The sequence below is a fragment of the Hymenobacter bucti genome, assembly GCF_042681145.1.
Classification (GTDB): domain Bacteria; phylum Bacteroidota; class Bacteroidia; order Cytophagales; family Hymenobacteraceae; genus Hymenobacter; species Hymenobacter bucti.
The window spans coordinates 302,001-359,671 of sequence record NZ_JBHUFD010000001.1 but is presented as its reverse complement, the minus strand read 5'-3'; the positions used below and the strand labels follow the sequence as shown (position 1 = coordinate 359,671).

Sequence of the window (57,671 nt, the reverse complement as noted above, 5' to 3'; positions counted from 1 at the left end):
ATTTACACAATCGTTTGTGCATTGTATGCAAAAAAGATTGGGTTGTTCTTTACTACAGGGCGGTAAATTCGTCGGCCTGGTGCCTAGCGTCGTTTGGCCCCCGCGGGCTTACGAATCTTGGTGGCCTTCACCGGTTCAAAAACATTGACCGGCAAGATATTGCCCGCCGCATCAAAGCGCATGGGCGACACGCAAGTTTCGCGGTTGAAGCCATCGCCGCCGGGGATGATGAAGCGGTGGTAGGCGATAAACCACTGGTCGGTGCCCGGCACCTGCACCACCGAGTGGTGGCCGGCGCCCTTCACCACGCCGCGGCCGTGCAGCACGGGCGGGCCGCTGGCCTTCACCCAGGGGCCCATCGGCGAGTTGGAGGTGGCGTAGGCCACCGAGTAGCGCGGGTCGCGGGTGTCGTACTCGCTCCACATGAGGTAGTATTTGCCCCGGCGCTTGAGCACGAACGGGCCTTCGTTGTAGCCCTCGGGCTTGAACTCGACCACCGTGGCGGGGTCGTAGCTCGTCATGTCGGCGTTCAGCTTCACCACGTGGCACTGGCCCTGACCCCAGTAGAGGTAGGCGCTGCCGTCGTCATCGACTAGCACCATGGGGTCGATGGCCTGGCCGCGGTAGGCGTCCTTGGCCACCAGCGGCTTGCCAATGGGGTCTTTGAAGGGGCCGGTGGGGCGGTCGGCCACGGCTACGCCCACGCTCTGGGCGGCCGTGTAGTAGAAGTAGTACTTGCCGTTTTTAGTAGCCATGGCTGGGGCCCAGGCGTTGCGATTGGCCCAGGTGAGGTCGCGGGGCAAGTCCAGAATGACGCCCTCGTTCTTCCACGTTTTCAGGTCCTTCGACGACCAGGCGCTGAACGACTTAGCGCCCCAACCCTCGATGCCATCGGTGGTGGGGTAGAGGTAATACGTGTCGCCATAGGCCGCGATGTGCGGGTCGGCATTAGGGCCGGGTAGGGCGGGCGCCGGGGCGTGCAGGGTGTCGGCGCCGAGGGTGGCCTGGGCCTGGCTAGCGAGGGCTGACCCGCCCACTAGCAGGGCTGTTATCAAGAAAGAGCTTACGCGCATGTACTTGCTTATTCGGTGTATGTCAATTCCTTGCGGCTACCATCGGCCATCGTCACGGTGGCGCCAGTGCCAGTGGCGGCGGGCCGCACCTGCCGAACGGGCAGTAATTCGGCATCGGCGAAGGTAGTGCCCGATTTTTTCCAGAGCAGCAGCGTGGCGTAGAGCTTGGGGCGGGCGGCGGGCGCGGTGCTACCCAGGGCGTTGAGCACGGTGCTGGTTTTGGCAGTTGGGTGCAAGCCGCTGGCTTCCACGGCTTCGACCTGGTTCCAGCCGCTGAGCGATACTAGGGCCAGCTGGTAAGTGCCGTTGTCGATAAGCTGCACCGCGTGGCCCTTTACCTGGCGGGTAGTACGCCGGATGGTGCCCGTGAGGTTGGGCAGCGCGTAGTGACCTAGGCGCAGGGCGGTAGCCTCGGTGCTGGCGTTTTGGTCCACGCGCAGGATGCCGTTGGGCAGCGGCAGTTCGGCGAGGTGCAGCTTGATGTTTTTGTTGGTTTCCAGCTCGGCGTCGCGGTAATACACGCCGTTTTCGTACTTTTTGAAGGTGTAGAGGCGCAGCGGCTCCCACTTGTCCTGCTTGTTTTTGAAGACGTAGTTCATGGCTACCTCGCCGTTGGGGCCGTCGGCCTGCCACGGAAAGGCACTGTTGTAGCTCAGGCGGTTGTAGTTTTCGTCGCCGCGGTAGGGGTCGCTAGCCGGCTGGTGGGGCACGTCGCGGATTTCGGCGGCGCCGATATTGGGGTAGTCGGTCACCAGCATATTCGGCCCCGCCTCAAACTTGTTGACTACCGTGCCGGGCTTAAACTCGCTGGTCCAGGGCCCCTCGTTTTCGGTGGCGGTCCAGAACGGCGAGTCGGCCGGCACCAGCAGCCCTAGAAAGGCTTTGGCCATCCAAAACACGCTGCCCCGGCAGCTGTACTGCTGCACGGCGGGGTCGAAGGGCCCGTAAAACCCTAGGGTCGGAATATTATCCTGCAAGAAGTCCGGGTTTTGCAAGAATTGCAGCATGGTGCCGGAGGCGATGCGCCGCATCCAGCCGAAGTTGGTGCCGGCCTCGGGCTGCAAGCCCATGAGCGGAAACGGTACCACCGCCGCGAAGCGGTACATGATGCTGCGGCCCCACATTATCATGCTGCCATCGCGGCCGAACTGGTAGGGGTAGGTGTTTTTGAGCGGCGCGAAATTCTCCGCTAATTGCTTGGCTACCTCGGGGTAGTGCTGGCGCCCGTAGTAGTGGCTCCAGAGCCGGCCGTACATCTGGAAGGCCCACATGCTGTAGTAGTCGAAGCTCGGCGCATCGTCGTACCAGCCCTCGCCTTTGTAGTGGGTCAGTTGCTTTTGCAGGTATTCTTGCAGCAGCTTTTCATTAACCTGGTAGCCCCGGCTTTGGTAAAAGCTGAGGATGAAGATGTTGAAGTAGCGCCAGTTTTGGGGCACCGTGGGCCCGTCGCCGTAGCTGAGCATGGTGGCGGCCAGGGCTTTTTTGGTGGCCTCGGGCAGCGGGTCCCAGAGTATTTCGGGCGCCGCAAACAGTGCCACACTCAACCCGCCAAACTCCACCAGGTTTTGGCTGGGGCCGCCATCCTTGGCGCGGGGCGCGATGTAGCTGGGGCTGCTGGGGTTCACGAGCAGGGCCAGCTGGTGGCGGTAGTAGTCGCCTACTTTCACGCCGTTCAGCATAAGGCTAGGGTCTTCTTTAAGCAGCGGCGCGGCCATGAAAAGCGTGCGGCACAGGCCCTCCAGCTTTTCGGTGGGCACTTGGCTGGCGGTGCGCGGGTAGCTTTTACCCGGCTGCTTCACAAACTGCATGGGGTCGTCTAGGGTCCGCACGTAGCTGAAGGCGCCGCTAAGCAGGTAGCGGGCGGCATCTTGCCAGTGCCGGCGCGTGAGGCCGGTGTAGGGGCTCAGCTTGTTATCCGGGTTTTGGACCTCGAAGGCGGGCAGCCGGGTAGTAGGCGGCGCTACGTGGGTGTCAAAAAACGGGGCGGGTGGGGTAGGCAGGGCTTGGCCCAGGGCCAAGCCGGGCAGGGCGACGAGCACCCACCCTAGGGGCGACAATACTTTCATGGGCGACGTAAATAACGGACCAAACGCAAATGAGCCGGGGCCAACCCCTCCACAAGGCGACCCCGGCTCGACCGGTAACTAGCCCACCAGCTAGTAACCCGGGTTTTGCGTCAGCGACCCGTTGGTGTTCAGGTCGATAGATGTCTGCGGAATAGGCAGCAGCAGGTTTTTTGCCGCCAGCCCCGTGATGGAAGCGCCGTTTAGGCGGATGGCCCGCTCGATGAGCGTGCCGGTGCGCAGCAACGTGAGGCGCCGCTGCTCCTCCCCCACCAGCTCGCGCACGCGCTCGTCGAGGATGAAGTTGAGGTCGATTTGGCTGGCCGTGACCTGGGCCGCCCGGGCGCGGGTGCGCAGCGCGTTGATGCTGGTGGCCGCGCCGGCCGTGTTGCCTTGCTTAAACTGCGCTTCGGCCAGCAGCAGGTAGGTTTCGCCCAGGCGCATCATGGTCAGGTCCTTGATGGTACCAAAGCCGAAGGTATCGGTAGGGTCAAACTGATTCCACTTGGTGGTGTAGGGCGTGATATAGAACACGGTATCGGTGCCTGTGATGCCCGTCACGCGCCGGCCAAACGTAGCCGTTTGGGTGGGGTCGTTGTAGTAAAAGCGGCGCTTGAGGTTAAAGCGCGAGTTGCGCATGTCGGCGTTTTCGTTGGCGGGGTAGAGGCGGTAGTCTACCCACTGGCTCAGGCGCATCCGGCCAATGCCGCGGCCACCGAGCGAGTCGGCCAAAGCCATCCCCTTCACGTTGTAGTAGGCCGGCACCCACATGCGGCGCTGCTGGGCGCTGGTAGTGCCGCCAGGCACGAGCAATTGCTGCTCTTCGGCCCAAATCACCTCGGTATTACCCTGACTACGGCGCTGATTACCAACAATAAACATATCGGAGAAGTAGTCGCCGGGCAGGCTGGCCCGCACGCCGTAGCGCGCCGACACCAGACGGTACTGCCCGCTGTTGAGCACGGCCTGCAAGGCAGGTTCGGCCAAGGCCGGCTGACCAGTCCGCAGATACACCTCGCCGAGCAGTTGCTGGGCCGCCGCCTGCGTTATGCGGCCCGAAGCTGCCTTATTGGCCAAGAACAAGCTCGGAATAGCCGTCGTCAGGTCGTTGATGATAAAGGTATTGACCGTGGCTAGGGGTGAGCGCGTAAAGTCGGTGCGCGGCGTGCTCACGGGCTGGTCTATCAGCGGCACGTCGCCCCACAGCGTAGCGAGGAAGTTGTAGGCGTAGGCCCGGTAGAAGCGCGCCTCGCCGCTGATGCGGTTTTTGTAGCCCTGCCGCAGCGTAGCGGGTGCGGCAGCCGCCCCCGCAATTATCTGGTTGCAGTTGTTGATGGTGCGGTAGGCCCAGCTCCACATAACAGCGGCAGCCTGGTCCTGCGAGTTGAGCTGCGTGTAGTTGTAGTACGGAATTTCCGCCCCCTGCACCTGGCCCGGAATGGCCACATCGGTGCCCAGCTGCATCATACCCAGCAGGCCCTGCTCGTCGGAGCGGGTGTACTGCTCGCGCACCACCGACTGCAGGCCCGCCATCGCGGCCTCGAAGCCCAGCGAGTCGGTGAGCACTGTTTGGGGCGTGTAGAGCGAGGCGGGGGTTTCGTCGAGGTAGTCTTTTTTACAAGAGCTAAAGAGCTGGGCCGTGCCCAGCAAACCAATGAAAGCTAGTGATAAGCGCTTCATAACAAATAAGATAAATCGGGTGGGGAAGAAGACTAGCGCAAGCTCAGGTTCAGGCCAAACACGTAGGTGGCGAGCTGCGGAAAGTTGGGGTTGCTGCCCGAGCCGGGGTTGGCCAGCGAGGTCAGGTTATCCACGTTGCCGGTGCCGTTGCCAGCGGTGTAGTTCTGCTCAGGGTCGTAGCCCACCCACTTGGTCCAGGTGTAGAGGTTGCGCCCACTCACGTAGACCGATACCGTGCCGAGCTTCAGCTTTTCGAGCACGGGCGCGGGCAGGTTGTAGCTGAGCGTCACGTCCTTGAGGCGCGTAAAGCTGGCGTTGCTGGGGTAGGCGTAGCCGCGGGGGTTGTAGTAGTTGAGGCCGGGGCGGTCCTGGCTTGCGTTTTCGGTGGTCCAGTAGCCTACCTCACGCGGGGCGTTGAAGCGGCCACCTAGGTCCACTAGGTTGAGGGTGGGGTTGCTCTTGAGCACGCCCTGCACCGTCTGGATGAATACGCGCAGGCTCAAGCCCTTGTACGTAAAGGTGTTGGTGATGCCCCCGGTGTAACTGGGCAGGGTAGTACCTAGGTACTCGCGGTCGTTGCTATCAATTTTGCCGTCGCCGTTGAGGTCCGCAAATTTTAGGTCGCCGGGCTTGGCGGTGGCATCGAGGGTGCCGGCAGACTCGCCGGTCTGCCACACGCCTACCATGCGGTAGTCGTAGATGGCGCTCAGCGGCCTACCGATAAAGCGGCGGTTGCCAATATCATCGGCCCCGTTGCCGTAGAGGTCCAGAATTTTGTTGCGGTTAGCCGTTACGTTCAGGCTCGTCGACCAGCTAAAGGTTGCGGTTTGGACATTGGCGGTGGTCAGGCTGAACTCAATTCCGCGGTTTTGCACCTTGCCAATGTTGTCGAGCACCGAGCTATAGCCCGAAATGATGGGAATCTGGCGATTCAGAAGCAAGTCCTTGGTTTGCGCATCATAGTACTCGATGCTACCCGTGAGGCGGTTTTTCAGGAAGCCAAAGTCCACGGCAAAGTTGGCGCTGGTAGTTTGCTCCCACTTCAAGTTCGAGTTGCCTAGCCCTATCCGGTCAATTGTGCCAGCGCGAAGCGCGGTGGCAGCTACTCCACCGTAGGCATACTGACCTAGGGTCAAACCCGTTATAGTCTGGTAAGGATTAATACCCTCGTTGCCTGTGGTACCGTACGAGAAACGCAGTTTCAGCGCATTCACCGTGCTATTATCCTTCAGAAAGGCCTCGTTGGTCACGTTCCAACCCAGGGCTACCGAGGGAAAGAGCGCGTACTTATCGGCGTTGACGCCGAACACCGACGAGCCATCGCGCCGGGCCGTAACCGTGAAGAGGTAGCGGCTGTCGTAGTTGTAGTTGAGGCGCGCCATCTGCGAAACCAGCGCCCGGCGCTCGCTATACGACGAAATGGTGGGCGTAATCGAGCCCGAGCCAATGCTGTTGAAGCCAATCTGGTCGTTGATGAACCCGCTGGCATTCTCGGTCGTCGTGAAGTACGAGTTCTGCTGGGCGCTGTAGAGGGCCGTGAGGTCGAAGTGGTGCTTGTCGAAATCCTTGTTATAAATCAGCAAGTTCTCCACCGTGTAGTTCTGCCGCTCATCGTTCACGAGCTGGGCCGTGCCGCGCAAATCGCCGGCCGCCCGGCCCGCATAGTTGGCGAAGCGGTAGCCCCGGTTCGAGTACGTGGCATTCACCCGGTACTTGAGGCCCGGCAAAAACGTGGGCGACACCTCGGCATAGCCCGTGCCCGTGAGCTGGTTTATCCGGCTCTGGCGGGTGGTAGTCAGGCCCAGCAACGGGTTCACTACCAGCTGCTCGGGAGGGGTAGGGTAAATGGTGTAGGTGCCGTCGGCGTTGTAGGGCGTGCCGTAGGGGCTCAGCACCTGGGCCAGGCCCAGCGTGGCGCGACCGCCGCCGTCATCGTTGTTGGCGTAGAAAGCCGAGGTGCCGATGCGGAGCCAGGGCGTTAGGTTGGCGTCGATGTTCGAGCGCAAGCTAATACGCTGGTAATCGAAGCCTTTTATTACTCCGCGCTGCTTGAAGTAGTCGCCTGACACGAAGTACTTCACGTCGTCGGTACCGCCCGACATCGACAGGTTGTGGTCCTGGATAAAGCCTTGCTGTTTAATTAAGTCTATCCAATTCGTTTCGCGGCCCGCGTTGTAGTTGTCCACCTCACCTAGGTAGGGCACGGGGGTCGGCGTGATGCCGCGCTGCTTCACAAAGTCGGCGTACTTCTGCACGTACTCGGCGCCGTTGCGCGGGTGCAGCTTATTCACCATGTACTCGGGTCCCGCGTAGCCGGCGTAGCGAATCTGGGGCTTGCCGGTTTTGCCGCGCTTGGTCGAAATCAGGATAACGCCATTGGAGCCCCGCGTGCCGTAGATAGCCGTGGACGAGGCATCCTTCAGAATCTCAATCGAGGCAATATCGTTGGGGTTGATGTCATTTAGGTTGCCCGGAAACGGTACGCCGTCCACAATCAGGTAGGGGTCGGTATTGGCCGTGATGGAGCGCACCCCCCGAATCTGGATGCTCGACTGCGAACCCGGTACGCCCGAGCCACTCGTAACCTGCACGCCCGCCACCGCGCCGGCCAGGGCCTGCGCCACGTTGGGCACCGGAATTTTTTCGAGGCGGTCCTGCGGTACCGACACCACGGAGCCCGTCACGTCGGAGCGCTTCTGGGTGCCGTAGCCCACTACTACCACCTCGTTGAGGTCCTGGGTATTAGGGGCCAGCTTGATGGAGAACGTGGTACGGCTGCCCACGGACAGCTCCTGCTTTACGTAGCCCACCGATGAAATAACGAGCGTGGGCGTGGCCGTGCCGTCGGGGATACGCAGCGAAAACTTGCCGTCGGCGTCGGTGCTCGTGCCGAGGCTCGTGCCTTTGAGTACGATGGTGGCGCCGGGCATCCCATCGCCTTTTTCGTCGAGCACCGTGCCCGTGATGGTCACGTCGGCCGTGGGCTGGGTGAGGGCGCGCCCCGCCCAGTCGGGGCTGGCGGCGTGGGAAAGCGGGGCCGCTGCCACTGTTAGGGGCAGCAAGGCTCCGCACAGGAGTATAGACTTTGCCTGCATAGAGTGAAATAAATGGCCGCGGGAGCGGCCAGGGTGGGTAATAGAAATCGCAGTGCAAGGGCGGGGCTAGCCCGCCTAGGTCGGGGTTCCCCCGCCCAAGAAGCCAATTTGCTAAGAGCGCCTAAAAGGCAAACTGAAGCAGTAGTTCGACTGCCCAAAAGTATCGGCAGTGCTCGGTAGAGAAGAGGGGTATTTTCAGGAAAGAAGCGGGACTAATTCACACATTTTCTTCCCAAAATCACGCCTATCAGCGATACCCGATGAGGTATTAATCTGATTAACAATAAGTTCTTTCTTAGGAGGAATTCCACCCTAGGGGGTAGCCACAACCTTCGACCGGGGCTGGTCGAAGGCACTGAGGGTCCAGCGGTCGGCCCAGCGCAGGCGGGGCTGGTCGCCCTCGAAGGTGAGCGGCAGCCAGATATAGCCGCCCTCGATGGGGTTTTTGGGCGTCCAGCGGTCGGCCATAAAGATGAACGCGTCTTTCTTGCCGGCCACCGGCAGCAGGTAGGTGCTCTGCGAGTGGTAGGTCGAGTCGGCGTCGGGCCCGGTCGCGGGGTTATCCAATTGCTGCCACGGCCCCCAGATGGACGAAGCCACGAATGAGCGGGCCGCATTGGGCGCCCAGCCGGTGCAGCCCGAGGTAATCAGGTAATACTTGCCGCCGCGCTTGCAGATGGCCGGTGCCTCGTTGTGCCCGGCCGGCGCAATGGTGTTCCAGCGGCCCGTAAAGCCCTGGTAGTCGGCCGTTAGCTCGGCCACATGCAGGGTCAGGTTTTCCTCCGACGAATGAATATTGTAGGCCTTGCCGTCGTCATCGACGAAGATGGTCATGTCGCGGGCCATCTGGCCGGGCACAAAGTCGCGCCGGATGAACGAGCCCTGGGCTACGGCGGCGCGCCACTCGGGCGTCCACCACTTCAGGTCTTTTTCGCCGGGCGCGGGCTGCTTCCACTCGTCCTTGAATCCTAGGGGCCACTGCCCGGCGCCGGGCCGGTACGAGCGCACGTAGCGGTAGGGGCCGGTGGGCTTGCTAGCCACGGCCACGGCGGTGCGGGCGGCCGCGTAGCCCTTGCCCTTCAGTTCGAGGTGAAACCACATCACGTACTGGCCAGTCTGCTTGTTGAACACCACCTTAGGGCGCTCCAGCACGCAGCCTTTCTCCACCTCCGAGCCCGAGCCCTCGGGCGCTACGGCGAAGGCAATGCCCTCATCCTGCCAGTTATAGAGGTCTTTGGAGGAGTAGCAGTGCACGCCTACCTGGGCGCTGTTGCCCTTGGGGCCGGCTACTTTGTGCTCGCCAAACAGGTAGTAGCGGCCCTTGTCATAGAGCACCCCGGCGCCGTGGGCATTGAGGTGAGTGTCCTTGTTATCGGGCCACGGCTGGCCGGGCGCGAAGGCGGTGCGCTGCTGCGCCTGAGCGGCGCCGGCCAGCGTCAATAATGCAGCGAGGAGTAGGCGTTTTGGCATGGGTGGGAATGGTGAGGAGTCAAGCGCTGGGCAGTAGCGCGAACTTTCTAGCTCGCGCTACTGCCCGGGGGCCGTTTTTTAGTCTGCCGCCGGTGGGCAATGCAGGAATAGCAGCTCGCCACAAAAGTATTGGGGCGGCTCGTCCGCACAGGGGGTGGTTTTCGCCGAAAAAGCGGGGGGAACTGACGCCCGGCTCGCGGAGCAGGTGGCAACAGGGTGCGCCAAAGGGGGTGGTTTTAGTACCTTGCAGACCCGCGGCTGGCGGGTCCGTAAAGGCGGACCTAGTAAGCACTTATTCAGGCTACTAGCTGCCGCGGGGCCGCTCGCTTCTCGTTCTCTTCCCACCCGCTCTTCTCCGCTATGTTATCTGTCTTTCAACGGCTACGCGGCTGCTGGCTACTGCTGGGGCTGCTGCTGGCCCGGCCCGCCAGGGCGCAGGATACCGCCCCCAGCGAGTTTCGCTTCGAGCACCTCACCGTGGACCAGGGCCTGAGCCACAGCGACGCCATGGCCGTGGCGCAGGACCAGGCGGGCTTCATCTGGGTCGGCACCAACCGCGGCCTCGACCGCTACGACGGCTACGCGCTCAAGCATTATATGCTGCCCGCCTCGCTGCCCATCACGAGCAAGGGCATCGCCGGTAATCGCATTAAGGTGCTCTACGCCGCCCCCGGGGGCCGCCTGTGGGTGGGCACCGAGCGGGCGGGCCTTAGCTACTACGACGCCGCCACCGACCAGCTGGTGCCGCTGGCCGCCCGCGCCGTGGTGCCGGCCAGCCGGCCGCTGCTACAGCGGCTGGCCACGGTCAGCATTACGGCGCTGACGGCCGACCCGCAGGGCCGCCTCTGGATAGGCACCCAGCAAGATGGTGTGCTGATGCTGACGTTGGACCCGCGCAGCGGGCTGGCCACCGTCAGCCAAACCCGGCCCAGTGGCCAGCCGGCCGAGCCCTACCATGTGAGCAGCCTGGCCGCCGACGCCGAGGGCAACGTGTGGGTGGGCACCTATAACCAGGGCTTGCGCCTAATCCGAACCGATACCAGCCCGCTGGTGGCCGAGGCCACGGCCATCACCGAACTGGTGCGAACCCTGTGCCTCGACCGTCGCGGCGACCTCTGGATAGGCACCGACCACCAGGTGCTGTGGGTGAGCGCGGCCAACCGGCGCGCCGTGCGCCAGTTGGCCGCGCACCCGCAGCCGCTGGCTTATCCGCAGCTGCAATCGCTGCTGCTCGACTCTTACGGGCGGCTGTGGGTGGGTACCATCTACGGGCTCTACGTGTGGGAGGCGGGCCCCGCCACAGGCGCGGCCCCGCCCCTGCGTGCCGGGGCTCCTACCCTACTACTGCCTACTGATGGCGAGCCATTTAGCCTCAACTCAGAGCGCATTCACCAGCTCTTCGAAGACCGCACCCAGGTGATGTGGCTGTGCGCCTCGGCCGGCGGCCTCAATAAGGTAGACCTCCGGCAGAAGCCCTTTGGCCGGCTGCGGCGGCAGCTGGCGGGCCAGGCCACGCTGCCCAACAACTACATCAACGCCGTGTATAAGGAAGAAGCCACCAACACGCTGTGGCTGGGCTCGCGCAACGGGGTAGCGGCTTACGACCTGGCGCACCACACCTACCGCAGCTACCTCAACCAGACCGCGGCTGGCGTGACGCGCGGCGTCGATGTCTCGGCCATTTGCCCAGCGCGCGGCGGCACGCTCTGGTTTGGCACCCGCGGCCACGGCCTGGTGCGACTGGTGCGCCGTCAGGGCCACGAAGAGCTCACGACCTTCGACGAGCTGCCCGGCGGCCGGCGCCTGAGCAGCGCCAGCATCGAGCGCATAGTAGAGGACCGCTACGGCACGCTTTGGGTTGCTACGTTCAGTGAAGGCCTGCTGCGCTTTAGCCCGGAGGGCCAGCTGCTGGGCAGCTACGGCGAAGGACCTAGGGGGCTGCCCAGCAGCCGCTTTACCTTCCTGCTCCTCGACCCGCGCCGCGACGTGCTGTGGGCCAGCACCACCGATGCGGGCCTGCTCAAGCTGCGCGTAACACCCGACTCGGTGCGGTTGCTACGGCAGTTCAGCTACGCGCCCGAGGCACCTAGGGGCCTGCGCGTCAACTACGTGTGGCCGCTGCTGCTCGACCGCCAGGGCACGCTCTGGATTGGCACCATCGGGGGCGGACTGCACCAGCTGACCACCGATGCCCAAGGCCGCGAAACGGTGCGCAGCCTGGCGCGCTATCTGCCCGAGAGCGACGTGGAAAGCTTGCTGCCCGACGATGCGGGCAACCTCTGGGTGGGCGGCACCGGCCTCTACCGCTACGCGCCGCGCACCCAGCAGTACCTGCGCTACGACGTGGCCGACGGCCTGCCTAGCAATGCGTTTAAGATAGGCGCCGCCGCCCGCGGGGCCGATGGTACGCTGTACTTCGGCGGCATCAACGGCATCAGCTACTTCCAGCCGTCGGCCATTCAGCCCAACCCGTATGCGCCGGTGGTGCAGCTCACGGGCCTGCGCATTGCCAACCAGCCGGTGGTAGTGGGGCAGCCGTTTGGGGGGCGCGTAGTGCTGGCCCGGCCACTGTCGCAGGCCCAAATCGTGACCATCAAGCCTTCGGAGAACGACTTTTCGGTTGAATTTGTGGGCCTTAATTATGCCAATCCGCAGAAAAACCGCTACGCTTATCAGCTGAAGGGCTACAACCCCGGCTGGGTGTACCCGCCGCCCGGCCAGCGCACCGCCAGCTTCGCCAACCTGCCGGCCGGCCACTACACCCTGCGCGTGAAAGCCAGCAATGGCGAGGGCACCTGGAGCACCCGGCCCGCCACCGTGCAGTTTGACGTGCTGGCGCCCTGGTACAAGACTGGCTGGGCCTACCTGCTCTACATACTAGCCCTAGGGGGCGCCATTGCGCTGTACCGGCGCTTCGAGATGAGCCAGCAGGGGCTGCAGAATAAGCTGGTGCTAGAGCAGTTTAAGGCGGAAAAGGAGAAGGAGCTGACCAACCTCAAGCTCGGTTTTTTCACCAACGTCAGCCACGAGCTGCGCACGCCGCTCACCCTCATTCTGGGGCCGATAGAGGAAATTATGCGCAGCCCCGGCCCCGTGCCCAACCTGGCGGGCAAGGTCGAGCTCATGCACCGGCAGGCCCGCAAGCTGCTGGAGCTGGTGAACCAGCTGCTCGATTTCCGCAAAGTCGAAACCGGCCACGTGCCCCTACGCGCCACCTACGCCGACGCCATAGCTTTCCTAGGTGAGCAGTACGGTAGCTTTCAGCACAAGGCGCAGGAGCGGGGTATCGTGTATCAGCTCGATGCGCCCGCCGAGGCAGTGCGATTGTACTTCGACCGCGGCAAGCTGGAAATCATCGTGACCAACCTGCTGGCCAACGCCTTTAAGTACACCCGCGACCAGGGCCGCGTGGCGCTGGCGGCCACCGCCGTGGGCAGCGCGAGCAGCCCGGCGGTGTATGCAGCTGGGCAGCTGGTGAGCAATTACCTGAAAGTCACCGTTTCGGATACCGGCGTGGGCATCAGCGCGCCCGAACTGGAACGCATTTTTGACCCGTATTACCAAGCCTCGCACACCGACACACTGCGCATGGGCGGCACGGGCATCGGGCTGTCGCTGGCCCGGCAATTTGCCGAGCGCCACGGCGGGCAGCTCACGGTGGCCAGCCAGCGGGGCGCCGGCACCACTTTTGAACTGCGCCTACCCTTCGGCCAGCAGCACCTGCGGCCCGAGGACATTCAGCCCGAAGAACTAAACCTAGCCGCGGCCCCAGCCGGCAGCGAGAGCGAACTGCTTGACGAAGAATTGCTACTGACCCAACCGGCCCCGCCCGCCCCGGCCGGCCCGCCGCGCCTGCTGCTAGTGGAGGACAACGACGAGGTGCGCCAGTACCTCACCCAGCTCTTCGAGACCGATTACACGGTGCTGACCGCCGAGGACGGCCTAGTGGGCTGGACGACGGCTCTGGCCCAGCTGCCTGACCTCATCATATCGGACGTGATGATGCCGCGCTCCGATGGCCTGGAGCTGTGCCAGCGCCTCAAGCAGCACCCCAAAACCAGCCACATTCCAGTGCTGCTGCTCACGGCCCGCACCGCCGAAACCCACGAGCTGGAGGGCCTGGGCACGGGCGCCGACGCCTACGTGAGCAAGCCCTTCAAACCCGCCCTGCTGCACGCCAAGGCCGACGCGCTGCTACGCAACCGCCGCAAGCTGCACGAGTTTTACCAGCGCCACATCCTGCTGCAACCCACCGAAATCGTGGTGGCCGACGCCGACCGCGAGTTCCTGGAGCAGGCCATGCACACCGTGGAGCAGCACCTGGGCGATGGCGAATTCAGCGTACAGGTGCTGGCCCGCGCCCTGGCCATGAGCCAGTCGGTATTCTACCGTCGCATCAAGAGCCTGACCGGCCAAACGGCGGTCGAGTTTATCCGCGACGTGCGCCTCAAGCGCGCCGCCCAGCTGCTGGCCCAAACCACGATGCGCATCTCAGAAGTGGCCTTTGAAGTTGGTATTGAGGACGCCAAGTACTTCCGCAAGGCCTTTCAGAAACTGTATAGCCTCACGCCGTCGGACTACGCCAAGCAGCACCGCATCGGGCGCACGGCCGCGGCCGCTGACATGGAGTGAGGGCGACCTGGGAGCTCGCCGGGCGCGTGACCCCACCCCCAGCCCCTCCCCTTCGGGAGAGGGGAGCCTGACGACTGCTCACGTAACCGGACGAAAGGCTCCCCTCTCCCGAAGGGGAGGGGCTGGGGGTGGGGTCACGCGCCCGGCGAGCCTACATAATAAGTCAGCATACTATGGGCTATTTTAGACCCCTGGGCCTAGCCCTTTCTGAAAACGCCCCCGCTAATCTCCGAGAATGGCCGGGGCGGCTGGCCGCGCGGGCGCTACTATTGCAGGAGCATTTTACTGCTGGCCCGCCCATCCCCTCTCTCCCACCCACTCGTTTGCTATGCTTCGCTCCTTCCGGACTACATGGCTGCTCGGCGGCTTGCTGCTGGCGGCCGGCCTCGGCCGCCCGGCCCACGCCCAAACCACCCCGCCCAACGCGGCGCTGTTCAAGCCCAAATACATCAAAGCGCAGCTGCTGAAAGCCACCAAGTGGCAGTTGGCGCACCCCAAGCACGCGCCCACCGACTGGACCAACGGCGCCTTTTACTCGGGCGTGTTCGCAGCCTACCAAGCCACCAAATCGAAGCTGATTTTGGATTCCTTGCTGGCCCTGGGCGAGCGCACGCGCTGGCAGCCGGGCCCGCGCTACGACCACGCCGACGACATCGCCATTTGCCAAACCTACCTCAACCTCTACCGCCTCAAAAAGGACCGGCGCATGCTAGAACCGACCCTGGCCGTGGTGGAGAAAGTGCGCACCACGCCGGGCCCGGAAGTGCAAAACCACGGCATCACCTGGTGGTGGTGCGACGCCCTGTTTATGGGCCCGCCGGTACTGGCCAAGGTGGCCGCCATCGAAAACCAGCCCCAGTACCTGGCTTTCACTGACACGCTGTACCAGCAGACGTACCGGCGGCTTTTCAACCACCAGGAGCACCTATTCGCGCGCGATGCCTCGTACCTGCTCGATGCCAGCGGCCAGGGCAAAAAGGAAAGCAACGGCCAGCGCATTTTCTGGAGCCGGGGCAACGGCTGGGTGATGGGCGGGCTGGTGCAGCTGTTGCAGGAGCTGCCCGCCGGCCACCCCAGCCGCCCGTTCTACCTCAGCTTGTTCAAGGAGATGAGCGCCCGGCTCGTGCAGTTGCAGCTGGCCGACGGCCTGTGGCGTTCGAGCCTGCTCGACCCGGCCGCCTACCCCGGCGGCGAAACCTCGGGCTCGGGCTTTGATTGCTACGCCCTGGCCTGGGGCATTAATCAGGGCATTCTGGACCGGGCCACCTACCTAGGTCCGGTCCAAAAAGCCTGGGCTGCCCTCACCAACGTAGTGTCGCCAGAGGGCCGCGTGGGCTGGGTGCAGCCCATCGGGGCCGACCCTAGGCGCGACTTCTCGGCCGATAGCTGGGAGGTGTACGGCACCGGCGCCTTTTTGCTGGCGGGCTCCGAGGTATTGAAGCTTAAGTAGTTGCTTATGAAAAGACGCTCTTTCGTGGGCCAGGCCGCGGCCGGCCTCTCGGGCCTGGCCGCGCTGGCCACCCTGCCCGCCGCCGGGCACGACCTGGGGGCCGCCCCCGCCGCCCCGCGCCCCACCACCGACCGCGCCTCCTGGCTGAGCACGCTGCTACGCATCGCCGACCCGGTGCTGGCCGCCGCGGCCCTAGGTCAACTCAAAGCCACCATGCCCGTCGAAGCCGCGCCCGGCCAGCAGGAGGGCCGCCGCGCCGTGACGCACCTCGAAGCCCTGGGCCGCACCCTGGCCGGACTAGCGCCCTGGCTCGAACTAAAGGACGTGCCCGCCGACGAGGCCGCCCGCCAGCAGCGTGCCGCCGGGCAGGCCCGCCAAGCCATTGCCCACAGCGTCAATCCACAGTCGCCCGATTTTCTGAATTTCAACCTGGGCGGGCAGCCGGTGGTGGATGCCGCGTTTCTGGCCCACGCGCTGCTGCGGGCACCCACCCAGCTGTGGGGCAAGCTGCCGGCCGCCACTCAGGCGCAGCTGGTGCAAGCGCTGCAAAGTACCCGCGTCATCAAGCCGGTGTATAGCAACTGGCTGCTGTTCAGCGCCATCATTGAGGCGGCGCTGCTCAAGTTTACGGGCAGCGGCGACCTCATGCGGATGGACTACGCCATCCGGGAGCACCAAACCTGGTACAAGGGCGACGGCACCTACGGCGACGGGCCCGATTTTCATTGGGACTACTACAATAGCTACGTCATTCAGCCCATGCTGCTCGATGTGGTGGGCACGCTGGTGGCCGCCGGCAAGGAGCGCCCCGAGTTGCTCGAAACCCTGCGCGCCCGCGCCCGCCGCTACGCCGCGGTGCAGGAGCGCCTCATCGGGCCCGATGGCTCGTTTGCGGCGTTTGGGCGCTCGCTGGCCTACCGGTGTGGGGCGTTTCAACACTTGGCGCAGTGCAGCTTGCAGGGGCTGCTGCCCGAGGGCTTAGGTCCGGGCCAGGTGCGCAGCGCGCTCACGGCTGTTATCCGGCGCACCATGGAGCCCAAGGGCACGTTCGATGCCCAGGGCTGGCTCCAAATTGGGCTGTGCGGGCATCAGCCGGGCATCGGCGAGGGGTACATCTCGACGGGCAGCCTCTACCTCTGCACCACGGCTTTCCTGCCCCTAGGGCTCGCCCCGAGCCACACCTTTTGGAGCAGCCCACCGCAGGACTGGACCGCCCGTCAAATCTGGTCGGGCCAGGACGTGAAGCTGGACCACGCCATGTGAGAACGCCGGTTATTACGCAAAGACATTATCAATCAGATGCATCGGCCCTATCCTTACACTGATTGAATCTAAAACACGGTCGTCATGCTGAGCTTGTCTACCGTGTTTTATCGTCTTCCGGTTTAGAAATAAGCTTACGCAAACAACACATGCTACTCCCTCATCTACTCTGCGCCAGCGCCCTCGCCCTCACCACCTTCGCTAGCCACGCCCAAAAGCCGCTGAAGAAGGACGAGGTGCTACTGTTTGCCTATTTCAAGGGCAACGGCGAAGACGGGCTGCACCTGGCCACCAGCCCCAACGGCTTGCAGTGGACGGCCCTCAACCAGGATAAATCACTGCTGGCGCCCACCGTGAGCCCGGACAAGCTCATGCGTGACCCCTGCATCATCAGGGGCAAAGACGGGCAGTTTCACATGGTCTGGACCACGAGTTGGCACGACCGCAGCATTGGCTACGCGTCTTCTAAAGATCTGGTGCATTGGAGCCCGCAGCAGGAAATACCAGTGATGGCTGCCGAGCCCACCGCCAAGAACTGCTGGGCGCCCGAAATCACTTACGACGCTCCCCACAACCAGTACCTCATCTACTGGGCCACCACGATTCCGGGTCGCTTTCCGGCGGGCGAAACGACGGTGGAAGGCGGTAATAACCACCGTATTTACTACGTCACGACCAAGGATTTCAAGACCTACTCGTCCGCTCAGGTGCTTTATGACCAGGGCTTTAACGTTATCGACGCGACCATTCAGCCCGTGGGGAAACGCTACGCCATGTTTTTGAAGGACGAGACCAAGGAGCCGGTGCAGAAAAACCTGCGCGTGGCCTTTGCCGACCAGGCCGCGGGGCCCTACGGCCCGCCCTCGGCGCCCATCACGGGCAAGTACTGGGCCGAGGGGCCCACGGCCATTCAGCTGGGCGATAAGTGGCTGGTTTACTTTGATAAATACACCGAGCACAAGTATGGCATGGTGTCCTCGACCGACCTCACGCACTGGACCGACGAGTCGGACCGCGTGCAGTTTCCGGCTGGCGCCCGCCACGGCACTGTGCTGCGCATCACCCAAAAAGAGCTGGCCCAGCTACCTAGATAGCCGCGGCGCGGCATTTCTTCCGCTTATGAAAAAGACCCTGCTTCTGGCAGCAGCGCTACCCCTGGCGGGCGGCCTCACTGCCCACAAACCCGCCCCGGCGGCGCCCACCGTAACGGTGCGCAACCGCCTGAACGTGGCCCGCCCGGCCGAAACCGTGAGCGTGCCCGTGAGCCAGCTCAAGGCCCTAGGGCCGGTGGCCGGCCTGCGCTACGTAGTGGTGAAAGACCTGCAAACCAACGCTGTGCTACCGAGCCAGCTGCTGGACAGCAACGCCGACGGCCAGCCCGACGAGCTGCTGTTTCAAACGGCGCTGCCGGCCGGGGGCAGCCGGCGGTTTGGGCTGGCGGCGGGCGCGGCGCCCGCCCCGGCGCCGGCCGGGGCGCCCACCACGTTTGCGCGCTTCGTGCCCGAGCGGACGGACGACTTTGCCTGGGAAAATGAGCGGGTGGCCTTCCGCACCTACGGCCCCAACGCCGAGCAGCTTTTCGATAAGAAAGACCCCAACGGCACGCTCAGCAGCGGCATGGACTGCTGGCTGAAGCGCGTGCCCTACCCCATCATCGACAAGTGGTACGGGCGGCACGTGCACGAGAAGCCCTTTGCCTACCACACCGACACCGGCGAGGGCTACGACCCCTACCACGTGGGCACCAGCCGCGGCGTGGGCGGCACTGGCGTGCTCGACGGCGACAAGCTATACATTTCCAAAAACTTCACCTCGTATAAAGTGCTGGCTACCGGCCCCATCCGCACGGTGTTTGAGCTGACCTACGCGCCCTGGGACGCCAACGGCCGCCGGGTGACGGAGAAGAAAGTCATCAGCCTTGACCTAGGCTCGAACCTGACGCGCTACGAGGAGCAGCTGAGCGCTGATAAGCCGCTGCCCAACTGCACCATCGGCCTGACTTTGCACGAGGCCAAGGGCGAGGTCAACGCCGACCGCCGGGCCGGCTGGTGCCGCTACTGGGAAAAAATCGACGACTCGTATCTGGGTACCGGCGTGGTGGTAGCCCCTAGGTACCTCACTGACTACCAGGACCACCGCAGCGCTCAAAAGGACCAGAGCCAGCTCTATATGGTGACCCGGCCCGCCCAGGGCACGGTCGTTTTTTACGCCGGCTTTGGCTGGCAAAAGAGCGGGCAGTTTGCCTCGGCAGTGGCCTGGGATGCCTACCTAGCGGCCTTTGCCCAGCGCCTGGCCTCGCCCCTGGAGGTGGCGCTTAATTAGCTACCCGACCAGGGCAATGCAGTGCAACTTAGTGTTAGGGCCAGCGTCTGTATATTGCCTGCGCGGGAGAAGGAGAATGAGTTGTTGACCAGACCGCAGCGGGCAGCTCAACCTTACCCACATATACCAGTATTGGTATATGTTTTTGAGCCTACGCTATGCCCGCATCCACCCAGCCATTGACCGAGCGGCTTGCCCCCCAGGCGCTTCTGCAAGCGCTGCTCGACACGTCGCAGACCGGCATCGTGTACTTGCGGCCGGTGTTTGCGGCGGGCCGGCCCGCCAAAGTCGTTGACCTGGTCTACGTGCGCCTCAACCCGGCCGCCCAGCGCCTGCTCGGGCTGCCCGAGCACCCGGCCGGCTCCTTCCTGGCGCTGGCTCCCCAGGCCACGGCAGTATTTACTTTTTATCGCGATACTTTTTTGTCGGCCCAAGCGGGCTACCACACCTACGACCACGTGCCGCCCACGGGCCCCGCCCGGCGGCTGCACGTGGTGGCGCAGCGCGATGCCGAGCTACTGGTCGTCAGCCTAACCGAAGCGGCGGCTGAGCCGGGGGCGGCGCCCCCGCCGCTGGCTGGCCTACCGGTGGCCGAGGTGGCCCAGCGCGTGCTGGCGCAGGCCAGCACTGCCATGTGCCTGGTGCGCGGCCCCGCCTATCTCATCGAATACGCCAACCAGGCCTTCAGACAGCTCTTTCCGGACCGGCTGCTAGTGGGCCAGCTGGTTACCGAGGCATTGCCCGAGGTGCCGCTGCACCTCGAAACCCTGCTCCGGCACTTAAATAGCGCCGGGGGGCCTTTTACCGGCCCCGACGTGCCGCTCGTGCTGCCCACCAGCACGCAGCAGGCCCAAACGTACTACTTCAGCTTTCAGTACCAGTCGCACTCCGAAGGCGAGCAGGCCCACCTGATTTCCATCGCGGCCCACGACGTGACCCGGCAGGTGCTGGCCCGGCAGCAGCGCGAGCGGCAGCGAGCCGAGTGGCAGCGCCTCTTCGAGCAGGCGCCGGTGGCCATTGCGGTGCTGCGCGGGCCGCAGCACGTGGTAGAGCTAGCCAACCCCGCCATGTGCGCCCTCTGGCAGCACGCCGCCGAGCAGCTGCTCGAGCAACCGCTGTTTGAGGTGCTGCCCGCCATGGCCACCGACTTGCTCCGGCAGCGGCTGGCCGACATTATGGTCACTGGCCAGTCTTACTCGGCGCAGGAGCCGGTGGCCGCTACGGCCCGCGGCGCCGCGGGCAGCCCCGCGCACTGGGCCTTTGGCTACCACCCGCTGCGCGAGCCCGGAGGCCAGGTTACGGGCATTGCCGTAGTGGCCCTGGACGTGAGCGAGCAGGCCTATGACCGCCAGCAGGTGCAGGCGCTCAATGCGGAGCTGAGCACCCTGAATGAAGAGTTGCACTCCATTAACGAGGAGGTGCACGCCAACAACGAAGAGCTGGTGCAGGCGCAGCAGCAGCTCTGGCAGCTCAACCAGGAGCTGGAAACCCGCGTGGCGGCGGGCGTGCAGGCCGCGCAGCTGGCGCGCGACGAGGCCGAGCGCCAGCGCCGCCGGCTGGCCAGCTTTTTTCAGCAAGTGCCGGCCGCCATCTGCGTGCTCGATGGGCCCGACATGGTGTATGAGCTCGTCAATGCCGACTTTCAGCGGCTGCTGCCCGGCCGCGAGCTGCTGGGCCGCCCCCTGCTGGAAGTACTGCCCGAACTGGCCAGCAGCATCATCTGGCAAACCTTGCAGCAGGTGTACCAAACCGGCGAAACCCAGGAAGAAATTGGGGTGCGCGTGACCCTGGCCCGCCGCGAAGGCCGGCCGCCCGAAGAGTTTTACCTGCACTATGTGCAGCAGGCGCGCTACAACGAGCACGGCCACATCGACGGGGTGGTCATGTTCATTCTCAACATCACCGAGCACATTCTGGCCCACCGGCGCGCCGAAAAGCTGCAGGCCGAGGTGCTGGCCGCTATGCAGCGCCGGGCGCAGGAGCACGAAACCTTCTACCAGGTATTCGAGCAAACGTCGGCGCTAGTGGCCCTGATGTGGGGGCCCGAGCACCGGTTCGAGTACCACAACCTAGCTTTCCAACGGCTCTTTCCGGGCCGCAATCTGCTTCATCACTCCTTCAACGAAGCCCTGCCCGAACTAGCCGGCGAGGGCCTAGCGACCCTCCTCGACCACGTGTACAGCACCGGCGAGCCTTACCAGGGCACGGAGCTGCCGCTCAGCCTTGCCGAACCCGGCGGCACCGGGCCCCAAACCGCGTACTTCAACTTTACCTACCAGCCCTACCTGGAAGAGGGGCAGCCGCGGGGCATCTCGGTGTTTGCCTACGACGTGACCGAGCAGGTGTTGGCCCGGCAGGCCGTGGTGGCCAGCGCGCAGCAGGCCCAGGCCCTGGCCAAAAACCTGCTGGCGGCCAATGAGCAGCTGACGCGTACTAACACCGACCTCGACAATTTTATCTACACCGCCTCGCACGACCTCAAGGCCCCCATTGCCAACATTGAGGGCTTGCTGCTGCTGCTGCGCAAGCAGCTGCCCACCGCGGCCCAGCAAGCTGGCCTGGTGCCCCGCGTGCTGGGCATGATGCAGGGCGCCATCGAACGCTTTCAGCTCACCATCGCGCAGCTCACAGACCTGGCCAAGCTTCAGCACGCCCACACGCAGCCCGCCGAAGAGGTGGACCTGGCCGCCGCCGTAGAGGCCGTGCGCCTCGACCTGGCTACGCAGCTGGAAGAAGCCCGCGCCGAGCTCTTGGTAGACCTAGACAACTGCGCCACCGTGTCGTTTGCCCCGCAAAACCTGCGCAGCCTTATCTACAATTTGCTTAGCAATGCCCTCAAGTACCGCCACCCCGAGCGGCCGGCCGTGGTGCAGCTCCGCTGCCACCACACGGCCACGGCCACCGTGCTCGAAGTGCAGGACAACGGCCTCGGCCTCACCCTAGACCAACAACATAAGCTTTTCACCATGTTTCGGCGCCTGCACGACCACGTAGCCGGCTCGGGTGTGGGCCTCTACATGGTGAAGCGGATGATAGAAAACGCCGGCGGCACCATCGCGGTGCAGAGCGAAGCCGGTGTCGGCTCTACTTTCACCGTCACCTTTCCTTCCTAAAGAATTCCCTCCTCCTTTACCTCGTGTAGCCATGCAAAAGCTATCCAGCATTTTGTTGGTCGATGACGACCCAACCACAAATTTCCTGCACGAGCAGCTGCTCCTGAGCCTGGGCGTAACCGACCAGTGCCTGGTAGCCGAAAACGGCGCCGATGCGCTGGCGCTGCTAGCCGAAAACGCCCCCGACGACGCCCCCTGCCCCGCCCTGGTGCTGCTCGATGTGCACATGCCCGTGATGGACGGCATTGAGTTTCTGGAAGCCTACATGCAGCCGCCTAGTCCGCCGCCCGTCGTCATCGTGCTCACCACCTCGGTGCACGCCCGCGACCAGGCCCGCATGGCCAAGCTACCCGTGGCCGACTGGGTTAGCAAACCCCTGACGCGGGCCAAAGTCGATGACATTCTGCAACGGCATTTTCAGCGTCAGCTTCCCCCCGAAGAAGCAGAGTAAGCGCGCGGCGACTGGGCGCGTTGCTGGCCGCCGCCTGCGGCCGAGCTTACCGCCCCAAGGCACCCTAGGGTGCCCCAGGGGCCACCTAGGCCAGCGGGGGCCAAGCTATATTTGTGCAAATGCCCCTTCTCGAAGTCCTCTCCGCCGCCCAGCAGCAGCAGTTTTGCGACCTGCCGCGCCGCCTGCACCAAGGCGTGCCCGTGTTTATCAACCCGCTCGACAACGAGCTGGAAGCCGTGTTTGACCCGGCCAAAAACAAGCTATTTGCGGCGGGCGGCTCGGCCTGCCGCTGGCTGCTCACCGATGCCGCGGGCCTGGTTGTCGGCCGCATCGCGGCCTTCGTCAACCCCCTCACCGCCACCGCCACCGACCCCACGCTGCCCACCGGCGGCCTAGGGTTCTTCGAGTGCATCGACGACCAGGCGGCGGCCAACGAGTTGCTCGACACAGCCTGCCAGTGGCTGCAAGCCCGCGGGATGCTGGCCGTGGACGGCCCCATCAACTTCGGCGACCGCGACCGGTTTTGGGGCGTGCTCATCGATGGCTTCGAGCACGAGCCCAACTACGGCATGTTCTGGCACCCGGCTTATTACCAGCGGCTGCTGGAAGCGTATGGCCTTCAGCTCTACTTCAAGCAGTATACCTGCCACCGCCCGGTGCCCCAGGTGTTGCACCCCAGCTTTTATAAGAAGCTTGACGAGCTCACGGCGGCGGGCTACCTCTTCACCCACGCCCGCAAGGCCGAACCCGAAAAGCTAGCCCGCGACTTCCACCACGTCTACAACCTAGCCTGGGGTAAGCACACTGGCGTGAAGCCCATGAGCCTGGATGCGGCCCGCCACCTAGTGCGCGAGATGAAGCCCGTGCTTGACGAGCGCATCCTGGGCTTTGCCTACTACCAGGATGAGCCGGTGGCTTTCTTCCTGAACCTGCCCGAACTAAACCAGATTTTCAGGCATATCGGCCCCACTCTCGATGTGCTGGGTAAGCTGCGCTTTGTGTGGGAGCAGTGGCGCTACATGCGCCGCCCCGACAAGAAGCTCCTGGGCATCATCTACGGCGTAGTGCCTGAGCACCAGGGCAAAGGCGTAGAAAACGCCCTGACGCTGGCTACCCAGCACCAGTTCATCGCGGGTGGCTACGCCAACATCGAGATGAACTGGATTGGCGATTTCAACCCCCGCATGCTCGTCATCACGCGCAGCATCGGGGCCAAAATCATCAAGACCCACGCCACCTACCGCAAGCTGTTCGTAGACCGTCCCTTCGAGCGCTACCCCATCATTCGGTGAGGTGGTCAATGAGTGAAGGAGTAAGTTGGTGAATGAGTGAATGAATTCTGACAGAAACACTCACTCATTCACTCATTGACTCGAAATGCCGCGTCCAGGGCCAGTACCTGGGGCAGCACCAGCTGCGAGTCATCGTTGTAGACGACGTAGTCGGCCCGTTCCAGCTTCTCTTCGTCACTCATCTGCTGGCGCATAATGGCCTCGATATCGGCGGCCGAGCGGTGGGCATCGCGGTGCAGCACGCGGGCGTGGCGCACCGCGGGCGGCGCGAATACCATGATGATGCGGTCGAGCTGCCGGTAGGCGCCCGACTCGTAGAGCAGGGCCGCTTCCTTGAGGATATACGGCTGGCCCGCGGCGGCCTGCGCCGTCACCCACATCTCAAAGTCGGCCCCTACCCTAGGGTGCACCAGTGAGTTGAGCCGGGCCACCTGCGCCGCATCACCAAAGACGCGCTGCGCTAGGTACGGGCGGTTGAGCAGGCCGTCGGACGAGTAAGTTTCGGCGCCGAAGGCGGCCAGCAGCTGCTCGCGCAGCACCAAGTCGGTAGCCATGATGCCCTTGGCCCGGCTGTCGGAGTCGTACACGGGCACCCCTAGGGCAGCGAAGAGCCGCGCCACCGTGCTCTTGCCCGAGCCAATGCCGCCGGTGATGCCAATGCGCAACATTCTTAATTATGAATTAGAAATTATGAATTAAAAATTGCGGTCGCGGAGGCCGAATGAGCTACAACTCAGCGCTTCCCGGTGGAATCAGCGGCAGCGCCCGGCACCAGGTAAAACGTGGCTGAGTCGGCGGGCAGCGACACTAACTTGAGGGTACCTAGGGTGCGGCGCAAGGGCGGGCGCAAAGGCGAGCGCGGCGGCGGCGTACCCGCCAGGCGCAGGCGCACCTCGGCGGGCGGCAGGTGGAAGTGCAGCGCCCGGCTGAGCAGGCGCCAGCCGTTGCCACGCACTTCTACTCGCACCGTGGCCGGTAAGGGCCGGGCCGGGTGGTAGCGCTGGGCATTGTAGCGCCAGGCCACCGGGTAGTCGAGGGCCGCCACGTGGCTGGTATTGAGCGCCCGCAGCATCCACAGCGTGCTGGCAATGACGAAGCAGGCCAGCACCGCCTGGTAAAAACTGGCCTGGTGCCCCGCCAACGGGCGCAGCAAGCGCGCAAGGAGGCGGGGCGCCAGGTCAGCCATCCTAGATGGTGGTAGCAGTTACGGTTTCGCCGGTGGCGGTGGTGCTGCCGGCCACGCGGGCAATGGCCGAGCGGTCGAAGCGCATGCGCTGGCCGCGCTCTACTTCGAGCAGCACGGTTTCGGGGCCTACCTCTACCAGCAGGCCGTGCAGGCCGCCAATCGTGACCACGCGCGTGCCCTTCACCAGCGACTCGCGGAAGGACTTGGCATCGGCCGTTTTGCGCTGCTGCGGCCGAATCATGAAGAAGTACAGCACCAGGCCGATGGCCACCGGAAATACCAGCTGCATGATGCCGCCGCTAGTCGTAGTTTGGAGGAGAAGGGTAAGAAAGGTCATGAGCTGGGAGAAATTAAAGAGAAGGATGTGAACTAACAGCCCATACGTAGCTGCTTTTCACCTCCTCATTTCGTGGCCTATACTACTTCGTGAGTACGTTGCCTTTGATGTAAATAACGGTGGTACCGGGCTGGGTATTGGCCCGCACGCTCACCTGCTTGCTGATGAGGCCCTGCTTACCGCGGCTGTCAAACTGCACGTCGAGCGTGCCCTTGGCGCCGGGCGCCACGGGCTCCTTGGTCCAGTTGGGGGTGGTGCAGCCGCACGAGGCGGTGGCATCGGCGATGAGCAGCGGCGTCTTGCCGGTGTTAGTGAAGCTGAAGGTGTGCGACACCTTGCTGTCGGGCTTGATATCACCGAAGTCGAACTGCGACTCGGCAAACGTCATCACGGGCGCGTCGGGGTTGGGCGCCTCGGTGTCGCTGGCCACGTTGGGGTTGTCGATGGTCGGGTTGGTCTTTGCGTTGTCATCGGCCGCGGCGGCGGCGGCGTTCATACCCTGGGTGCCGGCCTCGGTGGGCTTGTCGCGGTTGCAGCTGGCAGCCAGTAGACTGAGCGCTAGCAGTACACTAACTTTTTTCATATAACAAAAATACGCTTGGGTCAATGAGCAATTAATAATGAGCAATGAGCAGACCGAATAGTCAGCCTGCTCATTGCTCATTATTGATTGCTCATTGACCCCTACAGCTTGTCGATTATAAACTGGGTAAATTCTTTGGTTGAGGCTTTGCCGCCTAGGTCGCCGGTGCATTGCTCCTTCTGCAGGAAGGTCTCGTTAAGCGCCTTTTCAATGCGGGCGGCGTGCTCCTTCTCGCCCAGGTGCTCCAGCATCATCAGGGCCGAGCGCAGCAGGGCGGTGGGGTTGGCTTTGCCCTGGCCCGCGATGTCGGGCGCCGAGCCGTGCACGGCTTCGAAAATGGCCATGTCGTCGCCGATGTTGGCGCCGCTCACCACGCCCAGGCCGCCCACGAGGCCGGCGCAAAGGTCCGAGAGAATGTCGCCAAACAGGTTAGTGGTCACAATCACGTCGAACTGCTCGGGCTTGCCCACTAGCTGCATGCACATGTTGTCGATGATGCGGTCGTCGTAAAACGTGACCTCCGGAAACTCGGCAGCGGCGGCCTTGGCGGCGTCGAGCATCAGCTTGCCCGCGTTCTTGAGGATGTTGCCTTTGTGGGCCATCGTCACGTGCTTGCGGCCGTGCTTGGAAGCGTAGGCGAAGGCGGCGCGGCAGATTTTGCGGCAGCCCTCCACCGTGATGCGGCTGATGGAATCGGCGATACCTAGGCGCTCGTCGTACATCTCGAGGCCGGCGTACAGCCCTTCGGTGTTCTCACGAAACAGCACCAGGTCAATGCCTTCGAAGCGCGTTTTGATGCCGGGCGTAGTTTGGGCCGGGCGTACATTCTGGTACAAGTCGTACTTCTGACGCAGCGTGATGTTCACGCTTTTGAAGCCTTTGCCGATGGGCGTCGTAACGGGCCCCTTCAGGCCTACTTTGGTGCGCTCAAGCGAGTCGTACAGTCCCTGGGGCAGTAGGCTGCCGCTTTCGGCCAGGGCCGTTTCGCCGGCGTTGTGAGTGTCCCACTGCACGGGAACCTGGGCGGCGGCGAAGATATCGACTACGGATTGGGTGATTTCGGGACCAATGCCGTCGCCGGGGATGAGCGTTACGAGATGCATAAACGTGGTGGTGAGGGAGCGGGGTAATCGGCGTATTGGGTGGGCCAAGCTAGGGCTCAGCCCGCCCGATACGCCAGTACAAACTACGCCACTGAATCGTCAAATCTCGGCCTGGCCGGACACTTAGTGCCCGGTGCGGCGCGAATTTATTTGGCTAATGAGCTGGTCTACATCGCCCAGCAATTGCTCGGCCTTGGTTTTGGCATCCTGAATCACGCGCTGGCCTTCGCTCTTGGCCGAAGACGGCGTGTTGTCGCGACTCGTCACCAGGCTCTCGGTGAGGTCAGCCAAAACGGAGCGGTATTTTTCGAGCTGGTAGCTGAGAAAAGAACGGGTTTCGCGGCCGGTTTCGGGCGCGTAAAGCAGGCCAACGGCCGCCCCGGCAAGGGCGCCGCCCGTGAAGCAAAGCAGGCCGGTGATGGTTTTACTAGCCATGATTCTTTTTAGTGATTAGTGATTAACGAGTAGTGATTAGGGGCCTAGGGCTCGTCATCGCAACGTGTTTAATCAGGTGGGAAGGATGGTGGGAAAAAGGAAAAGAGGTTGGGAAACTAGGTACCGAAAACTGCTACAAGCTCAACATGACAGACGTTCTATCTTACTACATATCCAGCAACGACTTACTGGTTATCCAGCAGCCCGCGGCCCGATTTGCGAATCTCGCCGCTCGCAGCCAGGTCCTGCGCCAGCTTATCCAAAATACCGTTTACGAACTGCTTGCTCTTCGGGGTGCTGTAAAGCTTGCTGATTTCGATATATTCGTTGATAGTCACCTTTACCGGGATGCCCCGGAAGAGCTGCATCTCGCAGAGCGCCATCTTCAAAATAATCTTGTCGAGCAGGGCCACGCGGTCCACGTCCCAGTTCTGCACCGAGTCGGCGATGAGCTTTTCGGACTTGGCATCGTCTTCCAGCGTCTGCTTGTAGAGCGTTTCGGCAAAATCGCGGTCGTCCTGCCAGTTGGCGCTCAGGTTCATCAGCTCCTGCTTTTCGTCGGCCGACTGGGGCAGCATTTTCAGAGTTTTGAGCACCAGGTTGCGCACGATGGGGCGGTTTTCCTCCCAGTTCAGGTCGTTGGCTTCGAGGTAGCGCGGCAGGGCTTCGCCCTTGAATACGAAGTCCTTATAGAGGTGGCGCAGCAGCTCCATATCGGTTTCGTAGTCGGTTTCGGCCAGGCCGGTGTTTTTGCCGCCTAGGTAGGCCTGCACGGCTTCGCTGGGCTTCATCTCCTTCTGCCACGCCTCGCGCAGGGCCTCGATTTCGTCCGAGTCGGTCCACTGCAGCTTGCGCTTGATGGTGGTTTGCAGCAGCTGCTCGTTCTCCTTGAGCTTGGCAAAGGCCGCGTTGCCGAAAAGACGCGCCGTGCCCTCCGCCTCGAACCGAGGGCCCGTGAAGCGGCGGGCTTCGCGCTCATTGTCCTCGGTGATGATTTCGAGCAGCGCCTGCGGCATATTCAGCAGGTGCAAGTACTGGTCGTGAATGCTCTCGGCGCCGTGCAGCAGCTGCCCGCCGTAGAAGGTGCCTTCCTTCTGCACCATGCGCTGGTAGTAGTCGATGGCGTCGCTGAGGGCGGCGGCCACTTCTTTGTCGTCCGAGCCGGTTTCGGGCATTTCGCCGGTGCGGTGCCACTCGCGCAGCTGCACTTCGCCCAGCTTGCGCTGGCCTTCAAGCAGGCGGCGGTCGGGGGCCACGTCGGCCATGAGGTCGGGCTCAAATGCCGCCGCAATGCGGTCGTGGGCCAGCTGCAAGTCGGCGGCTACGGCCTGCTGGTAGGCGTAGAGAGCTTGCATGACCTTGATTCTGAGAAGGCGGCGATTTAGCATTTCGGGTACGTATCAGTTAGAATGAAGCCGCAGGGCGGCCAAGCGGTAAAAAGGAACTGACCGCTAACAGTCAAAGGGGCACAATTAATTCGGCGGGTTTTGCGGCTGCCGCGCGGCAGCGGCTGGGAAGAGTGCGCCGTAACTTTGTTAAGTAGTGGTTCGGCTGGCTTCCCCAGCCCGCCTACCGGCCGTTTGGGACTGCAAAAGTACCCGTTTTTTTCCGGTTCCGGCCCCGCTTCCCGCTCCTACCCCGCTTCTATGCCAACCCGCTCGCTTGCCGCCGTCAACGTCCACATCTTCCGCTACAAGTGGCACTTTCTGGGCGGCGTACTCTTCGTGATACTCAGCACGTTGCTGACTATTTTTCCGGCGCAGCTAGTACGCTACTCCTTCGATTTGGTGAATGAGGGCATTGACCTCTACCACCTCTTTGCGGGCACCCAGTCGCAGGCGGGCGTGTACCAGCTGTTCGGGCGCAACGTGCTGTTCTACGGCATGTTAATCATTGGCCTGGCGCTATTGCGGGGCATCTTTCTGTTCTTTATGCGCCAGACGCTCATCGTGATGTCGCGCCTGATTGAGAACGACCAGAAAAATCAGATATTTCAGCATTACCAGTCGCTGCCGCTCAGCTTCTACCGCCGCCACAGCACCGGCGACCTCATGTCGCGCATCTCCGAAGACGTGGGGCGCGTGCGCATGTACCTGGGGCCGGGCATCATGTATTTTTTGCAGCTGGTGGTGCTCTTTATTCTGGTGGTGCCGCTGATGCTGATGGTCAACGTGCGGCTGACGCTGCTCACCATTTTGCCGCTGCCCATTTTATCGGTTACTATCTTCTACATCAACAACTTGATTGAGAAGAAGTCGGATGACATTCAGCGGGCGCTGGCCAGCATGACCACGTTTACTCAGGAGGCTTTTTCAGGTATTCGGGTGCTCAAGTCGTTTGTGCGGCAGCAAGACTCGCTGGAGCAGTTTACGGCGGCTACCAACGAGTATAAAGACAAGTCGCTCAGCCTCAACTTTGTCAATTCGTTATTTTTTCCGCTCATCATGTTTTTGGTGGGCATCAGCACGGTCGTCACCGTCTGGATTGGCGGCCAGGAAGTCATCAACGGCACCATCACCACGGGCACCATCGCCGAGTTCATCATCTACGTCAACCTACTGACCTGGCCCGTGACGGCCCTCGGATGGACTTCGTCGCTGGTGCAGCGGGCCGAGGCCTCGCAGGCCCGCATCAACGAGTTTCTGGACGAGAAAACCGACATCGTGTCGCGCCGCGACGTGAGCCAGGAAATCAAAGGCGACATCGTGTTCGACCACGTCACCTTCACCTACCCCGACACGGGCATCAAAGCCCTGCGCGACGTGAGCTTCCGCATTCAGCCCGGCCACACGCTGGCCATCATCGGCAACACGGGCTCGGGCAAGAGCACAGTGGCCGCGCTGCTCTGCCGCCTCTACGACGTGACGAGCGGCGATATCAAGGTCGATGGGGTGGACGTGCGCGACTATGCCCTCACGTCCTTGCGCGAGCAGATTGGCTACGTGCCGCAGGACGTGTTTCTGTTCTCCGACAACATCCGCAACAACATCAACTTCGGCCTCAACGAGCCCGACGAGGCGCGCATGGCCCAGGCCGCCCGCGACGCCGACGTATACGAGAATATCATCCGCTTCCCCGAGGGCTTCGACACCAAGGTGGGCGAGCGCGGCATCACGCTCTCGGGCGGCCAGAAGCAGCGCGTCAGCATCGCCCGCGCCCTGGTAAAAGAGCCCAAAATTCTGATTTTGGACGACTCGCTCTCCGCCGTCGATACCAAGACCGAGAACGCTATTCTAGACAGCCTCCAGCGCGTGATGAAGAACCGCACCAGCCTCATCATCTCGCACCGCGTGAGTTCGGTGAAGCTGGCCGACCAAATTCTGGTGCTAGACGATGGCCAAATCGTGCAGCACGGCACCCACGCCGCCCTCATGGCCGAGGCCGACGGCCTTTACCGCGCCCTCTACGAGCGGCAATTGCAGACCGAGGTGGTAAGCGAATAAGCAGTATCATAAAAAAGCGGGCGAGTAAAGAGAAAATAATTCTCTTTGCTCGCCCGCTTGCTTTTACTGGGTCTGCTAGTCACCGAGCATTACGCGGCGCATCCCGGTTTTCTCGCCGGCGGTACAGCGCACTACGTAGGGGCCGGCGGGCAGCTTAGCCGTGTTGAGGACGACGGGCGTAGTGCCGGCCATCATCGTTTTGGTGAGGACCGGGCGACCTTCCTTGTCGTTGATTTCAACGCGGGTCGGCCCCACGGCGTCGCAGCGCACGGTGAGCTTGTGGGTGATGGGGTTGATATCAGCCTTGATTTTAAGCGCGTTAGGGTCGGCCGCGGGCGTCACGGGTGCCAGCGCGATGGGCACCGGCGTAGTAGGGGCAGCGGGGTCGGCGGCATCAGCGGCGGTGGCGGCAGCCGGTGCCGGCTTGGCCGCCGCTGCCGCGGGCTTAGCGGTAGCTGGCGCGGGTTTAGGCGCCGGCTTGGTTTGGGCGTGGCCCGCGAGCGAGACAAATAGCAGCGCCCCGGCGCAGGTAAATAATACTTTCATGACACTCAGCGATAAAGGTTTTTTCAGTGGGTTAAAGGTACGACGAACCGCTTTTTTTCGAGCTGGCATTGACCGGGTTAGCAGGCGAAAACCTTGCCAGCCGCGGCACCTAGAATAGCATTAATTGAAAAAAAACTTGCCTGGCTTGCGCTATTCCCAATTTTTCTGCTACCTTTGTGCCTCCAATTCCCTCGGGGTGTAGCGTAGCCTGGTATCGCGCCAGCATGGGGTGCTGGAGGTCGTAGGTTCGAATCCTGCCACTCCGACCGAGGGACTAGTTGCCCCACGAAAAAGCCCCCGACCTTCGGGTCGGGGGCTTTTTTTAGGTCTACTTTTTAACGAATTGGAATTTCCCGACGCGGTATCGACCCCCTCGATATCGTTAAGTTTTCGGGGTGTAGCGCAGCCCGGTAGCGCGCGTCGTTCGGGACGACGAGGCCGTAGGTTCGAATCCTGCCACCCCGACTTCTAGGAAAAGGCCGCTTGTCTCTGCGAGACAAGCGGCCTTTTCTTTTGGTTAGTGTTGAGCGAAGCGCTGCTCCGTTTCTCTCATGTAGCATTACAATATTTTAGTATTTGCCAGCGTAGAGCTAAGACACTTTTCCTTCATCTTACTCTTGCATGCAAAAGCTTCTTATCACCGCAGCACTTAGCTTAATAGGGGCGACTAGCTACGCCCAAACGATTATTAAGGCGGGCACCGTGCAGCTAGGTGGCAGCGTGGGGTATTCCCAACAGAGTAACGATAACTCCTACAACTACTATACGGGAACAAGCTATCTGAACACCACCCAACATGCTGTCTACAAAAGCTTTTCGATAAATCCAATGGCCGGCTATTTTGTAGCTGATAATCTGGCGATTGGCCTAAGTGTTGCCCAGAACAACTCAAAAACCGCTTACTCATACGATAGCCCTGATATAGCTGGTGGCGACCAGCGAAATAGTCAGCTTAATCTAGGAGCCTTTGTTCAGTATTACCGCCTGTTCACTGACCATTTTGGGCTCGTAGGTACGCTGAATGCGGGTTATACCCATGGCACTAGCACATCTACCTACGCTAGCGGTGGTAGCCGCGGTACTAGTAATGGTTTTTCGGCGGCCCTTACCCCCAGCATCGTGTTCTTTCCGGTACCTAAGTTTTCCATTGGTGCTTCTGTGGGTAATGTCGGCTACTCGCACTACACTAGCAAGATAGAATCAGACAATAACGTACTCGATAGTGGCACTAGCAACGGCTCATCCTTTGGAGCAGGCTTTGGGATAAGTTACCTAACTTTTAGTGGGACTTACTATTTTGGACGCTAAGAAAAGAGGGTGTATGCTTGAGCCGTGGCTTAAGCATACACCCTCTTCTGGCAGCCTAGAAGCTGTACCCACTTAACAGCTTGAAGCTATCTTATGCTAGCTAGCCGAGCGAATTTTGCCTTTTTTCTTGCTCTTGCTGGAAAGCAGCACCACCGCGCCGCCCACAAGGGCGGCGGCCGTGGCTAGCTTGATTATCAGACCGGTGCGGTCGTATTTCCACTCGATTTTGTAGCCCTTTTCGGCGAAGATATTGGGCACCTGGCCGTGCGCCAGGTCGTCGAGCACGCCCTCTACTACGTTCACGCGGTCGGCCAGTAGCAGGGGCAACCAGTGCCGGTAGTCGCTTTCGCCGTATTTGAAGGCGATGCGCCGAATCATGCCGCTGAGGCCGCTGGGGGGCACAGAGGTACCGAATACCGCCGGCAGGTTGGGCCGCTCGATGGACATCAGGATTTCTACGTCGGCGACCTGTTGCGTGGGGCGCTCCCAGGTATAGCCCCTAGGGTCGTCGGCGTGGCGCTGCCGCATGGGGTAGGTCGGGTCGTTGTCGGGGTCGTTGTCGATGCCCCAGCCCGGAAGCTGCGAAGGATTAGTGGTAGGTTCCATAATAACAATAGGCTACATCCCGGCAGCCGGGGGAATGAGCACGGTCTTGATGCAGTTGTCGAGCTTGGCGGAGAACATCCGGTAGCCGTCGGCCACTTCCTCCAGCGGAATGCGGTGCGTGATGAGGCCTTTGGGATTGAGCACGCCGTTTTGCACGTGCTCTATCAGGCGCGGCAGGTGGCGCTTTACGGCCGTTTGGTTGGCCCGGATGGTGATGCCCTTGTTGAGCACGCTGCCCATCGGCACGAGGTTATCGGTGGGGCCGTACACGCCCACGACCGATACGATACCACCTTTGCGCACCGCGTTGATGGCCCAATGCAGCGCCGTAGACGAGCCTGCTTGCAGCAGCAGCTTGCGGCCCGTGATGGTCTGCATGACGTTGCCGGCGGCTTCGGCACCCACCGCGTCGATGCACACATCTGCCCCAAGCCAGTCGGTAATCTTTTTAATAAAAACCACCGGGTCGGCCATTTCCTGAAAGTTGTAGGCCTCGCACTTGGCGTAGTTGCGGGCAAACTCCAGGCGGTAGTCTTCTTTATCAATAATGATGACGCGGCCGGCCCCGAACAGCCAGGAGCAGCGCGCCGCCATGATGCCCACCGGGCCGGCCCCAAACACCACCACCGTGTCGCCGGGTTGGATGCCGCCCATCTCGGCGGCCTGGTAGCCCGTGGGCGTCACGTCGGTGAGCAGCACGGCGTCCTCGGGGTCCATGCCGGGCGGAATTACCGTGGGGCCCACGTTGGCGTAGGGCACGCGGGCGTACTCGGCCTGCCCGCCGTTGTAGCCGCCCGTGAGGTGGCCGTAGCCAATGAAGCCGCCCGCAGCCGTGGCCTGGGGGTTTGCTTCGTGGCAGTTGCCAAACAAGCCCTGCTTGCAAAACACGCAGCGGCCACAGGCGATATTGAAGGGCACCAGCACGTGGTCGCCCACCTTCACGTTGGTTACCTCCGAACCAATCTCCTCGACGATGCCCGTAAACTCGTGCCCGAAGGTGGCGCCCACGCGCGTGTCGGGCACGTTGCCGTTATAGAGGTGCAGGTCGGAGCCGCAGATGCACGACCGGGTTACCCGCACAATCGCATCCTCGGGATGCTTGATTTCGGGCATTGGTTTTTGGACGGCCCGAATGCGTTTCGGACCGCGATATGTCATAGCTAGCATGCGAATATGGCGTTAGGGTGAGGGCAGTACTGGCGCGCAGCGTGGTGTTTTGGGGACCTCGAAACGGACCCAAAACACTACGCCACACCCTCGTTTTGTACTTACCCCACCCGCCAAAGGTTGGCTAACTAGCTAATCTATAAAGCAGTAGCTTTATTTTAGAAGCTGTACGGCGCAGCTTCCTGACGATGCTTGCTTTCAGTATCGCCCTCACTATCTGAGCGGCTCTGGCCCAGGCCGCTCAGCCTACTTCACCCCTATCCACATTTCCGAAATTTCGTCGGTGCCGAAGCGCTCCAGGTAGAAATTGCCGCGCTGCGTGAGCTTCTGGGCCTTGATGGCCTCGGTGGCGGCTGGGTACAGCTTGTCGGGCGCCAGCAGGAAGCTCACGCCCTTAATCTGGGCGCGCATGATGCGCTGGCCGGCCGGCACCACGCGGTAACGCCAGCCAGCGGGCAGCGGCCTGGCCGTGTCGGCCACGGCCAGGCCGATGAAGGCCTGGATGGTGTCGTGGGCCGCCTCGGGGTTGTTGCTGTAGAAATTAGCCAGCGCTAGGCCGGTGCCCAGGCTACCGTTTTCCTGGGCGGTTTTGGCTTCCCGAAACAGCTCGCCAAAGCGTTTTTCATCCACCTTGCCATTATAACCCTGGCCCGCCAGCAGCGTGGTGGGCGTGGTTTCGAGGGCTACGGTGGGTGTGCGCAGGCCGCCTAGGTAAGCGTAGAAGCTAATGGCAATCGCCGTGACGATGAGGACGATGGGAAAGAGGTAACGCACAGATTTAGTTGATAATGGGCAATAAATATTGAGCAGGCCTAGGCTTGGTTAGCGGCTTTGCCGTCAATTGGCTGCTGCTCATTATTAAATGCTAGTTGCTCAGTGCTGGCGTATTGCATGCGGTAAAGCTGGGCGTAGTAGCCATTCTGGCGCAGCAGTTCGTCGTGGGTGCCGGTTTCCTTGATTTCACCGCGGTCGAGCACAATAATGCGGTCGGCCTTTTGGATGGTGCTGAGGCGGTGGGCGATAACGAGCGCCGTGCGGCCTTCCATGAGTTTGTCGATGGCGCCCTGTATCATCTCCTCCGTCTCCGAATCGACCGACGAGGTGGCCTCATCGAGCACGATGACGCGGGGCTCGTACACCAGGGCCCGCACGAAGCTGATGAGCTGGCGCTGGCCTACCGAGAGCGTGGCACCGCGCTCCATCACAGGGTAATCAAGGCCGCCGGGCAGGCGCTCGATGAAACGTTGGGCGCCCACGAGCGCGGCCGCTTCCCAGATTTTCTCGTCGCTAATGGCGCGGTTGCCTAGGGTAATATTATCGCGGATAGAGCCGGCGAACAGGAATACGTCTTGCAGCACGACCCCAATCTGACGGCGCAGCTGGCTGAGGTCGTACTCGCGCAGGTCCTGACCATCGACCTTGATGGTGCCCTTTTGAATGTCGTAAAAGCGCGATAGCAGATTGATAATGCTGGTTTTGCCGGCGCCGGTGGCACCCACAAAGGCGATGGTTTGGCCGGGCTTCACGTGGAAGCTGATGTCCTTGAGCACCCACTCGGGCGCGGTGGTTTCGCCGTCCTGGCCGTTATAGGCAAACCACACATGGTCGAATTGCACTTCGCCTTGCAACTGCGGCACCGGGGCGGTGCCGGAGGTAGCCACTAGGTCCTTATTATCGAGCAATTTGAGCAGGCGCTCGGTGCTCACTAGGCCCAATTGCAAGGTATTGAAGCGGTCGGCAATCTGCCGGATGGGCCGAAAGAACAGCGAGTTGTACATGATGAAAGCGATGAGCGCGCCCTTCGAGATGGTGCCCTCAATCTGCCCCTGGGCGGCGTACCACACCAGCAGGCCCACGCCGATGGCCCCTAGCACCTCGGCCACCGGAAAGTAGATGCTGTAGTAGAGCACCGACTTGATATTGGCCTTGGTGTGCTCCTGGTTGATGGACTCGAACTTGCGAAACTCGCGGTCTTCGTTGTTGAAAATCTGCACCACGTTCATGCCCGTCAGGTGCTCCTGCACGAAGCTGTTGAGTTTGGCCACCGCGTTGCGCACCTCCTGAAAGCTGCCCTTGACCTTCTCCTTAAATACGTAGGTGCTGAAGAGTAGCGGCGGAATAACCGAGAGGCTGACTAGCGCCAGCTGCCAGTTGGTCCAGAACATGAAAATCATGAGGAACACGATTTGGAGCAGGTCGCCCACCATCGCGGCCAGGCCCTCGCTGAACACGTCGGCCAGGGTTTCCACGTCGGAGATATTACGCGTCACGAGCACCCCCAGGGGCGTGCGGTCGAAGAAGCTGAGCTTGAGGTTGAGCAGGTGCCGGTAGAGGTCGGTGCGGATATCGCGCACGATGTACTGGCCCAGCCAGCCGCCGTAGTAGGTCTGGAGGTAGCTCACCAGCGTATTCACCACCAGCAGGGCCAGCAGCCACAGGGTCGAGCGGTTGAGGCCGGCCCAGTCGTTGTTGTTGATATCCACATCGACCATGCGCTGAATGAGCGCCGGACGCACCGTGCCGAGCACTGCCGCCGCCACGGTCAGCACAATCAGGCCGATGAATACGCCGCGGTAGGGCTGCACGTAGGTGAGCAGGCGGCGCAGCACCTGCCAGTCGAATACCTGGCCGGTTTTGGTAGCAGTAGTTGGGTCCATAAGTCAGTAGTCCTAACAAAGGTCGGGCAGGGAAAGTCTACGGCGGAGCGCGCATTAGCTAAGCAGGGTGGCTATATCTTCGGCGCGCCTCCTTTAGCTGGTCATATGACTTCTTATTTTACCCGCCTGCTGCTGCTGACCTTCTTGCTGATTACCAGCCTTAGCCACGCCCAGACCATCGATATTGAATCGGCCACGCGCTACTGGCAGCTCACCGACGCCCTGCGCCGCAACGAGCCGCTGACCGACCAAGCCTGGCAATCGTTTCTGGCGCTGCCCGGCAATAAAATATACGTAGACGCCGTGTACAACGACGAGCAGCTGGCGCGCTACCGCCGGGCCATCGAAGTAGCCTACATGCCGCGCTACGACTCATTACGGCAGGCCAAAATAAAGGCCAACGTGTGGTACTACGTGCTGGCGAACGACTACAAAGAGCACGAAGCGGAGGACCGGCGCTACGTAGCGGCCATGCAACAGAACCCCGACTACCTAGGGCGCATGTACACCTACGCCTACGAGGCGCTGCCCGCCCGCAACCACACCAAGGTGGCCAACCTCAAGATTTACTACGTCATGCTGGGCAATGATGCTACCTCGCAGCAGACCGGCCTGGTCTTCAGCATGCGCAGCGTGCGCGATGGCAACGCCACGAAGCCCGGCATTTTGGAAGCCCATGAAATGCACCACCAGCTGCGCACCACCAGCACCCACTACGAACCCACCAACCCCGCCGATGACAACCTGCTGTGGGCATTTTACAGCGCCCTGAACGAGGGCACCGCCGACTTCACCGACAAGGTACCTAGGCTAGCCAACCCCGCCGACTCGGCCGAAATTCGCTCGTGGCTGCTGAGGCCCGCGCCCGCCGTCATCCAGAAAATTGACTCCACCATTCGGGTGCAGGCGGCGGGCGGGGCAGCCACGCCGCTCAAATTTTACCGTCGGCTCACCAACGGCACCAACGGCCACCTGCCAGGTTTTTACATGGCGTCCACCCATCGCGCGGGCGGGCTACCGCCAGCAGCTGCTCGACCACGCCGATGACCCGCTAGCCTTCGCTTTGCTCTACCAGAAAGCTGCTAAAAAAGACAAGTCCGCCCCGCGCTTCTCGCCCGCCTCGGAGCGCTACCTGCGGCAGCTAGCTCGCAAGTATGCCAAGCCCCGGCCACCTGCTAGGCAATAGCGATGCCCGCCTACGCACATTAACTTTGGGCTATTTTATACTCACGCAGAAAGGCTCTTGAACCTAACAGGCTATTTTATACTAATTGACAGCCTCTTCTTCTAGGCTATCCGCTGGCAAAATCCCAGGTTCGTACTCTACCTTACTTAAATACAGGCCTTTAGCTGGCGCCGCGCCGCTGGCGGCAATGCGTTGCTGCCGGTGCAGTATCTGCTGGAATTCCAGAGGCGTAAGCTTGCCCCGGCCCACATCGAGCAGCGTGCCCACTACCAGGCGCACCATACCGCGTACAAAGCGGTTGGCCCGAATGCGGAAAACCAGCCCGCCCGGTACCTCATGCCAACCCGCTTCGTGGAGGCGGCAGATGTAGTGCGTTTCGGCCCCCTTCACCTTCGAGAAAGCTGTGAAATCGAACTGCCCGACGATATAGCCGGCTGCCTCATTCATGGCCGCCACGTCGGGGTTGCCCCGGTCGAGGTACAGCACTTGGTCGCGCCGGAAAGGGTCGGGCGTCAAGCTCACAAAATATTCGTAGGTACGGGCCTCGGCTGAGAAGCGGGCGTTGGCCTGCTGGCTTACCTCGTGGATGCGAAAGACCTGCACATCTTTGGGCAAGGCCCGGTTGAGGCGGTAACGCAGCAGTTCCAGCGTCATTTCGGGCGGAAAATCGGCTTCGAAATGGGCTACCTGGTGGCTGGCGTGCACGCCGGCATCGGTACGCCCGCTGCCTAGGGTCGAGACGGGCTGGCGCAACACATTGGTCAGGGCTAGGTTGAGAGCCGCCTGCACGGTGGGCACGCCGGGCTGCACTTGCCAGCCGCAGTAGGCCGTGCCGTCGTAGGCAAAATGAATAAAGTAGCGCATTACCCCGCAAAAGTACCGCGCAGGCCGCTTCTAGCACAGCCACTTCCTCAGGCAATCTTGCGCACCAGTCGAGGAGTTTTTTTATAAGTAAAGCAAGAGCTTGAACGTGCTTAATATTATCGCTTAGCTTCCGAAAAGTCGGGTTTTACTTATGTCCCACGTACAGGCCGGCAAACGCCGACTCGCGAGATAGCTCGCCGGTTTCGTAGCGTTGCAGCTGGGCTCTTACGGCCGGGCTGGGCTGGCGACCACACAATGCCTGCACTAGCAGGGCATTTTCTACTTCCCGCCGCCGTGCGGCTAGGTTGCTAGTAGCACTAGCAACGAAGTGTTGAAAGATATTTGATTTCATAGTAAGAAGAGCGTGTTGGACAAAAGTAAGGGCTACAGGATTTACTACCAAGAGCACAGGACTTATGCCGGCGTTTTTGTGATTATATCTTCCCCAGCGGCAAAAATCACCTTAAATAATCTATCGGCTGCGACTGTGCTTTTCCTTCCTGCTAGCCTCGACCAGCCGCTTTTGTTGGTCGCCAATAAGCCTACGTAACTTCAGCACGCTGCAATACTTTTACCAGCCAGCTACGGGGTATTGGCTACCGGCACAATGCTTGGTTACTGGCACAGCAGGTAGCCCTAGTACACGCGGGCCAGTATCCTGCAAAGATGCTCGCTCCGCCTCCCCGGTCCCAGGGACGCTTCCCCCTCGGTGTGTCCAGGGCTGTCCTCTTCTGCTAGAGTTACGCCAACTTTAGTGTCCAGACTACCCGTACGAGTTCGCTACGCCCGCTAAAGAGAGGGTTAATACGCCGGAGTGGCTGGCCACAGGTAGCTACAAACAAAAAAGGCGCTGCGGCTCCTAAGCCACAGCGCCTTTTCAGCAAATTTGGGTAGCCTACCGGCTAGCCGCCAAAGCTTCAGCACCACCCACGATTTCGAGAATCTCGGTGGTGATGGCGGCCTGACGCGTACGGTTATAAGTCAGCTTCAGCGATTTCAGTAGCTCACCGGCGTTGTCGGTGGCCTTATCCATCGCCGTCATGCGGGCGCCGTGCTCCGAAGCGTTGCTTTCCAACACCGCTTTGTACAACTGAATCTTGAGGCTCTGCGGGATGAGGGTTTTGATAATCTCCTCCTTGCTCGGCTCGAAGATGTAGTCAACGCTATTGGCCGGCTCGTTGGCGCTGGGCGTGCCCGCGGGCACTTCCGTGGGCACCAGCGGCAGCAGCTGCTGGGCTTGCACTACTTGCGTAGCTACGTTCTTAAACTCGTTGTACACCATCACCACCTCATCATAGGTGCCTTCGGTGAAGCCCCGCATAGCTTCCTCCGCGGCTACGCGCACCGTGTCAAACGAGAGCTGGGTGAAGACGTGCGTGTAGTTGCCCACCAGCATGTTGCGACGGCCGTAGTAGTCGTGCGCCTTCTTGCCGATGGCCATCACCGAGATATTGCCTACTGGCAGGCTCGCGTAGCGGGCCGCAATCAATGCGTTCACGCCTTTGAAGACGTTGGCGTTAAAGGCGCCGGCCAGGCCGCGGTCGGAGGTAATGGCGATAATCAGCACCCGGCGCACTTCGCGCACCTCACCATATTCGCTCACCATGTCGTCGGTGGTCGTGCGCGTCAGGTTGGCCAGGATGCTGGTCAGGCGCTGGGCGTAGGGGCGCATCCGGATGATGTTGTCCTGGGCCCGGCGCAGCTTGGCCGCCGCCACCATTTTCATGGCTTTGGTAATCTGCTGCGTGCTCGAAACCGATTGGATGCGCGAGCGAACTTCTTTAAGGGAGGCCATTTGTGTTAGCTAGTAGCTCTTTTTAATACCATGCAAAAATTGCTGGCTGCCAGCTGCACGCTTTCCAGTAGGAAAGCTAACAGCTAACAGCCAGCAGCTAATAGCTTCTTACTTAGCGGCGTAGCTGGCAGCTACATCCTTGGCAGTTTGGCGCAGGGCACCGGTCACGGCATCATCAAGCTTACCAGCTTTCAGCGACTTCAGCACGTCGGGGTGGCGGGCGTTCAGCGTCTGGGTAAACTCCTTCTCGAACTCGCGCACGCGGTTGACGGGTACAGTGTCGAGCAGGCCGTTGGTAGCGGCGTAGATGATGGCCACCTGGTCCTCCACCTTCACGGGCGAAAACTGGGGCTGCTTCAGAATCTCCAGGTTGCGGCGGCCGCGCTCAATGGTGAGCTTGGTGGAAGCATCGAGGTCCGAGCCGAACTTGGCAAACGCCTCTAGCTCACGGAACTGCGCCTGGTCAAGCTTCAGCGTGCCCGATACCTTCTTCATCGACTTAATCTGGGCGTTGCCACCCACGCGGCTTACCGAGATACCCACGTTGATAGCGGGGCGCACACCGGCGTTGAAGAGGTTGGTCTCAAGGAAAATCTGGCCGTCCGTAATCGAGATTACGTTGGTCGGGATGTAGGCCGACACGTCGCCCGCCTGGGTTTCGATGAGCGGCAGGGCCGTCAGCGAACCGCCACCTTTCACCAGCGGCTTCAGGCTTTCGGGCAGGTCATTCATGTTCTTGGCAATCTCGTCCGAAGCGTTGATTTTAGCGGCACGCTCCAAAAGGCGGCTGTGCAGATAGAATACGTCGCCGGGGTAGGCTTCGCGTCCGGGAGGGCGACGGAGCAGCAGCGACACCTCGCGGTACGCCACGGCCTGCTTCGACAAGTCATCGTACACTACCAGCGCCGGGCGACCCGTATCGCGGAAGTATTCGCCTATGGCGGCACCCGTGAAGGGCGCATAGAACTGCATCGGGGCGGGGTCCGAAGCCGAAGCCGCTACCACCACCGTGTAGTCCATGGCACCGCCCTTGGTGAGGGCCTGCACCACCTGCGCTACCGTCGAAGCCTTCTGGCCGATGGCCACGTAGATGCAGAATACGGGCTCGCCGCGGTCAAAAAATTCGCGCTGATTCAGGATAGCATCGAGCGCTACGGTCGACTTGCCGGTCTGGCGGTCACCGATAATCAACTCGCGCTGGCCGCGGCCAATCGGAATCATGGCGTCGATAGCCTTGATACCGGTTTGCAGGGGCTCGGTTACGGGCTGGCGGAAAATTACGCCGGGGGCCTTGCGCTCGAGGGGCATCTCGTAGGTCTGGCCCACGATGGGACCGCGGCCATCGATGGGCTGCCCTAGGGTGTTCACCACGCGGCCCACAATGCCTTCACCTACCTGGATAGCGGCAATCTTTTTGGTGCGGCGCACGGTGTCGCCTTCCCGAATTTCGGCGTAGTCGCCGAGTAGCACGGCACCCACGTTATCTTCTTCCAGGTTGAGCACGAGGCCTTGCAGACCGTTCTCAAACTCGATTAGCTCGCCCGACTGGGCGTGCGACAGGCCGTAGATACGGGCCACGCCGTCGCCAACCTGCAGCACCGTGCCGACTTCTTCGAGCTCAGCGGCCGATTTAAAATTGGACAGCTGCTGCCGCAGGATGGCGGATACTTCGTCCGGGCGTACTTCTGCCATGAGAATATTAGTTTAAGCTGGGAATATAAGTCTTGTCGGCAAGCGAGGTGCGCAAGCGGCGCAGGCCTCCGCGTACCGAATCATCAATCTGCTGGTCGCCAACGCGCAGCACGAAGCCGCCAATCAGCGAAGCATCCACCTTCTCGGTGAGCGAAACCTGGGTAAGGCCCGTTTGGCGGGTCACCATTTTCTCAATTTCGACGCGGGTTTCGGGAGTCAAGGGCACGGCCGAGGTTACCTCAGCTACCTGCACGCCCATGAGCACGTTGTACTGCCGCAAAAACTCGGTCCCGATGTGCTCCAGCACCGCTTCACGGTTTTTGCTAGTCACAATCTGGAAGAAGCGCGTCAGCATCTCCGAAACCTTGCCCTGAAACACGGCATTGAGGATGCTTAGTTTCTTGTCGTGCTTCACAATCGGGTTGCGCAACAACAAGCGCAGGTCACGGCTACCGGCCATCGTATTGGCCAGCAAGTCCATGTCCTGCTTAATCGTTGCCAGGTTACCCTGCTCCTGCGCCAGGTCCAGCAAGGACTTCGCGTAGCGGGCGGCTACTTGTTGGTTGGCCATTATTTGAGGTAGCTGTTAGCTTTTAGCTGTTGGCTGCTAGCTCGTTCTTCCCATAAAGGAAGCTGCTAGCTAGCAGCCAACGGCTAACAGCTTAGTTCAATTTTACATCCTTGAGGTACTCGTCTACCAGCTGCTGCTGGGCGGCGGGGTTGGCTAGCTCGCGGCGAAGCAAGCGCTCGGCAATATCCACGCTGAGCTGGGCGGCGGTGTTGCGCACCTCGGCTAGCGCCTGGTTTTTCTCCTGCTGAATCGACTCGCGCGCTTGCTGCGTGATGCGGTTAGCTTCTTCCGTAGCGGCGGTTTTCGCTTTCTCGACGATTTGGTTGGCGATGCTCTGGCCTTCCTTCATCATCTCGTCGCGCTCGCGGCGGGCGTCGGCCATCAGCTTTTCGTTGCCGGCCTTCAGGCTCTGCATTTCCAGCTTGGCTTGCTCGGCCATGCGCAGGGCATTGTCGATGCTGTCCTCCCGGTCGCGCAGGGCAATCAGAATCGGCTTCCAAGCGAACTTGGCCAGCAGAAACAGCACCAGCAGGAAAATGACCAGCTGCCAAAAAATGAGGCCTAACTCGGGGGTTACAATTTCCATAATAAATAGAGATTAACTAGTGGGGTAAATGCAGAAAATGAGGAAAGTGCTTACCTCGAAAACTGATTTGCTTTAACAGCACTCCATTTCTCGATTTTTCACATTCGGCACATTTTCAACCGGCTACCTTCACGCAAACAGCCCGCCGCGCCCTACGCCGAAGCGACGCGCAGCGGGCTGCTTGGTGTCCTCTCTATCCTTAGAGCTTGAACGAAATCAGCAGGCAGACTACTACTGCGAACAGGGCCAGACCTTCAATAAGGGCCGCTACAATCAACATAGCCGTTTGGATTTTGCCCGAAGCTTCTGGCTGACGGCCAATGGCTTCCATAGCCTGACCACCGATGCGGCCAATGCCAAGACCAGCGCCAAGGGCTACCAGACCAGCACCAATAGCAGCACCAAATACAGCCAAACCAGTGGCATTAGCAATCTGCAGTAACAGAGAGAGCAACATAAAAAAAGAGGGAAAGTGTGGGGAAATGAAAAAACTAAAGGAGGGCAATCTCTTGACTACCCGGTGGAAAGCAACCTAGGGGATTAGTGAGCAGCAGGATTGGGGATAACGCTACCAGCGGGGCCGGTTTGCATGTCCAGCGCATGCTCCTCATCGTGGTGGTGATCTTCCACTGCGCCACCGATATACATAGCGGTGAGCAGGGTGAAGATATAGGCTTGCAAGATGGCAACTAGCAATTCAAGCACGTTGATAAACAAGCCGAAGGCCAAGGATATTGGCGCTACTGCGGGCGAGCGGAAGATGAAAATTAAGCTGATGAAGCTCAAAATTACGATGTGGCCAGCCGTGATGTTAGCAAACAGACGGATGGTGAGCGAAACGGGCTTAACCAAAAAAGCACCAATCAGCTCAACCGGAATCATTATGGGTAGCAGCAACTTCGGTACGCCTGGCGTAGCAAAAATGTGTGCCCAGTAATTTTTATTTGCGCTAAATAATGTAATTACCAGCGTCATGATAGCCAGCGTAGCCGTTACTGCAATGTTACCGGTAAGGTTGGCCGCGCCGGGCGTGAGGCCCAACAGGTTATTGAACCAGATAAAGAAGAAAACGGTGAGCAAATAGGGCATGTACCGCTCATACTTTGGGCCAATTGACTTCTTGGCTATCTCATCCCGGATAAAGACAATGATGGGCTCAAAAAACGACTGAATGCCCTTGGGCGCTCGGCCTTGGTTTTTCTTGTAACCAGCTGCTACACTAGTGAATACGACCAGCATCAGTACGGCACTACCTAGGAGGGCGACGGCGTTTTTAGTAATAGAGAGGTCGTATACCTTGGTGCCATCGGTCGAGACCAACTTTTCGTGGTGCAGCTTCAGGCCGTCGTACTCGGGACCTTCGGCACCTTCGTTTTCAGCGGCCAGCTTCTGCGATGAGAATACCGACAGGCCTTTGCCAGGGCGGTAAGCGATGATGGGCAGGTAAGACGTAAAGTGCCGGTTATCGGTCGAGAACCAGTGCCACTCGTGCGAATCGCCGATGTGGTGCAGAATCATCTCGCCGGGGTTGAACGCCGCCTCTTTTTTGCCCCCTTCGGTGGGCTCGGCCGCGAAGCCGGCAAACGTGCAAAGGCAGAAAAGTAGCGTAAGTAACCTCTTCATTTAAAACTAATTAAAACCCGATTAATTTGGTAAATTCCTATGCTTCGGGTACTTGCTTGCTTGAAAACGGGCGCAAGTTACTAAAAATAGCCCAGATTTCAAAGCCAGCTCCTAGAAAGTAGCTCACAAAGAACACCCCGAGGAAGGCCCAAGTGCCCCGGCCTTCGTGCGCGCCACCCCGGTAGAAGTACACGAGCACGATGACCAGCGACAGCATCAGCCGCAGCACGACGCCCCCAAAGTAGGCGCCGAGGAAGTTATCGGCCGAGCGCGTGACGAAGTGCGCCGTGAGCCAGTAAGTGAGCAGCGTGACCGCCAGCAAACCGCCCAGCACGTAGGGCGCCAGGGGGTGCACCACCGCCGCCCCCAGGGCCACGCGCAGCCCGTAAAGCACAGCGAAGCTGGCCAGTACTAGCGCAGCAAACTGTGTCAAAAACGAGCGCGTCATACAGGTGGGAATAGCGAGGCGAGTGCCAAACGGGGCGCAAAGGTCGGCATAACTAGCCGATAATCCGCATAAAAGCCCCGCCGACCGGAGCCAACGGGGCTTTTTAACCCATTTATTTAACAATAAAAGGCAAACCAGCCCGCTGGACTTAGTTAGCGACAGTGTACGTGATGCTGCGCCGCCGTTGCGCGCCGCTGGCAAACGTCAGCGTGACATCGAGGCGCACCGTCGTGTTCAAGGCGTAGGTGGTGGGCACGACGTAGGGAATAGCCTGGGTGGTCGTCTGGAACGTTTGGTTGAACGTGCCGCTGGCCGGGTAGCTTCCTACCTGCATCGAATCGGTGCGGGTGGCCTGAAAGACGGTGATGGTGGTCGGGTTGTCGGTCTGGTTGTAGGCGGCCGTTATCGGGATGCTCCGGCCCGTCCCGTAGCGGGCGGCAAACGTGGTGTTGAGAGTAGTGCCCAGGATGCCAATGGTGAAGAAGCCCGGCGCGCTCTGCGGCACGTAATAAGTGTCCAGCTCTTTCTCACAGCCAGTTAGCAAGCCCGCCCCCAGCAGCAGCGGCAGGATGCGCTTGTTTAATGCGTTCATATGGTAGGTAATGGTCAAATTTAGAGGACCTAGGGCATGTCAAACCACAGGGGTTTGGTTACGTACTCATCGTTGGTGGTGGCGCCGGCGTCGGTGAAGAGCTTGGCCACGGCGCCGGGGTTATAAGTAACCTCGGTGGCGCCGGGCAGCAGGCGGCGCGGGAAGCGCGTGAGGGCTGTAGTGCCAGCCGCAAGCGCCGGGTTGGCCCGCGAGGGGTAGACCAGATTGACGTAGATATCCGACCGGAAATCGAAGCGGCGCATATCCGACCAAACGTCGGGGTTGAGGAACATAGCCAGGTACTTCTGCTCCATAATCTGACGCAGCGTGGTGGCGGCCGCCGTCTGGGGCATAGCGGCCGAAGCCAGGTAGGCGTTTATCTGGGCCGTGGTGATAGCCGGAAACGTGACTGGCGGCGGTGAGTAAGTACCCCCTACCCCCACTTTCGCCATGTTGGCCCGCACGCCTTCGCGCAGGGCGGCGTAGGCTTGCGGCAGGTTGCCGGCGCGGTGGTAGGCCTCGGCCTGGATGAATTTCAGTTCGTGGTAGGTCAGGACTTCGAAGTATCCTAGGTCGCGGGCGTACCAGCTGCCGTAGAAGTCGGTGACGGCCGGAGTAGAGCCGGGCGTCACGTTGATGCCCGTGGTAGTGGCCGCGGTACCAATGCCGGGGTCGACGCCGGTGCTGGTGGTGGGCGCTAGGATGCCCCAGCGCGGGTCTACCACGCCGGGGTAGGTCGTCCCGTTCAGGTACTTCACCACGTTGGTCGAGAAGGTAGCCGTACCGAAATTCGCTCGCGTGGGGCCGAAGATGTTGGTGGTGTTGGCGAGCGGTAGCACCGCCGTCTGAAAGTTTATTTGCGCATCATCAGCACTGGAAGTGAAGCCTTTCTCGCAAAGCGCTAGCACGGCGGCGGGGTCGTAGCTCTGCTTTTTAGTGAGGTGCTGGGCCTGGCGCGCCTTAAGGGTGTAGGCCATGTGGACCCACTTGTTCACGTCGCCCTTGTACAGAATGTCGCCGCTCTCGCTGGGCGAGGTGGTGTAAAAGGGCCGAAAATTGGCCGACGCGGGCTTCTGCATTTCTACTATTCCCTCATCGCAGAGCTGGTTGATGGTGGCGTAAATCTGCTGCTGCGCGTCGTACTTGGGCGTGTAGTTGTTGGCGCCTAGGTAGGCCTCAGTGTAGGGCACGTCGCCGAGCATATCGGTGGCGTGGGCCAAGATGAGCGCCTGCATAATCTTGCCCGCGCCCACATAGTAGACCGAGCCTTCGGCCTGCGCCGCCGCTATCATGGGCGGAATATTACCACCCGACTGAAAGTACGAGTAGTTAAACGTGTTGGTGCTCTGCGCATTGGTAAAGTAGTACTGGTCGTTGCCGCCGCTGTTGGCGGTGCGGCTCACCACGTACTGCGTGATGTAGGGCGTGCGCAGGGCCGTGAACATCTGCGTCTGGATGCCATTGGAAATGATGCCCGGCAACAGGAAGTTGGGCGTCGAGACGACGGGGTTGTTGGGATTGGTATTAACGTCGAGGTATTTCTCGCACGACGTCAGCGCCGCCGTGCCACCGAGCAGCCCGAGTAAAAGAAGATATTTTTTCATCTAGGGATAAGCTTTAAAAGTTAACGCGCAGGCCCATGTCCACGCCGCGGGTGGCGGGCACGTTGCCGTAGTCGATGCCACCCGAGCCGCCGCCGCGCACGCCCGCGCCGGCCGAGGCCGTTTCGGGGTCGGCGCCAGTGTATTTGGTCAGCAGCACTAGGTTGCGGCCGGTCACGTTTAGCTCAATGCCTTTCAGGAAGGAGCTGCTGCCGCCCAGCCAGCGTGCGGGCAGCGCGTAGCTCAGGGTGAGGTAGCGCAGGCGGGCCCACGAGCCATCTTCGATGAAGGGCGTGCCCACGGTGTTGAGCACGGTGGTGTAGTAGCTCTGCGTCAGCTCGGTAGGACGGGCGTTGGGAGTATAGGTGGTATTGCCGCTGGCATCGCGGGTAGCCACTACACCGTCGAAGACCACCGTTTTGTAGCGGTCGAGGGTGCGGTTGGAAGTGCCTACTGTGGTCTGGTAGTAGTCATTGCCATTCACGACCACACCGCCCACCCGAAAATCAAACAGCGTACTCAGCGACAATCCTTTGTAGGTGAACGTATTGGTGAGCTGCGTGGTGAAGCGCGGCGCCCGGTTGCCGGCGTACACGAACGTGGGGTTGACGGTAGGAAAGCCGGTGGTGGGGTTGATAATCACCTGCCCGTTGTAGGGGCTGTTGGGGTCGTTGACGCGGGCAAAATCCGAAGCCGCGATGCCCGAGATGGGGTGGCCGGGGAAGGCGCCGCCCTCGTGCACGTTCGTTATGAAAGCATCGGACTGGTACACCACGGTCAGCGGCGCGGGCAGGCTTTCCACGTTGTTGGTATTGTGGTAGAAGTTGAGCAGCACGTCCCAGTTAAAACCCGATTTGGTGCGCACCGGCGTGCCGCTGAGGCTGATTTCTTGGCCCTCGTTGGTCACCACGCCGCCGTTGATGTACTGCAAGATGAAGCCCGTAGCCTGGCTCACGCGCGGCGCAATGAGCTGGTCAATCGTGCGCGAGCGGTAGTAGTTGACGTCCAAGCTCAGCCGATTTTTGAAGAACTGCAGCGCCATGCCCACTTCGTAGGTGCGGGTGCGCTCGGGCTTGAGGTTGGGGTTGGAGCCGTAGAAATCGTTGCGCACGCCGCCGCCTAGGTAGGTGTTGCTCGTGAGCGGCGACAGCACGCGGTAGGGCCCCGTGTCGCGGCCCACCTCGGCCACCGAGGCGCGCAGCTTGCCGTAGTTCAGAATCGGGTTCTGGTCGAGACCTAGGACTTTGGTGAACTCGTAGCCCGCCGCGGCCGAGCCGTAGAGGAAGCCCTTGCCGAAAATCTTGCCCTCGTCGGGCCGAGGCAAGGTCGATGACTGGTCGTAGCGCCCCTGCAATTCCACTATCAATTGGTCGAAAATAGTGGCCTGCAAGCGGGCAAAATTGCCAATGAGGTGGCGCTTCGAGTCGCGCTGCAAGGCGCTGCGCGTCACCGTATTATTGAGCCCGATGAAGTTCGGATTCTGGAAAATTAAGCCCAGGTAGTCCACCGCTTCGTTGCGGTTTTCCTCAATCGTGTTACCTAGGATGAGCGAGCCGCGCAGCTTCTCGCCAAAGTCGTGCGTGAGCGTGGCCAGCGAGGTGGCCGTGGTCAGGCGGTTCTGCTCCACGGTTTCGGCGATGCCACCGTTCTGGTTGCTCACCTGCGAGGTGCCCACGGCCCGCACCGACGTGTTGCGCGAGGTGTACCAGTCGGTACCGATGTTGTGGCTCAGCGTCAACCATTTCACCGGCGAAAAGCTCAGCTGCACGTTGCCCACGAAGCGGTTGGTGCGGTCGGTTTGGGGGTTCTTTTCGGCCGCCCAGTACGCGTTGTCGGCGTCGGCATCGGGGCCGCTGCCCGCGGGCAGCAGGCGGCGGCGGCTGCCGTCGGGGTTGAGGTAGTTGCGGGCGTCGTCGTTGCGCGGCCAGTTGAGCAAGCTCAGCATAAAGCCGCCCGAGCTGGTGCCCGCCGACGTCAGCAGCCCCGGCCCCTGCAAGGGCCGCGTAGCACCCGAGTTGAGGTACTGCGCCGAGCCGGTGACATTGAGCTTGGGCGAAATCTGGGCCGAACCCGAGAGGCGTACCGTAGTCTTGTCGTACTTGCTCTGGGGCGTGATGCCGGTTTGCTGCAAGTTGGAAGCCGAGGCGAAGAAGCTTACCTTCTCCGAGCCGCCCGACATATTCAGGAAGTTTTGGTAGGAATAGCCCTTCTGAAAGTAATTCCCTAGGTTGTCGTAGATAGGCTGGTCGGGCTGAAAGCGCGGCCCGAACGACACGCGGGTGGTAGCATCTGCAATGCCGTTAGAGCCCCGCGCGTACTGGTCCTGCATTTTGGGCAGCCGGTTCACCTCATCCACGGACACCTGGGTGCGGAAATTGAGCTGCGTGCGGCCGGCCTGGCCTTTTTTGGTAGTGATGACCACCGCGCCATTGGCCGCTCGCAGGCCGTAGAGCGCGGCGGCGGCCGGGCCCTTCAGCACCGTCATGGAGGCGATGTCCTCGGGGTTGAGGTCGCCTGCGCGGTTGGAGGCGCCCACCGAGCGACCTAGGAGGCCATTGAATGCCGAGCCGCCACCGGGCGCCGTGCTCTCCTGGAAGGACGAGTTGTCCATTATCATCCCGTCGATGATGAACAGCGGCTGGTTGTCGCCATCGAGCGAGGTACCGCCCCGAATCACGATGCTGGCCCCCTCCCCCGCCCCGCCGCCCGACGAGGTGATGTTGACGCCCGCCACCTTGCCCTGCAACGCATTGACAATGTTGGGCTGGCGCGAATCAATAATGTCTTTGCTGGTCACTTCCTGCACGGCCGTCACGATATCGCGCCGCTCCTGCTTGATGCCGTAGCCGAGCACCACTACCTCGTCGAGGTCGCGGGCATCGGCGACCAGCGCCACGTCGAGCGTGCTGCCATCGGCCCGGCGCTCCTGGGCCGTGTAGCCCACAAAGCTGAACACCAGCGTGGCCCCGGCCGGCACGCCCGCCAGGGCGTAGCGCCCGTTGGCGTCGGTGGCGGTGCCGTTGTTGGTGCCCTTCACCAGCACGTTCACGCCGGGCAGCGCCGTGCGGTCAGTAGCCTGCCGCACCACCCCCGTGATGGTGCCGGCTGGCGCTGGCGCCGCCGGGCTAGCCGGGGTTTGGGCCAGGCCGGGGGGCGCCACGAGCACGCCGGGCAACAAGGCAAATGGTAGCCAGTAAAATTTCTTCATTGAAACCGGAAAAAGAGGAAATAATTAAAAAAACGGCCGGCACCACACCGGCGCATTCGCACCTACCCAAAGCGTAAAACCACTTGATTAGCTAAAACTTATCCCCTTCGCATTATCCTACTTCATCTGCACTTTACGCAGCTAAATGTGCACAAAATTTCTGACAAAGCAACCGCGCGGCGCTTTTCGACCGTTTTTCGGCCGGTTGAATTCCCCTAGGACTAGGCAGTAATTTGCGCGCAACTATTGCCCCGGCAGGGCGCTCTCGATGGCCAGCTGCAGCAAGGCCGAGCGCAGGCCCAGCTCGCCGAGCTTGCCATTGCGGCGGGTGGGGTTGACGCGGTTGGTGAGCAGAATCACGAATAAATCCTGGTCAGGCTCGACCCAGAAATACGTGCCCGTGAAGCCCGTGTGGCCGTAGCTGCGCGGACTGGCGCTGCGCGCCGCGTTGAGGGCCGGGTTCTGGGGGGCGGGCTTGTCGAAACCCAGGGCGCGGCGGTTGTCGGGGCAAAATTGGCAGGCGGTATACTCGTCCAGCGTTTCGGGCCGGATGAGCTGCTGCCCGCCGTAGCGCCCTCGCCATAGAAAAAGCTGCACCAGCTTGGCCAGGTCGTTGGCGTTGCCGAAGAGACCGGCGTGGCCGCTCACGCCGCCCAGCATGGCCGCGTTTTCGTCGTGCACGGTACCGTGCACCAGCTTCTTGCGAAACACCGAGTCGTACTCAGTGGGCGCAATGCGGCTCAGCGGAAAGCGCCGCAGCGGGTTAAACCCTAGGGTAGTGGCACCTAGGGGGCCGTAGATTTCCTTTTGCAAAAACTGGTCAAACGACTGGCCCGTAGCTCGCTGCACGTAGTACGGGTAGAGCATGAAGGAAAAATCGGAGTACACGTAGCCCGGCTGGGCATTGAGCGGCGACGTAGCCACGCCCCGGTAGATGCGCCCTGGCAGCGCCCGGCTGCCCCACAGCCCCTGCCCCACCGGCAGCGGAAACTGCGCCGACGAATCGGGCCGGAAAAACTGCGGCTGCAAGCGGCCGTCGGGCTGCACGTAGCCCTGCCAAAACGGGATAAACGGCTTGAGCCGCGCTTGGTGGGCCAGCACGTCGCGCAGACGCAAGCTCTGCTTATCAGTGCCTTGCAGAAAATCAAACAGCGCGCTCATGGTATAATCGGGCCCAAATAGACCTAGGTCCTGCAACCGCATGAGAGCTGGCAGCGAGGCCATTATCTTGGTCAAAGACGCAAAATCGTAGAGCGTGTTATTGAGCACCGGCGTCGGCTGGGCGCCGGGCGCGGCCACCTGCTGCACCCCGTAGCTGCGGCTGAGCGCCACCACCCCGTGCCGCGCCACAATCACCTGCCCGCCGGGGAAAGCGCCCGCCTCCAGCGCCTGCTTCATCAAGGAATCGACCAGCTCGGGCAAGTCAGCGCGCAGACCCGCTGCCTGCGGCATGGCGTAGGCCAAGCGCAGCCCGCCGCGCATGGGTTGCGCGGGCCCCAGGCCGGCCGCCAGCGCGGGCGATAGCCGCCCGGCCGCGCCCATCCCGCCAAAAATTACCTGCACGGCCTCGTTGCAGGCTTTCATGCTGCGCTCTTTCACGAACACCACCGCCGCGGCCTGGCGCAACTCGGGCAGCGTGGTTAGTGCCGCGCTGTCAAATACCAGCACGACCAGCTTTTCGCGCAGCGCCAGCAGCTGGCGCACCACGGCCCGGTCGGGGGTGCCGCCTTCGGGCAGGGCCAACAGCAGCAGGTTGCGCTGGCGCAGTTGGGCCAGGTCAGCGGGCTTGGGTCCTACTACCGAGCTGGCGGGCGCGTAGTCGCGCACATCCTGGGCCAGGTACCAGCTAAAATCGAGCGCCTTGCGCACGGGCTGGGCGCGGGCCGTCACGGTGGTCAGCCGCAGGGTGTCGAGGCGCTGCAAGGGCAGCAGATTATTCGCATTACGCAGCACTACCACCCGAGGGGTAGTGAGCGCTGGCGGCCGAGCAGCCTGGGGCTGACTCTGGCACCTGAGGACACCTAGGCCGCTGCCACTGAGCAACAACAGCCACCAAGTAGCACAAAAAAAGGATGATGAGAAAGAGCACATAGGCGCGCAATATATTGCGCCTCAGCTTACTCCCACCGGCTGCCCAACCCAAGCTGCGTCGTAGCCCCGGCGGGGTATCTCGTCAGTAATTCGCCTGGTTAGCAGGTAGCTCAAAGCCCCGGTAGGGCGCCCCCTTCATTCGCAAAGGGTCGCCCTACCGGGGCTTTTCTACATTCTTAAAGACAGGTTTTCTACCGATGAGACGCTCCGCTGGAGCAGCGGTTTTCAGGTTAGGGCACAGGCCAGGCCAGTAGCACAACGCAAGGTTCGCGCTACCGCATGCCAGCCCCGAAGCCGCCCTAGGCGGCCGGAAAATTCTTAGCCATCCAGGCCACGGCCCCGTCGAGGTCAGCCTGCGTGAGGTTGTGGCCCGCGGGCGCATCACGGCGGGTGAGGTCGTAGCCGGCCTGCGTGAGCAGGGCGGCGTAGGCCTCGGTAGCGGCGGGGCGCACGGTGGGGTCCTGCTGGCCGGCCGCGAAATACACCGGCACCGGCCGCGGCGCCGCGAACGTGGGCACCTGCTGCACCAGCGGCTGCATGGGCCGCCACAGCACCGCGCCCGCCAGCAAATCCGGATACAGCATCAGCAAGCCACCGGCAATGTTGGCACCATTAGAATACCCCACGGCAATAAGCTGCGCCGCGTCAAAACCCTTTTTTTCGGCCACTTTGGGCAGAAAATCGGCTAGCTCGTGGGTGCGAAATATTACGTCGGCCTCGTCGAACACGCCCATGCCCAAGCGACGGAAAAAGCGGGGCATGCCGCCCTCCTGCACGTTGCCGCGCACGCTCAGCACGTTGAAGCCGGGGCCGAAGTGAGCGGCCAGCGGCAGTAGGTCGCGCTCGTCGCCGCCGGTGCCGTGCAGCAGCAGTAGCGTGCGCGCCGCGCCGGGCGCGGGCTTGTATACATAAGTAAGCGGTTGAAAAGCAGCGGGATTCATAAAGTATAGTTTGTGTAAAAATCGTCTGTTCTTGCGAGCGTAGCGAAGCAATCGCACCCGAGCGGTGCAGCTAAACAGGTGCGATTGCTTCGCTATGCTCGCAAGGACAAACGCTTCTTGCGTTAGCTCTGATAAAATTTGGTTTTAGCGTGCAACGCCATTAACCCAGCACCGGCAAGTGCGCCTCGATGGCGGCGCGCTGGCTTTCGTACTGGGGCGGCAGCATGAGGTGGGTGCCGAGCTCGGCCAGCGGCTCATCGACCATGAAGCCGGGGTTGTCGGTGGCTACTTCGAAGAGCACGCCGCCCGGCTCGCGGAAGTACATGGCGTTGAAGTACTGCCGGTCAATCTGGGGCGTCACCTGGAAGCCTTTCTTAAGCAGCAAGTCGCGGAAATACATCTGGGTGGCGTCGTCCTTCACCCGGAAGGCGACGTGGTGCACCGAGCCGGCGGCCACGTGGCCGCGGCCTTCGCCGGGGGCGGCCACCAGCTCCACGATGTTGGCGGTGCCGAGGGCATCGGTGGCGTAGCGGAAGCGGTTGACGTGCTGACCCACCAGCTTGTAGCCAAATACATCGGTGAGCACGGCGGCCGTGGCTTTCACGTCGCTGAGTGTGAGCGTAATGTGGTGAAAACCGCGGGTGGCTACTTCGGCACCGACCTCAGCCGTGGTCCAGGGTGTGCGGGGGTCGTCGGCTACCTCGGTCAGCTCCAGCTTGAGGCCGTCGGGGTCGAGGAAAGTGAGGTAGCGCTCGCCAAACTTCTCGGCGGGCTTGTTGTAGGTTACGCCCTGGGCTTCAAAGCGCTGCTGCCAAAAATCGAGGCTGCCCGCGGGCACCGCGTAGCCGATTTCGGTGGCCTGGCCGGGGCCGCGGCGGCCGGGCGTCATCTGGCCCCAGGGGAAGAACGTGAGGATGGTGCCCGCCGAGCCCACTTCGTCGCCGAAGTAGAAGTGATAGGTATCGGGCGCGTCGAAATTGACGGTGCGCTTCAGGAAACGCAGGCCCAACACCTTGGTATAGAAGTTAAAATTGCGCTGGGCGTCGCTGGCGATGGCCGTGATGTGGTGCAGGCCTAGGATGTGGTTTTCCATGATAATATAGCTTGTTAGATAAGGCTTGTCGGTCGTAAGACTCCACCCCCGGCCCTCGCCGGGGGTGGGGTAAAGCACCAGAACTAGTGATTGATGGGCGCCTCGATGAGCAAAAACCGCGTGTCGGCGGCGCAGTCGAGGTGCACGGGGCCGTGGGTGTTCCAGATACCTAGGGCGTCGCGTTGGCTCAGCACCTCGTCATTCACCCGCACGGTGCCGCTGATGACGAACACGTACAGCATCTTATTGGCAGGGGCGAAGCTGTAGTCTATGCTTTGGGCCTCGGTGTAGTACCCGAGGGACAGCTTGGCGTTCTGGTTTATCCAGCAGTGGGCGGTGCCCTCCTCGTTGCTCACGATGGTGGTGAGCTGGTTGGCGCGCTTCTCCTCCGGAAACTGGCGGCGCTGGTAGCGCGGCGTCACATTCTGGAGCTTGGGCTCAATCCAGATTTGCAGGAAATTCACCTCGTCGTCGCCCACGTTGTACTCCTCGTGGCGGATGCCCGAGCCGGCGCTCATTATCTGCACGCCCCCGGCCGGAATAACCTCCGAATACCCTAGGGAATCTTTGTGGTTCATAGTGCCGGCCAGCAGCACCGAGATGATTTCCATGTTAGCGTGAGCGTGCAGGCCAAAGCCTTTCTCGGGCGCTACGTAGTCGTCGTTGAAGACTTTGAGCAGGCCAAAGCCATTGCGCTCGGGGTTGGCGTAGGGCCCGAAGCTGAAGGTAAGGTGGCTTTTGAGCCAGCCGATGTCCTTGAGGCCGCGGTCGGCGGCGGGGAAAAAGCGCGTGTTCATGGGCGTGAGGATTTAGAAACGAGGCTAGGTGGCGAAGACTGATTCGATGCACAAATATACACCAATGTATCGACATTTAATGTACATACATTAATTAACCAGAAAAGGTTTTTGATTTTAGGCAGCGCCCTCGGTTAGCAGCTGTCGCCAAGCAACTGCTACGGCGGATTTTTACTATCGCCGCCGCGCAGTTAGTGCGTTTCTCGAGCTAAACAGGTAGCGCATGAACCGCAGCAGCTTACCTCTCGACGCTGCCGAGCTAACGCAGGATTTCAACTATAGCAACTTGGTGAATCGTGACCAGCTACCAGCTCAAAAACTACCCTAGGAGCTTATAAGAGAGTAGCTTTATAGCTCCCACTCCTTTTTCTCATTATATGAAAAACTGGCTACCTCTAGCCCTGAGCACCGCGCTGCTCATCACTACTGTTTCTTCCGCCCCCCTGCCCGGCGCCGCCCCCAGCGACTGGACGCCGCTGCTCGATAAAAATCTGAGCAAGTGGCGCATGTACGAAAGCCATCGCCATGTGCCCGGCGACAAAGGCCTGCCCCCCACCGACGCGCAGGGCAAGGCCCTCCCCCCCATCGGCTACGATAAAAACGAGGCCAACGTGTTCACGGTGGTGCAGCAGCAGGGCCAGCCGGTGCTGCGCATCAGCGGCGAAATTTATGGCTGCCTCTTCACTAAGCAGGCGTATGCCAACTACGACCTGAAGCTCAAGGTGAAATGGGGCACCAAAAAGTGGCTGCCCCGCCTCAACGAGCCCCGCGACAGCGGCATTCTCTACAACAGCCAGGGCGAGCCGGGGGTAGACTACTGGCACAGCTGGATGCTTAGCCAGGAATTCCAGGTATCAGAGGTGGATAACGCCAACGCCATGGGCGACTTCTGGTGCATCGCCAACTCGTCGGCCGACATTCGGGCCAAGCGCAGCGCCACCAAAGACACACTAAAATTCAGCCCCACGGCTGAGGTTACGCGGCTGGGCAACGGTGGCCCCGGCTTTTGCCAAGCCTCGGCGCGCTACCAGCCGGCCGCCGATGGCTGGACGGAGCTAGAGCTCATCAACGTCAATGGCCAGAGCATTCACCTCGTAAACGGCCACGTGGTAATGGCCGTAGGCAACTCGGCCTACGTCGCTAATGGCCAGCGCCAGCCGCTCACCACCGGTAAGATTCAGCTGCAAAGCGAAGCGGCTGAGGTCTTTTATAAAGACATTTTGATACGTCCGCTGGCCGCCATGCCGGCGCAGTACGCGCAGTATTTTAAGTAAGTGAGAGGTCGTAGCGCGAACTTTGTAGTTCGTG

The 57,671-nt window shown here is 61.4% G+C and carries 46 protein-coding genes and 2 tRNA genes; 15 read left to right on the top strand and 33 right to left on the bottom strand.

From position 1 onward, the window contains the following. Positions 1 to 83: 83 nt before the first annotated feature. From ACFSDX_RS01435 to ACFSDX_RS01415, 5 genes are all read right to left on the bottom strand, one after another. Positions 84 to 1,073 carry a family 43 glycosylhydrolase gene (locus ACFSDX_RS01435; protein ID WP_382311391.1) on the bottom strand — a complete coding sequence of 330 codons (990 nt, stop codon included), beginning with the start codon at positions 1,071 to 1,073 and terminating at the stop codon, positions 84 to 86. A gap of 8 nt (positions 1,074 to 1,081) precedes the next feature. Next, the gene (locus ACFSDX_RS01430) at positions 1,082 to 3,139 is read right to left on the bottom strand and encodes a DUF2264 domain-containing protein (RefSeq protein WP_382311389.1); all 2,058 of its coding nucleotides are present in this window, start codon (positions 3,137 to 3,139) and stop codon (positions 1,082 to 1,084) included. A 90-nt stretch (positions 3,140 to 3,229) separates the two neighbouring features. Beyond that, a complete protein-coding gene (locus ACFSDX_RS01425) occupies positions 3,230 to 4,816 on the bottom strand; it encodes a RagB/SusD family nutrient uptake outer membrane protein (protein ID WP_382311387.1) in 1,587 nt (528 codons plus the stop codon). A 32-nt stretch (positions 4,817 to 4,848) separates the two neighbouring features. Continuing rightward, a complete protein-coding gene (locus ACFSDX_RS01420) occupies positions 4,849 to 7,911 on the bottom strand; it encodes a SusC/RagA family TonB-linked outer membrane protein (protein ID WP_382311385.1) in 3,063 nt (1,020 codons plus the stop codon). 312 nt (positions 7,912 to 8,223) lie between these two features. Continuing rightward, entirely contained in the window at positions 8,224 to 9,381 is a 1,158-nt protein-coding gene (locus ACFSDX_RS01415; protein WP_382311382.1) for a glycoside hydrolase family 43 protein, read from the bottom strand. A gap of 360 nt (positions 9,382 to 9,741) precedes the next feature. On the opposite strand from ACFSDX_RS01415, the gene ACFSDX_RS01410 reads away from it, so the two are divergent. The 8 genes from ACFSDX_RS01410 to ACFSDX_RS01375 all read left to right on the top strand — a co-directional run bounded on the left by ACFSDX_RS01410 (position 9,742) and on the right by ACFSDX_RS01375 (position 23,904). Continuing rightward, complete coding sequence (locus tag ACFSDX_RS01410; protein WP_382311380.1) at positions 9,742 to 14,013, top strand: two-component regulator propeller domain-containing protein; 4,272 nt, start codon at positions 9,742 to 9,744, stop codon at positions 14,011 to 14,013. Between the two features lie 328 nt (positions 14,014 to 14,341). Further along, the gene (locus ACFSDX_RS01405) at positions 14,342 to 15,463 is read left to right on the top strand and encodes a glycoside hydrolase family 88/105 protein (RefSeq protein ID WP_382311378.1); all 1,122 of its coding nucleotides are present in this window, start codon (positions 14,342 to 14,344) and stop codon (positions 15,461 to 15,463) included. 6 nt (positions 15,464 to 15,469) lie between these two features. Beyond that, positions 15,470 to 16,726 (top strand): DUF2264 domain-containing protein, encoded by a 1,257-nt coding sequence (locus ACFSDX_RS01400; protein WP_382311376.1) that lies wholly within the window; start codon positions 15,470 to 15,472, stop codon positions 16,724 to 16,726. 149 nt (positions 16,727 to 16,875) lie between these two features. After that, a complete protein-coding gene (locus tag ACFSDX_RS01395; RefSeq protein WP_382311374.1) occupies positions 16,876 to 17,820 on the top strand; it encodes a glycoside hydrolase family 43 protein in 945 nt (314 codons plus the stop codon). Positions 17,821 to 17,845: 25 nt separating this feature from the next. After that, on the top strand, positions 17,846 to 19,048 hold the full coding sequence (locus ACFSDX_RS01390; protein ID WP_382311372.1) for a DUF4861 domain-containing protein: 1,203 nt from the start codon (positions 17,846 to 17,848) through the stop codon (positions 19,046 to 19,048). Positions 19,049 to 19,206: 158 nt separating this feature from the next. Beyond that, a complete protein-coding gene (locus ACFSDX_RS01385; protein WP_382311370.1) occupies positions 19,207 to 22,161 on the top strand; it encodes a PAS domain-containing protein in 2,955 nt (984 codons plus the stop codon). A 31-nt stretch (positions 22,162 to 22,192) separates the two neighbouring features. Continuing rightward, entirely contained in the window at positions 22,193 to 22,612 is a 420-nt protein-coding gene (locus ACFSDX_RS01380; RefSeq protein WP_382311368.1) for a response regulator, read from the top strand. A gap of 119 nt (positions 22,613 to 22,731) precedes the next feature. After that, positions 22,732 to 23,904, top strand: coding sequence for a hypothetical protein (locus tag ACFSDX_RS01375; protein ID WP_382311366.1), 1,173 nt, complete (start codon positions 22,732 to 22,734; stop codon positions 23,902 to 23,904). A gap of 68 nt (positions 23,905 to 23,972) precedes the next feature. On the opposite strand, the gene coaE is transcribed toward ACFSDX_RS01375, so the two are convergent. From coaE to nusB, 7 genes are all read right to left on the bottom strand, one after another. Continuing rightward, positions 23,973 to 24,572, bottom strand: a complete 600-nt coding sequence (gene coaE / locus ACFSDX_RS01370; RefSeq protein ID WP_382311364.1) for a dephospho-CoA kinase — start codon at positions 24,570 to 24,572, stop codon at positions 23,973 to 23,975. A gap of 65 nt (positions 24,573 to 24,637) precedes the next feature. Further along, a complete protein-coding gene (locus ACFSDX_RS01365) occupies positions 24,638 to 25,090 on the bottom strand; it encodes a hypothetical protein (RefSeq protein ID WP_382311362.1) in 453 nt (150 codons plus the stop codon). 1 nt (position 25,091) lies between these two features. After that, a complete protein-coding gene (gene yajC / locus ACFSDX_RS01360; RefSeq protein ID WP_382311360.1) occupies positions 25,092 to 25,427 on the bottom strand; it encodes a preprotein translocase subunit YajC in 336 nt (111 codons plus the stop codon). An 82-nt stretch (positions 25,428 to 25,509) separates the two neighbouring features. Then, the gene (locus ACFSDX_RS01355; protein ID WP_382311358.1) at positions 25,510 to 26,010 is read right to left on the bottom strand and encodes a DUF1573 domain-containing protein; all 501 of its coding nucleotides are present in this window, start codon (positions 26,008 to 26,010) and stop codon (positions 25,510 to 25,512) included. A 101-nt stretch (positions 26,011 to 26,111) separates the two neighbouring features. Next, the gene (locus ACFSDX_RS01350) at positions 26,112 to 27,113 is read right to left on the bottom strand and encodes an isocitrate/isopropylmalate dehydrogenase family protein (RefSeq protein ID WP_382311356.1); all 1,002 of its coding nucleotides are present in this window, start codon (positions 27,111 to 27,113) and stop codon (positions 26,112 to 26,114) included. 123 nt (positions 27,114 to 27,236) lie between these two features. Further along, positions 27,237 to 27,548, bottom strand: coding sequence for a YtxH domain-containing protein (locus tag ACFSDX_RS01345; protein ID WP_382311354.1), 312 nt, complete (start codon positions 27,546 to 27,548; stop codon positions 27,237 to 27,239). 185 nt (positions 27,549 to 27,733) lie between these two features. After that, positions 27,734 to 28,903 (bottom strand): transcription antitermination factor NusB, encoded by a 1,170-nt coding sequence (nusB, locus tag ACFSDX_RS01340; RefSeq protein ID WP_382311352.1) that lies wholly within the window; start codon positions 28,901 to 28,903, stop codon positions 27,734 to 27,736. Positions 28,904 to 29,194: 291 nt separating this feature from the next. Between nusB and ACFSDX_RS01335 the strand changes: the two genes are divergently transcribed. Next, the gene (locus ACFSDX_RS01335; protein WP_382311350.1) at positions 29,195 to 30,991 is read left to right on the top strand and encodes an ABC transporter ATP-binding protein; all 1,797 of its coding nucleotides are present in this window, start codon (positions 29,195 to 29,197) and stop codon (positions 30,989 to 30,991) included. 75 nt (positions 30,992 to 31,066) lie between these two features. Here ACFSDX_RS01335 and ACFSDX_RS01330 read toward each other — a convergent pair whose 3' ends face one another. Continuing rightward, positions 31,067 to 31,537, bottom strand: a complete 471-nt coding sequence (locus ACFSDX_RS01330; RefSeq protein WP_382311348.1) for a hypothetical protein — start codon at positions 31,535 to 31,537, stop codon at positions 31,067 to 31,069. Positions 31,538 to 31,729: 192 nt separating this feature from the next. On the opposite strand from ACFSDX_RS01330, the gene ACFSDX_RS01325 reads away from it, so the two are divergent. The 3 genes from ACFSDX_RS01325 (at position 31,730) to ACFSDX_RS01315 (ending at position 32,845) form a co-directional block, all read left to right on the top strand. Continuing rightward, a tRNA-Pro gene (locus ACFSDX_RS01325) sits at positions 31,730 to 31,803 on the top strand. Between the two features lie 125 nt (positions 31,804 to 31,928). Then, positions 31,929 to 32,002 (top strand) — tRNA-Pro (locus ACFSDX_RS01320). Between the two features lie 156 nt (positions 32,003 to 32,158). Further along, entirely contained in the window at positions 32,159 to 32,845 is a 687-nt protein-coding gene (locus tag ACFSDX_RS01315) for a hypothetical protein (protein ID WP_382311346.1), read from the top strand. A gap of 96 nt (positions 32,846 to 32,941) precedes the next feature. On the opposite strand, the gene ACFSDX_RS01310 is transcribed toward ACFSDX_RS01315, so the two are convergent. The 4 genes from ACFSDX_RS01310 to ACFSDX_RS01295 all read right to left on the bottom strand — a co-directional run bounded on the left by ACFSDX_RS01310 (position 32,942) and on the right by ACFSDX_RS01295 (position 37,275). Beyond that, positions 32,942 to 33,451 (bottom strand): hypothetical protein, encoded by a 510-nt coding sequence (locus ACFSDX_RS01310; protein ID WP_382311344.1) that lies wholly within the window; start codon positions 33,449 to 33,451, stop codon positions 32,942 to 32,944. A gap of 12 nt (positions 33,452 to 33,463) precedes the next feature. Continuing rightward, entirely contained in the window at positions 33,464 to 34,618 is a 1,155-nt protein-coding gene (locus tag ACFSDX_RS01305; protein ID WP_382311343.1) for a zinc-dependent alcohol dehydrogenase, read from the bottom strand. Positions 34,619 to 34,864: 246 nt separating this feature from the next. Then, complete coding sequence (locus ACFSDX_RS01300) at positions 34,865 to 35,392, bottom strand: hypothetical protein (protein WP_382311341.1); 528 nt, start codon at positions 35,390 to 35,392, stop codon at positions 34,865 to 34,867. A gap of 38 nt (positions 35,393 to 35,430) precedes the next feature. Next, a complete protein-coding gene (locus ACFSDX_RS01295; protein ID WP_382311339.1) occupies positions 35,431 to 37,275 on the bottom strand; it encodes an ABC transporter ATP-binding protein in 1,845 nt (614 codons plus the stop codon). A 105-nt stretch (positions 37,276 to 37,380) separates the two neighbouring features. On the opposite strand from ACFSDX_RS01295, the gene ACFSDX_RS01290 reads away from it, so the two are divergent. Both ACFSDX_RS01290 and ACFSDX_RS01285 read left to right on the top strand, forming a co-directional pair. Further along, the gene (locus tag ACFSDX_RS01290; RefSeq protein ID WP_382311337.1) at positions 37,381 to 38,322 is read left to right on the top strand and encodes a DUF5700 domain-containing putative Zn-dependent protease; all 942 of its coding nucleotides are present in this window, start codon (positions 37,381 to 37,383) and stop codon (positions 38,320 to 38,322) included. Then, positions 38,276 to 38,461 (top strand): DUF5700 domain-containing putative Zn-dependent protease, encoded by a 186-nt coding sequence (locus ACFSDX_RS01285; RefSeq protein ID WP_382312312.1) that lies wholly within the window; start codon positions 38,276 to 38,278, stop codon positions 38,459 to 38,461. The genes ACFSDX_RS01290 and ACFSDX_RS01285 overlap by 47 nt, the downstream gene beginning before the upstream one ends. A gap of 81 nt (positions 38,462 to 38,542) precedes the next feature. On the opposite strand, the gene truA is transcribed toward ACFSDX_RS01285, so the two are convergent. The 16 genes from truA to ACFSDX_RS01205 form a co-directional block, all read right to left on the bottom strand. Further along, entirely contained in the window at positions 38,543 to 39,325 is a 783-nt protein-coding gene (truA, locus tag ACFSDX_RS01280) for a tRNA pseudouridine(38-40) synthase TruA (protein ID WP_382311335.1), read from the bottom strand. Positions 39,326 to 39,470: 145 nt separating this feature from the next. Then, positions 39,471 to 39,677: an antitoxin VbhA family protein gene (locus ACFSDX_RS01275; protein WP_382311334.1), complete on the bottom strand. Its 207-nt coding sequence runs from the start codon at positions 39,675 to 39,677 to the stop codon at positions 39,471 to 39,473. A gap of 543 nt (positions 39,678 to 40,220) precedes the next feature. Continuing rightward, on the bottom strand, positions 40,221 to 41,120 hold the full coding sequence (atpG, locus tag ACFSDX_RS01270) for an ATP synthase F1 subunit gamma (RefSeq protein ID WP_382311332.1): 900 nt from the start codon (positions 41,118 to 41,120) through the stop codon (positions 40,221 to 40,223). Positions 41,121 to 41,228: 108 nt separating this feature from the next. Next, positions 41,229 to 42,812 carry a F0F1 ATP synthase subunit alpha gene (atpA, locus tag ACFSDX_RS01265; protein ID WP_382311330.1) on the bottom strand — a complete coding sequence of 528 codons (1,584 nt, stop codon included), beginning with the start codon at positions 42,810 to 42,812 and terminating at the stop codon, positions 41,229 to 41,231. A 7-nt stretch (positions 42,813 to 42,819) separates the two neighbouring features. Continuing rightward, entirely contained in the window at positions 42,820 to 43,383 is a 564-nt protein-coding gene (atpH, locus tag ACFSDX_RS01260; RefSeq protein WP_382311328.1) for an ATP synthase F1 subunit delta, read from the bottom strand. Between the two features lie 91 nt (positions 43,384 to 43,474). Then, entirely contained in the window at positions 43,475 to 43,969 is a 495-nt protein-coding gene (locus tag ACFSDX_RS01255; RefSeq protein ID WP_382311326.1) for a F0F1 ATP synthase subunit B, read from the bottom strand. A 199-nt stretch (positions 43,970 to 44,168) separates the two neighbouring features. Continuing rightward, on the bottom strand, positions 44,169 to 44,426 hold the full coding sequence (atpE, locus tag ACFSDX_RS01250; RefSeq protein ID WP_144846205.1) for an ATP synthase F0 subunit C: 258 nt from the start codon (positions 44,424 to 44,426) through the stop codon (positions 44,169 to 44,171). An 83-nt stretch (positions 44,427 to 44,509) separates the two neighbouring features. Continuing rightward, positions 44,510 to 45,592, bottom strand: a complete 1,083-nt coding sequence (gene atpB / locus ACFSDX_RS01245) for a F0F1 ATP synthase subunit A (RefSeq protein ID WP_382311324.1) — start codon at positions 45,590 to 45,592, stop codon at positions 44,510 to 44,512. A 37-nt stretch (positions 45,593 to 45,629) separates the two neighbouring features. Next, the gene (locus ACFSDX_RS01240; RefSeq protein WP_382311322.1) at positions 45,630 to 46,040 is read right to left on the bottom strand and encodes a hypothetical protein; all 411 of its coding nucleotides are present in this window, start codon (positions 46,038 to 46,040) and stop codon (positions 45,630 to 45,632) included. 148 nt (positions 46,041 to 46,188) lie between these two features. After that, on the bottom strand, positions 46,189 to 46,632 hold the full coding sequence (locus ACFSDX_RS01235; protein ID WP_382311321.1) for a hypothetical protein: 444 nt from the start codon (positions 46,630 to 46,632) through the stop codon (positions 46,189 to 46,191). A 29-nt stretch (positions 46,633 to 46,661) separates the two neighbouring features. Beyond that, positions 46,662 to 48,236 (bottom strand): SusD/RagB family nutrient-binding outer membrane lipoprotein, encoded by a 1,575-nt coding sequence (locus ACFSDX_RS01230; protein WP_382311319.1) that lies wholly within the window; start codon positions 48,234 to 48,236, stop codon positions 46,662 to 46,664. 13 nt (positions 48,237 to 48,249) lie between these two features. Next, positions 48,250 to 51,441, bottom strand: a complete 3,192-nt coding sequence (locus ACFSDX_RS01225) for a SusC/RagA family TonB-linked outer membrane protein (RefSeq protein WP_382311317.1) — start codon at positions 51,439 to 51,441, stop codon at positions 48,250 to 48,252. Between the two features lie 243 nt (positions 51,442 to 51,684). Then, the gene (locus ACFSDX_RS01220; RefSeq protein WP_382311315.1) at positions 51,685 to 53,394 is read right to left on the bottom strand and encodes a serine hydrolase domain-containing protein; all 1,710 of its coding nucleotides are present in this window, start codon (positions 53,392 to 53,394) and stop codon (positions 51,685 to 51,687) included. Between the two features lie 437 nt (positions 53,395 to 53,831). Continuing rightward, positions 53,832 to 54,473 carry an alpha/beta hydrolase gene (locus ACFSDX_RS01215; RefSeq protein ID WP_382311313.1) on the bottom strand — a complete coding sequence of 214 codons (642 nt, stop codon included), beginning with the start codon at positions 54,471 to 54,473 and terminating at the stop codon, positions 53,832 to 53,834. Between the two features lie 160 nt (positions 54,474 to 54,633). Beyond that, the gene (locus tag ACFSDX_RS01210) at positions 54,634 to 55,566 is read right to left on the bottom strand and encodes a ring-cleaving dioxygenase (protein WP_382311311.1); all 933 of its coding nucleotides are present in this window, start codon (positions 55,564 to 55,566) and stop codon (positions 54,634 to 54,636) included. 83 nt (positions 55,567 to 55,649) lie between these two features. Further along, positions 55,650 to 56,363: a pirin family protein gene (locus tag ACFSDX_RS01205; protein WP_382311309.1), complete on the bottom strand. Its 714-nt coding sequence runs from the start codon at positions 56,361 to 56,363 to the stop codon at positions 55,650 to 55,652. Between the two features lie 377 nt (positions 56,364 to 56,740). On the opposite strand from ACFSDX_RS01205, the gene ACFSDX_RS01200 reads away from it, so the two are divergent. Then, complete coding sequence (locus ACFSDX_RS01200) at positions 56,741 to 57,637, top strand: 3-keto-disaccharide hydrolase (RefSeq protein ID WP_382311307.1); 897 nt, start codon at positions 56,741 to 56,743, stop codon at positions 57,635 to 57,637. Positions 57,638 to 57,671: the final 34 nt, after the last annotated feature.

Coding starts and splice junctions, on each gene's coding strand:
- ACFSDX_RS01435 (WP_382311391.1), bottom strand. CDS start 1,073: ATGCGCGTAAGCTCTTTCTTGATAACAGCCCTGCTAGTGGGCGGGTCA.
- ACFSDX_RS01430 (WP_382311389.1), bottom strand. CDS start 3,139: ATGAAAGTATTGTCGCCCCTAGGGTGGGTGCTCGTCGCCCTGCCCGGC.
- ACFSDX_RS01425 (WP_382311387.1), bottom strand. CDS start 4,816: ATGAAGCGCTTATCACTAGCTTTCATTGGTTTGCTGGGCACGGCCCAG.
- ACFSDX_RS01420 (WP_382311385.1), bottom strand. CDS start 7,911: ATGCAGGCAAAGTCTATACTCCTGTGCGGAGCCTTGCTGCCCCTAACA.
- ACFSDX_RS01415 (WP_382311382.1), bottom strand. CDS start 9,381: ATGCCAAAACGCCTACTCCTCGCTGCATTATTGACGCTGGCCGGCGCC.
- ACFSDX_RS01410 (WP_382311380.1), top strand. CDS start 9,742: ATGTTATCTGTCTTTCAACGGCTACGCGGCTGCTGGCTACTGCTGGGG.
- ACFSDX_RS01405 (WP_382311378.1), top strand. CDS start 14,342: ATGCTTCGCTCCTTCCGGACTACATGGCTGCTCGGCGGCTTGCTGCTG.
- ACFSDX_RS01400 (WP_382311376.1), top strand. CDS start 15,470: ATGAAAAGACGCTCTTTCGTGGGCCAGGCCGCGGCCGGCCTCTCGGGC.
- ACFSDX_RS01395 (WP_382311374.1), top strand. CDS start 16,876: ATGCTACTCCCTCATCTACTCTGCGCCAGCGCCCTCGCCCTCACCACC.
- ACFSDX_RS01390 (WP_382311372.1), top strand. CDS start 17,846: ATGAAAAAGACCCTGCTTCTGGCAGCAGCGCTACCCCTGGCGGGCGGC.
- ACFSDX_RS01385 (WP_382311370.1), top strand. CDS start 19,207: ATGCCCGCATCCACCCAGCCATTGACCGAGCGGCTTGCCCCCCAGGCG.
- ACFSDX_RS01380 (WP_382311368.1), top strand. CDS start 22,193: ATGCAAAAGCTATCCAGCATTTTGTTGGTCGATGACGACCCAACCACA.
- ACFSDX_RS01375 (WP_382311366.1), top strand. CDS start 22,732: ATGCCCCTTCTCGAAGTCCTCTCCGCCGCCCAGCAGCAGCAGTTTTGC.
- coaE (WP_382311364.1), bottom strand. CDS start 24,572: ATGTTGCGCATTGGCATCACCGGCGGCATTGGCTCGGGCAAGAGCACG.
- ACFSDX_RS01365 (WP_382311362.1), bottom strand. CDS start 25,090: ATGGCTGACCTGGCGCCCCGCCTCCTTGCGCGCTTGCTGCGCCCGTTG.
- yajC (WP_382311360.1), bottom strand. CDS start 25,427: ATGACCTTTCTTACCCTTCTCCTCCAAACTACGACTAGCGGCGGCATC.
- ACFSDX_RS01355 (WP_382311358.1), bottom strand. CDS start 26,010: ATGAAAAAAGTTAGTGTACTGCTAGCGCTCAGTCTACTGGCTGCCAGC.
- ACFSDX_RS01350 (WP_382311356.1), bottom strand. CDS start 27,113: ATGCATCTCGTAACGCTCATCCCCGGCGACGGCATTGGTCCCGAAATC.
- ACFSDX_RS01345 (WP_382311354.1), bottom strand. CDS start 27,548: ATGGCTAGTAAAACCATCACCGGCCTGCTTTGCTTCACGGGCGGCGCC.
- nusB (WP_382311352.1), bottom strand. CDS start 28,903: ATGCAAGCTCTCTACGCCTACCAGCAGGCCGTAGCCGCCGACTTGCAG.
- ACFSDX_RS01335 (WP_382311350.1), top strand. CDS start 29,195: ATGCCAACCCGCTCGCTTGCCGCCGTCAACGTCCACATCTTCCGCTAC.
- ACFSDX_RS01330 (WP_382311348.1), bottom strand. CDS start 31,537: ATGAAAGTATTATTTACCTGCGCCGGGGCGCTGCTATTTGTCTCGCTC.
- ACFSDX_RS01315 (WP_382311346.1), top strand. CDS start 32,159: ATGCAAAAGCTTCTTATCACCGCAGCACTTAGCTTAATAGGGGCGACT.
- ACFSDX_RS01310 (WP_382311344.1), bottom strand. CDS start 33,451: ATGGAACCTACCACTAATCCTTCGCAGCTTCCGGGCTGGGGCATCGAC.
- ACFSDX_RS01305 (WP_382311343.1), bottom strand. CDS start 34,618: ATGCTAGCTATGACATATCGCGGTCCGAAACGCATTCGGGCCGTCCAA.
- ACFSDX_RS01295 (WP_382311339.1), bottom strand. CDS start 37,275: ATGGACCCAACTACTGCTACCAAAACCGGCCAGGTATTCGACTGGCAG.
- ACFSDX_RS01290 (WP_382311337.1), top strand. CDS start 37,381: ATGACTTCTTATTTTACCCGCCTGCTGCTGCTGACCTTCTTGCTGATT.
- truA (WP_382311335.1), bottom strand. CDS start 39,325: ATGCGCTACTTTATTCATTTTGCCTACGACGGCACGGCCTACTGCGGC.
- ACFSDX_RS01275 (WP_382311334.1), bottom strand. CDS start 39,677: ATGAAATCAAATATCTTTCAACACTTCGTTGCTAGTGCTACTAGCAAC.
- atpG (WP_382311332.1), bottom strand. CDS start 41,120: ATGGCCTCCCTTAAAGAAGTTCGCTCGCGCATCCAATCGGTTTCGAGC.
- atpA (WP_382311330.1), bottom strand. CDS start 42,812: ATGGCAGAAGTACGCCCGGACGAAGTATCCGCCATCCTGCGGCAGCAG.
- atpH (WP_382311328.1), bottom strand. CDS start 43,383: ATGGCCAACCAACAAGTAGCCGCCCGCTACGCGAAGTCCTTGCTGGAC.
- ACFSDX_RS01255 (WP_382311326.1), bottom strand. CDS start 43,969: ATGGAAATTGTAACCCCCGAGTTAGGCCTCATTTTTTGGCAGCTGGTC.
- atpE (WP_144846205.1), bottom strand. CDS start 44,426: ATGTTGCTCTCTCTGTTACTGCAGATTGCTAATGCCACTGGTTTGGCT.
- atpB (WP_382311324.1), bottom strand. CDS start 45,592: ATGAAGAGGTTACTTACGCTACTTTTCTGCCTTTGCACGTTTGCCGGC.
- ACFSDX_RS01240 (WP_382311322.1), bottom strand. CDS start 46,040: ATGACGCGCTCGTTTTTGACACAGTTTGCTGCGCTAGTACTGGCCAGC.
- ACFSDX_RS01235 (WP_382311321.1), bottom strand. CDS start 46,632: ATGAACGCATTAAACAAGCGCATCCTGCCGCTGCTGCTGGGGGCGGGC.
- ACFSDX_RS01230 (WP_382311319.1), bottom strand. CDS start 48,236: ATGAAAAAATATCTTCTTTTACTCGGGCTGCTCGGTGGCACGGCGGCG.
- ACFSDX_RS01225 (WP_382311317.1), bottom strand. CDS start 51,441: ATGAAGAAATTTTACTGGCTACCATTTGCCTTGTTGCCCGGCGTGCTC.
- ACFSDX_RS01215 (WP_382311313.1), bottom strand. CDS start 54,473: ATGAATCCCGCTGCTTTTCAACCGCTTACTTATGTATACAAGCCCGCG.
- ACFSDX_RS01210 (WP_382311311.1), bottom strand. CDS start 55,566: ATGGAAAACCACATCCTAGGCCTGCACCACATCACGGCCATCGCCAGC.
- ACFSDX_RS01205 (WP_382311309.1), bottom strand. CDS start 56,363: ATGAACACGCGCTTTTTCCCCGCCGCCGACCGCGGCCTCAAGGACATC.
- ACFSDX_RS01200 (WP_382311307.1), top strand. CDS start 56,741: ATGAAAAACTGGCTACCTCTAGCCCTGAGCACCGCGCTGCTCATCACT.